Source organism: Bacteroides cutis (assembly GCF_900241005.1).
Lineage (GTDB): Bacteria > Bacteroidota > Bacteroidia > Bacteroidales > Bacteroidaceae > Bacteroides > Bacteroides cutis.
Map to the genome: position 1 here is coordinate 57,672 of NZ_OEST01000007.1, position 57,671 is coordinate 115,342.

The following is a 57,671-nucleotide window of genomic DNA, read 5'->3' on the forward strand; positions in this document are numbered from 1 at the left end:
CGTCAGTTGGAAGCCGATTACGAAGTGGCTACTGCCCGTGGAAACCTACGGAGTATCGACCTTTTCGCCAGTGTCGGTTACACGGGGCAAAACCAAGAACTCTCTTCTGCTTATCAGGATCTGCTGGATAACCAGATAGTGAAAGTAGGTGTGAAAATTCCTATCCTTGACTGGGGAAAACGTCGCGGAAAGGTTCGGGTAGCCAAGAGTAACCGTGAAGTCGTTTTATCTAAGCTCCGTCAGGAACAAATGGATTTTAATCAGGATATATTCTTGTTGGTGGCCAATTTCAATAATCAGGCACAACAATTGGGAATAGCGGCAGAAGCGGACATCATCGCTGAAAAACGTTACAAGACAAGTGTAGAGACATTTATGATTGGTAAGATCAGTACGCTTGATCTGAATGATGCCCAAAATTCAAAAGATGAAGCACGCCAGAAGCATATCTCGGAACTTTATTATTATTGGTACTATTTTTACCAGCTCCGTAGTCTGACGCTTTGGGATTTTGAGCGGAATACAGAGTTGGAGGCGGATTTTGAAGATATCATTAAAGGATAATCGTCACAACAGATTACGTGAATTTATACCGATTATAAGGAAAAATGATAAAAATCCGTATAAATCTGCGTATTCTATTGTGAAATCGTTACTTTTGTCCAATACAAACTACAAATATTTATGATACTGATAGTAGATGATGATAGTGCCGTACGCTCTTCACTTAGTTTTATGTTGAAGCGTGCCGGTTATAATGTGAAAGTAGTTTCTGGTCCTCGTGAAGCTATTGATATAGTCCGTGCTGAGGCTCCTGCGTTGATATTGATGGATATGAACTTTACCCTTTCCACTACAGGAGAGGAAGGACTTACGCTGTTGAAACAAGTAAAAGTATTCCGTCCAGAAGTTCCTGTTATTCTGATGACTGCTTGGGGAAGTATTCAGCTTGCCGTACAAGGTATGCAGGCGGGTGCTTTCGACTTTATCACCAAACCGTGGAACAATGCTGCTTTATTGCAAAGGATTGAAACTGCTTTGGAACTGACCGCTGCTCCGAAAGAAGTGCTGGAAGAGCAAAGTAACGTTCTGAACCGCAGTCATATCGTTGGTAAATCTCAGGGATTGATGGAAGTTTTGAATACCGTGGCACGCATAGCTCGCACCAATGCTTCCGTATTGATTACAGGAGAGAGTGGTACGGGTAAGGAATTGATTGCCGAAGCCATCCACATCAATAGTCAGCGAACGAAACAACCTTTTGTGAAAGTTAATCTTGGTGGTATCTCCCAGAGTTTGTTTGAGAGTGAAATGTTCGGTCATAAGAAAGGTGCGTTCACTGATGCCAGTGCTGACCGTATCGGGCGGTTTGAGATGGCAAACAAAGGCACTATCTTCCTGGACGAAATAGGTGATCTTGATCTCTCTTGCCAGGTAAAACTGCTGCGTGTGCTTCAGGATCAGACATTCGAGGTGCTGGGCGACAGCCGTCCTCGTAAAGTGGATGTCCGTGTAGTTTCAGCTACTAATGCCGACTTGCGTAAGATGGTTTCCGAACGGACTTTCCGTGAAGACCTTTTCTATCGTATCAATCTGATTACTGTAAAGCTTCCATCCTTGCGCGAACGTCGTGAAGATATTCCTTTGTTGGCGCGTCACTTTGCCGACCGTCAGGCTGAAATCAACGGACTGCCCCGTACCGATTTCTCAGCGGATGCATTGAACTTCCTTTCACGTCTGCCTTTTCCGGGCAATATCCGTGAACTGAAAAATCTAGTGGAACGTACAATTCTGGTTAGCGGCAAATCTGTGTTGGATGCTTCTGATTTTGACGCGCAGTATTTACGCCATGACGAGCCAGCTAAAGCGGCTGAAGGAACTTCATTTGCCGGAATGACACTTGATGAAATAGAGCGGCAAACTATTCTGCAAGCGTTGGAACAACATAAGGGTAACCTCAGTCAGGTAGCTTTATCATTGGGCATCAGCCGTGCCGCACTCTATCGCCGTTTGGAGAAATACAATATAATCGCTTAATTACATGCGCATTAAATTCTTCTTCTTTATTCTCGTCCTCTTTCTACTCGGTTTGGGTGGAGCGTTGCTATATCTGGCGGGAGGGATGCAAGTCACTCACCTGTATATAGTAGAAGGACTCATTGCATTCATTTTGATTTATCTTCTTGTGTTCTACCGTAAGATTGTAAAGCCCATGAATACCATCGGTAACGGTATGGAATTACTGCGTGAACAGGATTTCAGCAGCCGTCTTAGCCTGGTGGGGCAGTATGAAGCCGATCGTATTGTGAATATCTTCAACCGGATGATGGAGCAATTGAAGAATGAACGGCTGAGAATGCGCGAACAGAACCATTTCCTGGATTTATTAATACAGGCTTCTCCGATGGGAGTTATCATCACTACATTAGACGGTGACATTTCCCAATTGAACCCCATGGCATTGAAGATGCTGGGTGTCCGCTTGGAAGAAGCGATGGATAAGCAACTGGAACTAGTGGATTCTCCGTTAGCGGTCGAGTTATCTGATATTCCCAAAGATACCACGGCGGTCATTCGCCTGAATGACGCTAATATCTATAAATGTACTCATTCTTCTTTTATAGACAGAGGTTTCAAGCATCCTTTCTATTTGATTGAACGCATGACGGAAGAAGTGATGCGCGCAGAAAAACGTGCTTATGAAAAGGTGATCCGTATGATTGCCCACGAAGTGAATAATACGACGGCAGGCATAACTTCCACACTAGATACGGTGGAGCAAGCGCTTTCTACCGAAGAAGGGATGGAAGATATTTGTGATGTGATGCGTGTATGTACGGAACGTTGTTTTTCCATGAGCCGGTTCATCACCCGTTTTGCCGATGTGGTGAAGATACCCGAACCGACCGTAGCTCCTGTCCAGCTGAATGAGTTGGCGGCTATGTGTAAACGTTTCATGGAAGGTATGTGTAACGATCGTAACATTAATTTACGTTTAGAATGTGATCCTGAAATCGGTAAGGTGCGTCTGGATGCTTCCCTTTTTGAGCAGGTTTTGGTGAATATCATCAAGAATGCAGCCGAGAGTATTGAGGGGGTAACTGAAAAGTCAATAGAACATGGCGAAATCATAGTAAGGACCATTGCTCCCGCTTCCATAGAAGTCGTTGACAATGGTCCTGGAATTAGTAAAGAGGCCGAAGCTAAACTCTTCAGCCCCTTCTTTTCCACCAAGCCGAACGGGCAGGGAATTGGCCTGGTGTTTATTAGGGAAGTGCTGAGTCGTCATGGTTGTGCCTTCTCCCTGCGTACTTACAATGATGGGCTGACTCGTTTCCGTATATTGTTTAATGACTGATTATTTTTTCCACTCCTTTGCATACTCATCCAATATTCTTTTGATGCCCTGGCCGATGATGACATAGTCTTTTTCGTTCAGATTGGCAAGCGAGGCACGTATACTCCATTCCGGCCCATCGAAACCGCCACCATTCAGCAATACGAGGGAGGTTTCTTTGGCAAGGCGGAAGACGACATTTAGGGGGCTGTAAGTTTTCTTCAAGTACTCCACAAATTTGTCACCATGGAATTTCTTTGCCCAAACCAACATATCGATTTCAGTATAATAACCTACACGCAGTGGATCTTCTGCTAGGGTGAAACCGGTATTGTCCCATAGAGCATGTAGACGACGAAGAATGATTTCCTGCATTTTCTGCTTATATTTATTCTCTTTGTCGAGCAAGGCAAAAGCTGCGAACAGGCTCATCTGCATCTGTTGCGGCAATGAAAGACCGGCGGTATGGTTCAATGCTACCTGTCGACTGTCTGCTACCATGCGATCAATGAACTTTAATTTCTCAGGATGTAACGTGAGAGTGGAATAACGACGGTTCAAAATTTCCCGTTTTTCTTTTGGTAATTTGGATATCAGCTTGTCGAACAGATTGAACTCGTGTAAAGCTATCACGGCATCACGCCATCCGGTAGCTCCGAAATATTTAGAAAATGAGTAGACACATAGTGTGTTATAAGGGATTTCTGCCATAAATGAACGGAAATGTGGACTAAAGGTACCATAAACATCGTCCGTAATAATCATTAGATTAGGGTTGTCTTCACGTACAATGTTCACGATACGTGCCATGGTCTCTGGGCTAAGGGCATAGCTGGGTGGGTTGCTCGGATTAGTTACGAAAAGAGCTTTGATTGCCGGATTTTTCAGGCGGTCTATATCTTCATCACTGTATTGCCACAAGTGTAGTCCATCCTTTGTCATACGGTTGGCGTGTAGTTCCGTCATCTTGAATTGATAACGGTTCAACTGCGGAATTTCGATATAAGGAGTAAAGGTAGGAACCATGAGAACAATTCCATCTCCCTTATTTAGCAAAAAGTTTTCTTGTAATGAATCGAATATATAGCACATGGCGGCTGTTCCGCCTTCTGTGGCAAATAAATCGAAAGTCCCACGTGGCGGACGGTTGTCACATAGCTCCTGATTTAAGTAGTCGCGTACGAGGATTTCGGTGAAGCTCAGGATACGGTCCGGTACGGGATACTGGTCACCGATAACACTTTCCGCCCACTCGTGAACAAGACTGTCAGGGTCTACGGCATGTTCCATTAGCATGTAATTATAGGTTTGTTCCAGCAGGGAAGCTCCTGGTTTATAGGTATTACTCTTGAGGAATAACTCGAAACGGGAAGCAATACCTTGCTTTTCGGGAATTCCGGCAATACCTTCCGGCATGTACATCACCCGGCGGCATTCTCCCAATCCGAATTGTCCCAAGAGAAAGAATGCTTCGCGTGGAACGGTAGCAATCCAGTTCGGATTACCACGTCCGGCATTCAGCATGGTTCGGGCACTCTTTTTCAGACTTTCGTCTGCCATGTCTATAAGGCGGTTTTTCAGCTCAAAGGGGCTGATATTTTCCATTTTCTTTTCTAATAGCTTGGTATCCATATCAATCTGTTTTTAAGTTCTTATCTATTTATTTCTTGGTTCTCTATAAACTAATTCTTAGTAACTCAATATTTATTTCTTAATATATTCATGGTTAGTTTCTTCTAAGTTTGGCTTTTAAATCAGTAAAACGATGACTACTCCCCATATTATAAGTAAGGTGTTACCTACGGCATATGTCACGGTGTAGCCCAGAGCCGGAGTTTCACTTTCTACTGTATCTTGGATGGCTCCTAAGGCGGCTGTGGTAGTACGTGCACCGGCACAACATCCCAAAGCAATGGCAGGATGGAACTTAAAGAGGTATCTTGCCAGCAGAAGTCCGATAATCAGCGGTAGGGTGGTAGCTGCCGCGCCTGCCAGGAACAGGCTGACACCTACGTCACGGAAACCTTGCACAAAACTGGGACCTGCCGCAATACCTACTACAGCAATAAACATATTCAACCCGACATTATTCAGAACCCATAATGAAGGTTCAGGGATACGTCCGAATGTAGGATGCTTGCTCCGTAACCAGCCGAAGAACAAACCGGCAATCAGTGCCCCGCCACTGGTACTCAGACTGATGGGGACTCCTCCGATATGGATGGATAATGCTCCAAACAATCCACCGATAAGAATACCGAGACCAACGAATATCATATCTGTCTGGTGGGTAGGACGGTCTATGTAGCCCAGAGACTTGGCTGCCTTTTCCACTTCTTGTTTGGTCCCTACCAGTTCTATGACATCACCTGCGTCCAATACAGTCTGTGCCAAGACGGGAATTTCTATTCCCGTTCTTTTGATGCTACGAATACTTACACCATACATGAACTTTTCTCTGCGGACAACGGATATTGTTTTTCCCGCAAATGTTTTTCGGGTTATCATAACCGGTAGAACTTCTGCCGGGAAATCAAGCAATTGTGCGTCTAGAATTTCGGGACCTATCCAGTCTTCTTCTCCGATAACATATTCGCGCCGACCGCTCAATACCACTTCATCACCTATTTCAAGGACTACATTCGGACTTACTTCTTCGATGACTCCCGATTTACGTAATCGTTCCACGAATAACCGTTTATCTTGTTGTTGGAAATGGACTTCCAAGTCAATTACTCTTTTTCCTTTCTTGAACCATTCGTTATCTATCCGGTAAGCTCGGAAAGTTACAGGACGTGCAGCAGGCATAAAACCCGGTTCATCTGTTTGTGAATTGCCCATTTTGGCTTCCAGCTCTTTGCAGGCAGCTTTCACCTTTTCCAGTCCGCCCAGCATTTTGGGGCCGATGGACGATAATACCCATGCCGAACCGGCAGTTCCGAATATATAGGTCACGGCGTATGATACCGGGATGATGTTAGCATAACTTTGTCGTTGTGCCTCGTCCAGTCCCATACCTGCCATTGTATCTTCGGCAACTCCTATTACGGCAGAAATTGTTTGGGAACCGGCAAGTAACCCCGCGGCTTCTCCCATATTATATCCCATCATCAAGGCGAGTAACCAGGTTACTAGTAAAATGGATACACACATCAGTACAGCAAAACCTACCTGTGGTAATCCATCTTTTTTCAACCCACGGAAAAATTGAGGGCCTACTTTATATCCCACCGCAAATAAGAAAAGTAAGAAGAATACCGCTTTGATAGGACCGGGTACGGCAATATTCAATTGCCCCACAAGAACTCCAACAAGCAATACGCTAGTAACAGTTCCTAATGTAAACTTACCGATGCGTAGTTTCCCAAGCCAAAATCCCAGGAAAATCGTGAGGAAGATGGCTAGTTCGGGACGTTCCCTCAATTGATTAAAAATCCATTCCATAATTAAGTTTTTAGGTTGTTCTGATGTCTCTTTACGTCGTTTTCGCTATACAACGGCTTTTAACGGGAAGTGTTTGAATTAAAAGTGGTTTTTTAGAACATTTATTCAGTAAAACTGAACTTTTAGGAAAAGTTTTCTTCCGTACCTTTGCAAACTAAATTGATAAATGGGAATTTAGGAGTATTAGACTCTTGAATCATCATTTAATATAGATGTAGATAGGTATGAGGTTGTATATTAGGGCTTTTCTGTTCATGATAGTTATTGTTATGCCGTTACGTGCGCAATATCTGGTACAAGGAGTTGTCACCGATTCGTTGACGAATGAGCCCTTGCCTTATACATCCGTCTATCTAAAAAGTACTACTGAAGGGGGGATGACCAATGACCGGGGATATTTTTCTTTTAAAACCTATCGTCCGGAAGCTATGTTGGTAGTCTCTGCCGTAGGTTACAATGAATATAATCATCTGATCCATCCTGCACGCGGAGAACATTTCAAGGTAGTGCTTTCTCCTGCTACATACGCGTTGAATGAAATTATAGTAAAACCCAAACGGGAGCGATATAAGAAAAAAGACAATCCGGCAGTTGAATTTGTTCGTGAAATGATTGAACGCCGGGATGACTATGCACCGGATGAACGCGACTTCTGGCAACGTGACCGCTACGAGAAAATGACATTTGCCATTAATAATTTTGATAGTGTGAAGCAACAAAAGTGGTTGTACCGCAAATTCAAGTTTCTGGCCAATTATGTGGATACTTCCGCCGTTACCGATAAGCCTGTGTTGGCTGTGTCAAACCGTGAATTATTGGCAACCGATTTTTATCGTAAATCTCCCCATAGCGAAAAACAATGGGTAAAGGCACGACGTCAGGCAGGTGTGGATGAGATGTTGTCACAACAGGGGATGGAACAAGCTATCAGCGTCACTATGACCGATGTGGATATCTATGAGAATAACATTACTCTGTTTACCAATAAGTTTGTCAGTCCGCTTTCCTCCCTGGGACCTTCGTTCTACAAATATTATCTGATGGATACCTTGGCGGTTGCGGGTAAACCTTGTGTCGATTTGACCTTTGTTCCTTTCAATTCCGAGTCATTTGGTTTTACGGGGCATCTGTATGTCATGTTGGATAGTACGTATTTTGTACGTCGTGTCGTGATGAACTTTCCCCAAAAAATCAATCTGAATTTTGTAGATTATATGAAGATTGAACAGAACTTCGATCGTGCGGAAGATGGTACGCGGCAGCTTGTCAACGAAAGTATTACTACCGAATTTAAGTTGGTAGATAATAGTGACGGTATTTATGCCAAGAGGGATGTTTTCTATCGGAATTATACGTATGAACCTACCAGTGAAGCTCAACAGGCTTTTAAGAAACCGGAAAAAGTGATTGAGGCGAAGGAAGCTTCCACTTATTCTGAAGCGTATTGGGATGCCAACAGGCATGTGGTGGTTAGTAAAAAGGAAACATCTGTGGATAAAATGATGGCTCAGTTACGCAGTTATCCGGTATATTATTGGTCGGAAAAGGTACTGAAGGTTCTGTTTACGGGCTATATTCCGGTTCCCAAAGAGAAAGCTCCTTTATTCTATATAGGAATGATGAACACCACCATCAGTGGAAATACCCTTGAAGGGGTGCGCCTACGTGCGGGAGGAATGACGACTGCTTGGCTCAATCCTCATTTGTTTGGAAGGGGATATATGGCTTACGGTTTTCGTGACCATCGGATGAAGGGGCTGGCAGAATTGGAATATTCGTTCTATAAAAAGAAGGAGTATGCCAATGAGTTCCCCATTCATTCTTTAAGGCTGCGATATTTGTCTGATGTAAATCAATACGGGCAGCACTATCTATATACCAGTCAAGATAACGTCTTTTTGGCTTTGAAGCGACAGAAGGATGACCGTATCGGCTATCAGCGAAAAGCGGAACTCACTTATACAAACGAATTTTATTCCGGTTTTTCCCTGCAATTCACTACCCGTTTGCGGAAAGATGAGTCTTCTCGCCTGATACCTTTTATCAAACAAGATGCGGATGAAACATTTGTAAAAAGTATTTCTACCAGTGAAGTGGAGTTGAAATTGCGTTATGCTCCGAATGAGAAGTTCTTCCAGACCCAATGGAACCGTTTTCCCGTATCACTGGATGCACCGGTATTTACGTTGACACATACCATGGCAGCCAAGGGAGTTTTAGGGGGAGATTACACCTATCATTATACCGAAGCAGGTTTTCAGAAACGTTTCTGGTTCTCTGCTTTCGGGTATACGGATGTGATATTGAAAGCAGGAAAAGTTTGGAATAAGGTACCTTTTCCGTTACTTATCATTCCGAATGCCAACTTGTCTTATACCATCCAGCCTGAATCATATTCTTTAATGAATGCAATGGAATTTATGAATGATGAATATGCTTCCTGGGATGTCACTTACTTCTTGAACGGTTTCGTTTTTAACCGTATTCCATTGTTGAAAAAAATGAAATGGCGTGAAGTCCTTTCGTGTCGTGGACTTTATGGGAATTTGAGTAACCAAAATAATCCGGCGTTGAGTGAAGGATTGTTCCGTTTTCCGGCAGGAAGTACTACGATGGGACATACTCCATATGTGGAGGCTGGGGTTGGAATCGAAAACATTTTTAAGGTGCTTCGTGTCGATTATGTATGGCGTTTGACTTACCGAAATTTACCAAATATTGATAAATCCGGGCTTAGAATTAGCTTGCACATGACATTTTAACTTAAATCTTACTAATAGAACATTAAATCGGATAAAAAGACTAATCCCAATTGGGTAAAATACCCTAAATTTGAGCAATTTTTTAAACTCTAAATATAACAATGGCAATGAAAGAAAACATTAAGCCGGCAACCGGGCGTTTAGGCGTATTGGTAGTCGGAGTAGGTGGTGCGGTTGCAACCACTATGATTACAGGTACATTAGCTGCTCGTAAGGGTTTGGCAAAAGCTATAGGTTCAATCACACAAATGGCTACTATGCGCATGCAGGATGGTAAAGAAAAGCTTATCAAGGATGTAGTGCCTTTGGCTGATTTGAATGATATAGTTTTTGGTGGTTGGGATATTTTTGAGGATGATGCATACGAAGCTGCAATGTATGCTGAAGTTCTGAAAGAAAAAGACCTGAATTTAGTGAGAGAAGAGTTGCAAGCCATCAAACCGATGCCTGCTGCTTTTGACCATAATTTTGCAAAGCGTCTGAATGGTACGCACATCAAGCAAACTTCTACTCGTTGGGATATGGTGGAACAATTGCGTGAGGATATCCGCAATTTCAAAGCTGCTAATAATTGCGACCGTATCGTTGTATTGTGGGCTGCAAGTACTGAAATTTTTGTTCCATTGGCTGAAGAACACCAGTCTCTCGCTGCTTTGGAAAAAGCAATGAAAGAGAACAATACGGAAGTTATTTCTCCGAGTATGTGTTACGCATACGCCGCAATCGCAGAAGGCGCTCCTTTCATCATGGGTGCTCCTAACTTGTGTGTGGATACTCCGGCTATGTGGGAATTCTCCAAAAAAATGAATGTGCCTATTTCCGGTAAGGACTTTAAGAGCGGTCAGACTTTGATGAAAACAGTGCTTGCCCCGATGTTCAAAACTCGTATGTTGGGTGTGAGCGGTTGGTTCTCTACTAATATTTTAGGTAATCGCGATGGTGAAGTTCTTGATCAACCTGAAAACTTCAAGACTAAGGAAGTCAGCAAATTGTCTGTGATCGATAATATCTTCGAACCGGAAAAATTCCCTGATCTGTATGGTGATGTATATCACAAAGTACGTATCAACTATTATCCTCCTCGTAAGGATAACAAGGAAGCTTGGGATAATATTGATATCTTTGGTTGGATGGGTTATCCAATGGAAATCAAAGTCAATTTCCTGTGCCGTGACTCTATTTTGGCAGCTCCTATCGCACTTGACCTGGTTATTTTCAGTGACCTTGCAATGCGTGCAGGTATGTGCGGCATCCAAACCTGGTTGTCTTTCTTCTGTAAGAGTCCGATGCATGATTTTGAACATCAGCCGGTACACGACTTGTTCCAACAGTGGAGAATGGTAAAACAAACTCTCCGTAACATGATAGGTGAAGAGGCACCGAGTTATCTGGATTAAAAAATACGAATAAAGTGATAGGGTGATAGAGTGATAGGGTAGTAAGATACTTTACAGCTCTATCACCCTATTGTTCTATTACTTATTACGCTGGCTACTTTATCACGTTTAATCATCTTATCACTTTTTTAATGAAGAAACCCTCCTTTCTCCCTGTTCTTATCGCTACGGGCTTCGGTTCGGGCTTTTCTCCTTTTGCTCCGGGTACAGCCGGTGCTTTGTTGGCTACACTCATCTGGTTCGGTTTATCTTTGGTCGTTTCGGAAATTTGCTTGATATGGCTGACAGTGGCTTTTATCTTACTATTTACATTGGCAGGTGTATGGGCTGTCAATCGTCTGGAATCCTATTGGGGAGAAGACCCTTCGCGTGTAGTAGTTGACGAGATGGTAGGAGTATGGATTTCTTTGCTTGCTGCACCTGCCGGAAATGTCTGGTATGTACTGGGGGCTTTTATGCTTTTCCGGTTTCTGGACATTTTTAAACCATTGGGTATTCGCCGGATGGAAAGTTTTCCGGGAGGAATAGGGGTGATGATGGATGATATTCTGGCGGGAATTTATAGTTTTGTAGTCTTAATCATAGCGAGATGGTTGTTGGCATAAAGAAAACATCAGTATTTGCCGGTTGGCGTCGTGCGATTTGGGTTTTTATAAAAGCTCAACTTTCGGCGTATGTGGCAAGTATGGTCGATTTTCTTGTAACTATCCTGTTGGTAAAAATGTCCGGCCTTTTTTATTTGTATGCTACTTTTTTAGGTTCCGTGGTTGGTGGTATGGTAAACTGTGTCATTAATTATGGTTGGGTATTTCATGCGGAAGATTGTAAGAAAACACATGTTGCCGTGAAGTATCTTTTTGTCTGGGGAGGTAGTATTATATTAAATACATGGGGCACCTTTGCTTTGACCGAATGGCTGACAGGTATGAGATGGGTGGATGGGTTGCTGGGTTATTATATCAGCGATGTATTTATTCTGTCCAAGATTATTGTAGCTTTGTTGGTAGCGTTCTTTTGGAACTACCACTTGCAACGGATTTTTGTTTATCGTAATCATAATTTTAGGAGATTTCTTCAACATCATTTAGAGACAAAAAAAGACGAATATGAATTATAGAGATTGGTTGCAACAGTTGATTTATAAAATTATAAATCCTGTTGTGCACGGTATGATTAGAATAGGTATTACACCTAATCTCATTACCACTACCGGATTGGTGCTGAATATTGCGGCAGCATGTTTGTTTATATATGCAGGTATGTACAAGCCGGGCGAACTAGCCTATGTAGGCTGGGGAGGAGGAATTGTTCTTTTTGCAGGTTTGTTTGACATGATGGATGGGCGTGTAGCACGTGTTGGTAATATGTCTTCCACATTTGGTGCGCTGTATGATTCTGTACTGGATCGTTATAGTGAATTGATTACTTTGTTCGGTATATTTTATTATTTAATATTACAAGGATATTTATGGGGGTCTATCCTTGCATTTATCGCTCTGGTAGGTTCGATCATGGTGAGTTATGTGCGTGCCCGTGCTGAAGGTTTAGGACTTGACTGTAAAGTCGGTTTTATGCAACGTCCGGAACGTGTGGTATTAACTAGCCTTGGTGCTGTGTTCTGTGGCGTTTTTGGAGATTGCACGGCATTCGATCCTATGTTGATAATGATTGTACCACTAGCTGTAATAGCTGTATTGGCAAATTTGACGGCATTTGCACGTATTGAGCATTGTCGTAAACTTTTAATCTCTCGCTCCTGTAAAGAGGAAGGAGAGTAGTCTGTGTATCAAAAAAAATGAAATGGTGAGTGATAAATTCTTTCCCTCTGTGAAGGAGGGTGTTCTGGTGGTTGTCATAACGGGACTTTTCTTGATATTGACGGCAGTTTGTATTGGTCTTCGTACGGAGCATTTTCTGATGTCTGGGCTTTTTTTTGTACTGTTCTTTGCAGGAAAAACTACCCGTAAATTGGCAGTGGCATTACTGCCATTTATTATTTTCGGTATATCATACGATTGGATGCGGGTATATCCTAATTATCAGGTAAATCCGATTGATGTACAAGGGTTATATGAGGCAGAGAAATCTTTGTTCGGTATCTCAATCAACGGGACAACATTGATACCTTGCGAATATTTTGCACAGAACCACTGTACGATAGGAGATTTCTTTGCGGGGATATTCTATCTTTGTTGGGTACCTGTACCCATTGCCTTTGGCTTATGGCTTTATTGGAAGGGAGAACGGAAAGTATATTTGCGTTTTGCAATGGTTTTCCTTTTGGTGAACCTCATTGGTTTTGCCGGATATTATATACACCCGGCTGCACCTCCTTGGTATGCAATGAATTATGGTTTCGAACCGGTACTTGATACCCCGGGTAATGTGGCGGGATTGGGACGTTTCGATGAACTGTTGGGTTGTTCTATTTTCCACTCTATTTATGGTCGTAATGCCAATGTCTTTGCTGCTGTACCCTCGTTGCATGCAGCTTATATGGTTGTTGCTTTAGCATACGCCGCTATGGGACATTGCAAGAAATGGTTGATAGCTTTATTCGCATTTATCATGGTGGGTATCTGGTGGACAGCTGTTTATTCTGGTCATCATTATCTGATTGATGTAATGCTTGGTATCTCATGCGCCTTGCTGGGTATTCTGGTTTTTGAGAAAGGCTTGATGAAGTGGGGTGCATTCAAACGTTTCTTTGAAAGATACGCTCAGTACGTCAAATGATAATTTAATCATAAATATATAAATTCCCATTTATGAATAAACGGTTATGTCTGATGTGATTTTATTACCAAAAAATTATAACTGTATGTTTATTGAAAAAAGTCTGGCCAGGTTGTTGGGGTGCATTATATTTTTGTTGTGTGCTCAGAGCATAATAGGTAAAAACGATTCGGATATAGAAAAAATACGGAAGAGGTGTATAGAACGGATAATATCTACTAATGTCAACGGGAATATAGTGGATAACCTGCTACAAACACTGCGTGCTGATGGTACATGGCCTGGAATAGATTATGTAGATGTGTCTAGAACAGGATTTCAGCATGCAAGGCATTTGGCTAATATGGTGAATTTAGCGATAGCATATAAGAAACCGGGATCACTTTTTCGGGGAAAAAGAAGTTTGAAGCAGGCTTTTGATAAATCGATGGCATATTGGCTTGAACATGACTTTATTTGTGATAATTGGTGGAATAATCAGATTGACACGCCTGCACGTATGGTGACTATACTTTTACTCATGGACAAGGATTTATCTAAAGAACAGTCTGATAAAATGTTACAAATCATAAGCCGTGGAAATATCAATGCTACGGGGGCTCGTCCGAGCGGTGATCGTATTAAAATAGCTGGTATACAGGCTAAAGCTGCCTTGTATAAAAGGAATGTAGAGGAAGTGGAGATGTTACTTAAGGTGATAGAGAGTGAAATAAAATTCTCTACTAAAATAGGAATACAATATGATTACAGTTTTCATCATAGGGCAGACCGGGTAAATAATACACTGACTTATGGTGTGGGATACGGTAATGCTTTTGTAGAGTGGGCTACTTTAGTAAATGGTACCCGTTTCGGCTTTTCACAAGACTCTATTCGTCTGATTGTAGATTATTATCTTGATGGTATATGCAAGCAGATGATTTATGGCATGATTTCAGATCCTGGAATAGGAAATCGTGATATCACCCGTCCTGGTAAGGCTGTGGTGTGGAGTGCGGATGTCGTTAAGAATATATTGACTCTTACTGATTATAGAAAAGCCGAATTGGAAACTGTAGTCCGTGCCCGGGAAGGAGAAAATGTAATTCCACAATCGTATGCGAAATTCTTTTGGTGTACCGACCATTTCGTTTATCAGCGTCCAAATTTCTACACTTCGGTCCGTATGTATTCCGAGCGTAATGCCAATATGGAAGAGCCCTATAATGGTGAGGGAATAATGAATCATTTTCGTGGTGATGGAACGAATTACCTTTCTTTGGAGGGCGATGAATATAAAAATGTGATACCTGTTTATGACTGGATGAAAATACCAGGGACTACCACCGTACAGTTGGATACTATGCCGTTGAAAGAAAATGTGCAGAAATGGGGGTTGACTAAATTTGTGGGTGCTGTTTCCGATGATATGTATGGTGCAGTAGGTTTTGAATTTAAAAGTCCGCATACCGCTTTAACAGCCAAGAAATCTTATTTCTTCTTCGACAAGGAATATGTTTGTTTAGGTAGTGGTATTACCTCGAGAGTGAAGGGCCGTCCTGTGTCAACAACTATAAATCAATGCGTGCTTTCGGGGGAAGTTCATGTGAAAGATGGACATGGGGCACATGTTCAATCTCGAGGTGCCGTTAATATTCCTAAAGTGGAATGGGTAAACCATGATAACGTAGGTTATGTGTTTCCCGAAAAGTCCGCTGTTTTTTTGCTTAATCAGGAAAAAACGGGTAGTTGGACTATTGCCAATAAGCAGACGAGTGTTTCTGCCGAAGAGGTGAAATGCGATGTATTTACTCTTGCTTTGAACCATGGTAAAGAATGTAAAAATGCAAGCTATGAGTATATAGTGGTACCTTCGGTTAACCACTATGAAATGGAAGACTATGTACATGTTCTTCCTGTCTCTGTCTTGACTAATACGTCTGAACTTCAGGCTGTGAGGCACAATGGACTACGTATAGCTTATGCCGTATTTTATAAACATGGTACTGTTCATATCACCGGCAATCTATCTGTTACTATTGATTCTCCCGGATTGGTAATGTTAAAATACAATGCGGCAGGTAATGTTACTCAATTGCTTGTTTCCGATCCTACCCGACTTTTAAAGACTATTCATCTTTCAATTAATAGCGGGAGTGGAGTGTTGCAACGTTATGCAATCGACTTGCCCCAAAATGAATATGCGGGTAGGAGTGTGAAAGTAAAATTATAACTTTGTAATGAAGAATAAGATGGTGTACGTATGTAGCTTATTAAGGTGAAGTTACTTTAGATGAATAAAGGGGTTATCAATTATATATTAATTTAATGTATCTATATACTTAAATGTAAGTATGAATAATTTTGTCTTTTATAGTCCTACCGAATTTGTCTTTGGCAAGGCAACGGAAACTCGGGTTGGCGCACTGGTACAAAAATATGGTGCACGGAAAGTAATGATTGTCTACGGTGGCGGTTCTGTAGTGAGGAGTGGCTTATTGGATAGAGTGAAACAATCTCTGCAGGAATTTGATATTGAATATTGTGAGTTGGGTGGTATTCAGCCCAATCCGGTTGATACAAAAGTATATGAAGGCATTGATATCTGCCGTCGTGAGCAAGTAGATATGCTTCTTCCGGTTGGCGGTGGTTCGGTGATTGATACTGCTAAAGCAATTGCCGCTGGCGTGCCTTATGAGGGTGATTTCTGGGATTTCTTTATTGGTAAGGCAAAAGTAACGAAAGCTTTGAAAGTAGCCGTTGTACTGACTATTCCAGCTGCGGGCAGTGAAGGATCTGGAAATTCGGTAATAACAAAAGTTGCGACTCTTCAAAAATTAAGCCTTCGGGTGCCAGAGTTGTTGCGTCCTGTTTTTTCTATTATGAACCCTGAACTTACTTATACATTGCCGCCTTTTCAAACAGCCTGTGGTATTGCCGATATGATGGTACACATTATGGAACGTTACTTTACCAATACGCAAGATGTGGAAATCAGTGATCGTATTTGTGAAGGTACTTTGCTGGCTATTATCAAAGAGGCTTATTGTGTGAAACAAAATCCCGGTGATTATGGTGCGCGTGCCAATATTATGTGGTGTGGTACTATCGCTCATAATGGAATTTGTGGTGTAGGTTGTGAAGAAGATTGGGCGTCCCATTTTCTGGAACATGAAGTCAGTGCTATTTACAATGTGACACATGGTGCAGGTTTAACAGTGATTGTTCCGGCCTGGATGACTTTCATGGCAGAGCATAATCCGAGAAAAATAGCCCAGTTTGCCAACCGTATTTTTAATGTACCCGAATCAGATGATTTAGAAGAAATGGCATTGACTGGTATTTCCCGATTAAAACATTTCTTCCGTTATATGGGGTTGCCGGTCAACTTTAAAGAATTGGGTATTGATCATCCTGATATCGATCGTTTGGCAGATAACCTACATCGTAATAAAGGCGAGTTAGTTGGCAATTATGTGAAATTGACAAAAGAGAATAGTAAAGAGATTTATCGTTTGGCGTTGTGATAAGGTATTGTAGGCTTTCATTAGAAACTACATGTGCAGGGAGATTTAGGAAAAATGATATTTTGTTTTAAAAAGACGGCGGAGTATTAATCTTGCTCCGCCGTTTTTTTTATTTGATTTCGATCTCTTCCTTCATGTCAATCTCTTCCCCTTGCGGGTCGTAGAATACATATTGCAGAAACGCAAGTTTCTGGCTGGGAATAATCTTGATACCGAATCCGTACTTCATTTGCCATTTTCGTTTCAGGGAGATAAGGCCTTGATTGATATAGGCAGCGATGTACGGGTGGATGTGTAACGAGAATTTTTTAATCTTCAATTTGTTGACCAGATAGTCAATTTTACTCTCTAAAGTGTCCGTAAAGAGAATGGACGATTTAATGGCACCTTTGCCGAAGCAAGTAGGACAAATTTCTGTAGTATTTACATCCATTGCTGGACGTACCCGTTGACGGGTAATCTGCATCAAACCGAATTTGCTGAGTGGCAGAATATTATGACGTGCTCTGTCCTTTTGCATATTGGCGCACATACGTTCGTAAAGCTTTTGACGGTTTTCGGCTTCATTCATGTCAATGAAGTCCACTACAATGATACCACCCATATCTCTTAGTCGTAATTGGCGGGCCAGTTCATCGGCAGCTCCCAGGTTCACTTCCAGTGCGTTGGCTTCCTGTCCGTTGGCATTCTTGGTGCGGTTACCGCTGTTCACGTCTACTACGTGAAGCGCCTCAGTATGCTCAATAATCAGGTAGGCACCACTTTTATATGAAATGGTTTTACCGAATGATGACTTGATCTGTTTGGTGATACCGAAATTGTCGTAAATAGGAAGTTCTCCTTTGTACAGTTTTACAATTCCTGCCCGTTCGGGGGCGATAAGTGTTACGTAATCTTTTATTTCGTGGAACACCGCTTCATTATTTACATGGATGTTCTCGAAAGAAGGATTAAACAAGTCACGTAATAGTCCTACGGCACGACTTGTTTCTTCGTAAATCAGAGTCGGAAATTTAGTAGCCTTCTGTACTTTAGTAATGGCATCTTCCCAATGTTTCAGTAATACTTTAAGCTCTCCATCAAGCTCTGCAACCCGTTTCCCCTCGGCAACAGTACGCACGATGACACCGAAATTTTTCGGTTTGATGCTCATCAGCAGCTGTTTTAGGCGGGCACGTTCTTCGCTTGATTTAATTTTTTGTGATACAGAAACCTTATCATTGAAAGGAATCAGTACGAGATATCTTCCGGCAAAGGAAAGTTCGGAAGTCAGCCGCGGTCCTTTGGTAGAGATGGGTTCCTTGACAATCTGCACCACTACTTCTTGTCCCACCTTAAGTACATTGGATACGGTTCCATCCTTTTCAAGGTCGGGAAGTATGGTCGCTTTTGTAATAGGATTTAATTTCTTTTTATCACTTAAAGTTTGCTTTACGTATTTTTCTAACGAGTTAAATTGAGGACCTAAGTCCAAATAATGAAGAAAAGCATCTTTCTCGTAACCCACGTCCACGAAGCATGCATTCAGGCCGGGCATCAGTTTTTTGACACGCCCCAAATACATATTGCCCACAGAAAAGGAAATGTTTCTTCCTTCACTTTGGAGTTCCACCAGGCTCTTATCCTCGAGCAGTGCGATGGAAACCTCTTTAGGCTGTACGTCTACAACGAGTTCGCTTGTCACAATAATTGCTTTAATTAATTATTATTTAGCAGTCAGTAATTGGTAGCAAAGAATGCTACTTGTTACTGATTACTTTTGTTCTTTTAAACAAAGAACAAACTCGCGAGATAATATGCTTCACAAGTTTGTTCTTTATTTTGTCCGTCAGACTAAAAATTACTTTTTGCTTTTATGTCTGTTCTTTCTTAGTCTTTTTTTACGCTTGTGCGTAGACATTTTATGTCTTTTTTTCTTCTTTCCGCTTGGCATAGCTTCAAATTTTATGGGTTAATACTATTGTTTATTATTTCTTCACAGCGATGGTGAATGTTTTAGCAGGCTTGAAAGCCGGAATGTTATGTTCCGGAATGATAATAGTAGTGTTTTTGGAAATATTACGAGCGGTTTTTTGTGCTCTCTTTTTCACTACAAAACTACCAAACCCGCGGAGGTAAACATTTTCATCTTTTGATAAAGATACCTTCACTGCGTCCATGAACGCTTCAACGGTTGCAAGTACTGTCACTTTGTCAATTCCGGTGCTCTTTGTAATTTCGTTTACAATGTCAGCTTTAGTCATTTCTCTTAAAAAAAAATATTATTACTATTGTTTCCTAATTTTTTGGACTGCAAATATATAGCTTTTCCGTGGCTCTAAAAAATATATTTCGGACAATTTTCTAAAAAAGTCGCGGCATTAAGTTTTCTTAGACTGAAAAACAGTACTTTTGTCTTCTTAAAATGCTGTTTTCAACATGAGTATATTGACTGAAACATTGCTGGATTGGTATGAGGAAAACAAGCGTGAACTACCTTGGCGGGAGACTACTGATCCTTATCAGATATGGATATCTGAAATTATTCTGCAACAGACCAGAGTGGTGCAGGGGTATGATTATTTCCTTCGTTTTATACGTCGTTTTCCCGATGTAGAAGCTTTGGCTTCAGCTTCGGAGGATGAAGTGATGAAGTATTGGCAGGGACTGGGTTATTACTCTCGTGCCCGTAATTTGTATGCTGCTGCTAAGAGTATGAATGGTGTCTTTCCCCAAAAATATCAGGAAGTACGGGCATTGAAGGGAGTAGGAGACTATACGGCCGCCGCGATTTGTTCTTTTGCTTACAATCAACCTTATGCGGTGGTTGATGGTAATGTGTATCGGGTACTTTCTCGCTATTTTGGTATTGATACTCCTATAGATTCTACGGAAGGGAAAAGGCTGTTTGCAACTTTGGCAGACGAAATGTTGGATAAATTACATCCTGCCATTTACAATCAGGCCATAATGGATTTCGGAGCTATTCAGTGTACGCCGCAATCTCCTAATTGTATGTTTTGTCCTTTGGCAGACAGTTGCTCGGCTCTGGCAAAAGGCCAGGTGATGAAATTACCTGTAAAACAACATAGAACGAAAACGAGCAATCGCTATTTTAATTATATATATGTACGCATGGGTGCGTGTACTTTTATACATAAACGAACGGAAAACGACATTTGGAAAAACCTGTTCGAACTGCCGTTGATAGAGACAGAGGCAGATTTATCGGAAGAAGACTTTGTGAAAAGTTCTCAGTTCCGTTCACTTTTTGCAGAAGGAGAGAAACCCGAAGTCCGTTCTATTCTCCGGAATGTGAAACATGTTTTGTCACACCGGGTGATTTATACGAACTTTTATGAAGTGGTTTTGCCTGAAACGTCACAATCTTTTTCGGGTTATCAATGTATCAGAACCGAAGATTTGGGACAATATCCGATATCACGTCTGGTACATGCATTCATTGAGAAATATGTATAAAAGTTGTCTGTATTCTTGCATGATGTTGTTATTCTCGTTAATTTTGGCAGCAAATTAAAATAACAAGCTTATGTCAGTAAATAAAGTGATATTGTTGGGAAATGTCGGTAGGGATCCAGAAGTGAGGTATCTTGATAGTGGTGTGGCTGTTGCAACTTTATCTTTGGCTACTACCGAAAGAGGATATACTTTGCAGAATGGAACTCAGGTTCCGGATCGTACGGAATGGCATAATCTCGTTCTTTGGCGCGGACTGGCAGAAACAGCAGAAAAGTATGTGCATAAAGGGGACAAACTTTATGTAGAAGGTAAAATACGTACCCGTTCTTACGATGACCAGACAGGTGCTAAACGCTATGTCACAGAGATTTTCGTAGATGTAATGGAAATGTTGTCACCTAAAGGTGCCACAGTGCCGGGAACGGCTCCATATACCCCTCAGGCTGGTATGGGCGGACAATCTGCAACTCAGCAACCTATCCCGCAAAATGCTCCTGCGCAAGATAATTCAACGGACGATTTACCGTTCTAATTGTTTAACTAAAACCAAATTCTTTGGACCCAGACGCTTATTTATGCCAATTGGCAGATGTTTTTAACGGTATATCCGTACATGCTCCCTCTATTTCGGCTGTTATAGCTATTATTTTGGCGAGTTTGCTTTTACTTGTTTCCGGTTTTGCTTCGGCTTCCGAAATTGCTTTTTTCTCACTCTCTCCATCAGACTTGAGTACTATTGAAGAGGGAAAACACTCTTCAGATAAGAAAATCCGTAATTTGTTGGATGATACGGAACGGTTGTTGGCTACAATATTGATTACGAACAATTTTGTAAACGTAACCATTATCATGCTTTGTAACTTTTTCTTTATGAATGTAGTTCAATTTCATTCGGTGATTGCCGAGTTTATTGTGCTGACGGTTATTCTTACTTTCTTGTTACTGCTTTTCGGTGAAATTATGCCGAAGATCTATTCTGCGCAGAAAACGTTGGCTTTCTGTCGTTTTGCTGCTCCTGGTATTATGGTTTGCCGTTCCATATTCTATCCGCTATCTTCTTTGTTGGTACGTTCCACTTCTTTCCTGAATAAACACTTTGTACGCAAAAATCATAATATCTCGGTAGACGAATTGTCTCATGCATTGGAATTGACGGATAAAGCGGAACTTTCTGAAGAAAATAATATATTGGAAGGTATTATACGTTTTGGTGGTGAGACAGCTAAAGAAGTTATGACCTCTCGTCTGGATGTAGTCGATCTGGAAATACGTACCCCTTTTAAAGAAGTTTTGAAATGTATTGTAGAAAATGCTTATTCGCGTATTCCGATATATGCGGAAACACGTGATAATATTAAGGGAGTGTTGTATATCAAAGATTTGCTTCCTCATTTGAATAAAGGCGATAATTTCCGTTGGCAGTCATTGATACGTCCGGCCTATTTTGTTCCCGAGACTAAAATGATTGATGACTTGTTACGTGACTTTCAAGCGAATAAAATTCATATTGCTATTGTGGTGGATGAGTTTGGAGGTACATCGGGTATTGTCACGATGGAGGATATCATTGAAGAAATTGTCGGTGAGATACGTGATGAATATGATGATGAAGAACGTACGTATGCAATTCTTAACGACCATACCTGGGTGTTTGAAGCGAAAACGCAATTGACGGACTTCTATAAGATAACCAAAATAGATGAAGAAACCTTTGATGAGGTGGCTGGCGATGCCGATACTCTGGCAGGGCTGTTGCTTGAGTTGAAAGGAGAGTTTCCTGCACTTCACGAGAAAGTTACTTATGACCGTTATGAGTTTGAAGTTCTCGAAATGGATAACCGTCGTATCTTGAAAGTGAAATTCACAATCAATTCAACTCTTGACTGATAACGTGCCTCTTTTTTTTCAAAATACAGAATTTGCCTGCCGGTGGGGCATTTGGAAAATGGATGAAACACTGGAAGAATTGCTTGTTTGTCTTCCTCATCAGGAATATTACAGGCAAAGTATGCAACGGTTTGCTGCCGGTCATCGTCGTTTGGAATGGTTGGCAGTTCGTGTGTTACTGTATACTTTGTTGGGAGAAGAAAAAGAGATTGCTTATTATTCCAACGGTAAACCTTATTTGCCGGACAATTCTGCTTCTATCAGTATTTCGCATACCAAAGGATATGTTGCAGTACTGTTGGGACCACCGGGGAATGAGGTTGGAATCGATATTGAGCAATACGGTGAACGGGTGAGGCGTGTATCGCATAAATTCATGCGTGATGATGAAATTCCGGAAACATTTCAGGGAACTGATATTTGGTCTTTGCTGCTTTACTGGTCGGCAAAGGAAACGATGTTTAAATGTATGAATGCTTCCGAAGTCGATTTCCGGGAACATTTGCGTATTTTCCCATTTACGGTAGACCGACAAGGCATTTTCTCCGCTGAAGAATATCGTACAGCAGAGAAAATGCACTATTCAATTCATTATTATATATATCCGGATTTTGTACTGACTATGAGTCTGTAAAATCACTGTTTACAGTCTTTCTAACTGTATGGTGAAGTGGCGCATCAATGGAGCTTCCCATGCGATACGTATTCCATGCTTAATGCTTTCGCGTTTATCATATACGTTTTTCAGGGCGGCAGCCACCACATTCATGTGATTGTCGGTATATACCCGGCGAGGAATAGCCAAACGCAACAAATCCAAGCCGTCGAAGCGGTTTTCACGAGTAACGGGGTCACGGTCGGCAAGCAGATAACCGATTTCGCAACCACGGATACCAGCTTCCAGATACAGTTCAATGGTTAAGGTTTGTGCCGGAAATTCTTCTTTGGGAACATGAGTCAGAACTTTGGGGGCATCTACAAAGATGGCGTGACCTCCTGCCGGACGTTGGTAAGGTATCCCGTATTCATCCAACTTTTGAGCCAGATATTCCACTTGGCGTATACGGGTTTCGAGGTTATCGAATTCTGTGTTTTCATCCAGACCGATGGCAAGCGCATTCATGTCACGACCATTCATACCACCATAAGTGAGGTATCCTTCAAATTGTACACAAAAACTTTTAGCCCCTTCATACCAGTCTTTCCGGCGGGTAGCGATAAATCCACCCATGTTTACGATACCATCCTTTTTGGCACTCATGGTCATACCGTCAGCAAGGGTAAACATTTCACGAGTAATCTCTTTAATGCTTTTTTCGCTATAGCCGTCTTCTCTCATTTTTATAAAATAAGCATTTTCGGCAAAGCGTGCAGAGTCGAATAATACAGGTTTGCCATACTTATCTGCAACAGCACGAACTTCGCGTAGATTTTGCATGGAAACGGGTTGCCCGCCGGCCGTATTGTTGGTGATAGTGACAATGATAAACGGGATACGGTCATTGTGTTCCTGCAAAGCTTTTTCCAGTTTAACCGGATCTACATTGCCTTTGAATGGAATTTCCAGTTGTGTTTGTTTGGCTTCGTCAATGGTACAGTCCAATGCCGTTGCTTTACGTCCTTCTATATGTCCTTTGGTAGTATCGAAGTGGGAATTTCCGGGAACGATGTCTCCCTCGTGAACCAAATAGGAGAACAGTACATTTTCTGCAGCGCGTCCCTGATGGGTGGGGATGATATATTCAAAACCCGTCAGACGGGTGATGACTTCTTTTAGTTTGAAGAAGGAAGTGGCACCGGCATAACTTTCATCACCCAACATCATTCCTGCCCATTGACGGTCGCTCATGGCACCCGTACCGGAGTCGGTGATGAGGTCGATATAAACTTGTTCCGATTTGAGTTGAAAGACGTTATAGTGGGCTTCTTTCAACCATTGTTCACGTTCTTGGCGGGTACTTTTACAGATAGGCTCCACCATTTTGATTTTCCATGATTCGGCAAATGGGATTTCCATAATCTTTTCTTTTTAGTATTTGACAATAGGTCATTGAAAAGTAGGTTAATTACTTTTTGTGTGCCGAATATAATTATAAAATAGCTATAAAACAATATTTGATCTTACTTTTTGTAAAATAAATGTCCGGGCGAAATCACTTCGACCGGACACTATTCAAATAAACTTGGCAGAGTTTATTGTAATTTTACTTTCTCTGAATCAGGTTTGATGAATGAAATGATGTGGACGATTTGTCCGGCTTCATTAGACTCAACGCTTTTTCCTCGAAAGCAATGATAAATGGTTGCATGGCAGGTCTTCTGACTCGTTTCTGTTACAAACACCTTCCCGGAAGCATGCTTCCAGTGGTATAGAGAGTTGTTGTCTGTAACATTGCATGAAACTTACAGCAGCGGGACTGTTCAGGATTTGCACCTGATTCCCTTTTAATTGCCATCTTTGAAAGAAAAAATGGCAAACCAATGCGTTGCAAAGATAAGAAGAATTTGGGAGAAAACAAGTTTATGAATATATTAAATGTCAGTGGGATGATACCGTTGGAAAGATGGTACAAATCCGTTCATAAGATAGTTTTTGTACGCTAAAGGAGATATTAACCTCATAATTAAGCTTCGTCTCAACCGCCGGGATATATATCTTGGCGGCTAAGATGGCCATCTCGGCAGCTGAGATTTGCATCTCGGCTGCTAAGATATAGTTTATCTTTAGGATGGTGTGCTTTTCTCCTGATGAGAATATATATTTATCAGCAGATTGATATACGTTTTTCAATATAGTGGGGTATATTGCCTGATATGCATCAGTATTTCTCTTTAGCCAATGTGAACACGAACTCCAGTCCTCCGCCTTGGCTGTTCTTGGCGGATATTGTTCCTCCATGTATGATGACGGCGTTTTTTACGATAGCCAATCCTAGTCCGGTACCTCCAAGTTTGCGTGAACGTCCTTTGTCCACCCGGTAGAAACGTTCGAACAGGCGGTTCAAATGTTCTGGTGATACGCCTACTCCGGTATCGGCAAAACTGAAATAATAAAAGTTCTCATCTTCACGGAAACAGCTGATATGGATGTGGATATGCGTTCCCGCATATGCAATGGCGTTATCCGTCAGATTACGGAAAATGGAATAGAGAAGAGAATAATTGCCTCGCAGTTGTATGTTGGGTTTTAAGGAATTGACAACAGTTATTTGTTTTTCTTCCAACTCTAAAGATACTTCGTTGACGATGTTGGTCACCAGCATGCTGATGTCCACTTTCTCCATGTCGATCATATTGGCGGCTTCGTCCATGCGTGTCAATACCGAAATGTCCCGTAGCAGACGGCTCAGACGGTTACTTTGAGCATAGCATCGTTCCAAAAAAGTCTGCATTTTCTCTCGGGAGATGGTTTCATTGTTTACAATGGTTTCCAAATATCCCTGAATGCTGCTTACGGGCGTTTTCAATTCGTGGGCGATGTTCTGAGTCAGTTGCCGTTTCATCCGTATCTGTTCTTCTTCCAGAGTAATATCATTGATGGAAATCTCGAAACTTAAATCCTGAAAGATAATACACTCCACAATAAAGATGCGTCCGTTTTTATTGATATTGACGGACATGCGTTTCTCTTCCTTGCCGGACGGACGTTTTTGTGCCTTGTTGATGAAATCCGTAAGTTTCTGGAATTCACAGATAGCGAAGATTTCTTCCGTTGTTTGCAGGTTGGAGTCAGAAATCAGATTGCTGTATTGGGTGAACAGATTGTTGACAAGTATTTCTTTTTTGTCTTTGGTGAATACCCCTAAACCTTCGCGTGAGGTCTGCAAGTGGGTAATCAGCTTTTCACGTTCGATGTATAAGGCTTCCTTCGTCTCACGTAGACGCTTGTATATCTGGATGATATGTTGGGATATTTCTCCCAATTCATTGTGTGGAAATGCTGATTGCATATCCATTTCTACAGGCTCGTTTTTATCGGCGCGTTTGGCAAACTCGCGTAGATGATTGATGGCTGTTCCGAGCTTGGAGGTGAACTTGTAAAAAACGAACATTAACAGCAGCGTTACAATGACGGTAAACCATATGTAGTGTGGATCTGCTGCCAGGCTGTTTATCAGATTGACATTGTAAGGCAATGCCGAACGGATAATATAGTTTTTATAAAGTGTGGCAGAATAGAAATAGGGCATTCCGGTAGTCTCGGAAGTTCGGCGCAAGTCGTATCCTTTTCCGCTTTTTAATGCGGTTTGTATTTCCTGGCGATTGATGTGGTTGTTGAATTGGCTGTGATTGATTTTATTGTAACTGTCGTACAATACGTCTCCGTGCAAATCCACAATGGTGACACGCAGGTCTCCGGCTATATATCGGGATGTGTAATTATCCAGCAGGGGAGTCCACAGGCTGTCGGGAATGTCCCGTATCTCTTGCTGCAGGCGTTCGTTGTAGTCTTGAAGTTGCGTGTCAAGTAATTCTACCTTGTATTCTTTTTCCCGTTGATACTGATAAGCGATGAAACAAATGGCGAATACAAGAAACAACGAAATTACCGAAAGGAATAACTTCCGGCTGAAAGACAAAAAATGTCCATCGTTATTCTGCTTCGAAACAATATCCATATCCTAAACGAGTTACAATGCATTTACCATAAATACCGATTTTTTTGCGCAGACGGGTAATGTTTACGTCGATGGTACGGTCTAGAACATATACCTCGTCACTCCAGATACGACCCAAAATGTCTTCACGGGAGAATACACGTCCTTTGTTTTGCAGTAATAGGAGTAGAATTTCGAACTCTTTTTTGGTGAGTGGGGCTTCTTCTCCATTTATACTTACTTTCTTTTTGATGATGTCCAGCACCAGTGTCTGGTAAACGAGCTGTTCCGGTATGTGCTCCGTTTCCTCCTGTTGTGTACGGCGTAACACGGCTTTGACGCGTGCAGCCACTTCGCGTAACGAGAATGGTTTGGATATATAGTCGTCGGCGCCCAGGTTGAACCCTGTTACCGTGTCGTTTTCTGTATCTTTGGCTGTAATGAATATGATGGGGACTTTGGCGGTCTTTTTATCCTTCTTCAGCATACTTGCCATTTTAAATCCGGAAATTTCCCCCATCATTACATCCAGTAATAAAAGATTATAGCTACTGATGTCCATCTTCAGGGCTTCTTCGGCAGAATTGGCCGTATCTACTTCGTAACCTTCGTTCTCCAGGTTGAACTTTAAGATTTCGCACAAATCTTCTTCATCGTCCACTACTAAAATCCGGTAATCGTTCATTGCATTTTTATTTATATGTGATGTGGAACTGACAGTTCCTTTATCACAAAGTTAAACTTTATTTCTTTTCTTCGACAAAAGTGCAGTGATTTTGTTACGGGAAAATGAAATAAGTGTTACATTATCATTACATTTGTAGTGAAGGATGTGGTTGGGAATTTATTTTCCAGTCATTCTTTATATTTTCAAACTATAAATGACTGGTTGTACTATGAAAAATTATTGTAAAAAAACGTTATGGAGTAAGATTATATTGGGTATCCTGGCTACAGGATGTATGATTTTTTTGTTATATCGGAACGAATCGCGATTATGTAATGAACAAGCGAAAACAATATTTAGGAAAGCATTAGTACAAGAATTGCAAAAACGGGATACTGTATCTGTTTTTCATTGGACTAATAAAGAAACAACACTTTTTTTGGAAGAAAATATTCCAGATGTGGTAAAGATAGAAACAGAACTTGGTGAAAAAGAATATCGAATACCATCTGAGAAATACCAATATAGTATTGTAAAAGATGAAACTCAACGTGGTTTGCTGACTTACCTTTTAAGTGAAAATCCTTTGAACGTGGATTCTATAAATGTGATATGGGATAGTTTATTAACCACAATAAATCCTGACCTAAAGACTTATACACGAGTTTCCATTACGGATTTGGAAGGATATATAACTTCTTCTTATTCAAAAATAAATTTAAGTTCCGTTCCAGCTGATAGTTTATGTTCTTACTATATAGGGGCCCGTTGTGAAATTGAAGTAACGGGTTTTATCTTTTATCATTGGTGGGATATTCTGTCTTTTCGGTATATATTGATAGTGGGTTTACTTTGGCTTTTGATAGGAAGTCTTTTTTATCTCGGGAAAAAAATATATTGTTGGATAAAACTTAAATTAGTTGAAGAAAAGATAGTTATAATAGAGAAAGAAGTTCCGGTTATTCCTGTGGAAACAGAAAAATCATGCACTTATCAGTTGGGTAAAGATTTTTATTTTGATGTAGAGCGGAAAATGCTGAAGAAAGACGGTATTATTAGGAGATTGGCTCCTCAAGTGACTGATTTGTTTGTATTGTTCCTTAGGAATAAATATCATAAAATTTCTGTAAAGGAGATTTGTGCTGCACTTTGGCCTGACAGTAGCGGAACTGTGGAACGTGTACATACAGTAATGCGTCGTTTACGTAAATCATTGTCGAGTATTTCAGAACTTCAGATTAACTATGAACATGGTGAATATCAGTTAATAATTCCCCATTTCATCGAAAAAAATGAAGTTACTGATGATGTGGAAGTAGATGTTCCCGTACTGACTGATACTGGCAAGTAATATATAGTCAGCATTTGTCAGCGTTAAAAATAGGAGATTGATTTTATAGTGCATAATTTTACACCATCATTAATTTATAATATTATGATTTCGTTATGAAGAAAAATGGATTATTTGCAATCTTGTTGTATGTATTGAGTATAATGTGTTTTGACGCCGCCCAATCGCAGAAAAAGCTTGATGACTTATTCATGAATAATGTAGAAGCTTTAGCTACCGGTGAAGATGAAGTACCTGTACATTGTTATGGAAGTGGAAGTGTGGACTGCCCTTCTGGTACTAAAGTGAAATTCGTAATTTCAGGGTTTGGCCTTGATACTCAATGTTGGTAGATATATTAATATTTTAAGAAATGCTTGTTGTTGGACTAATAATAAGGGAGGAGTATTTCTGTTTGTATATAGGTAGGCTGTGATAAGTGTTTATGAAAAGGATACTTATAAAATGTCCTGTTTATTATGTGATGGTTAGATGAATTTTATATAGTTGAAAATCAATTAGGTACCTAATAATTTGTTAAGAAAATGTTTAATATAAAAAAGACGCCGATGAAAACATAGAAAGAATGAGATATTTAAATGATTTTTTGTATCACAGATGAAATAATTATAAAAATCAACATTTATGAAAAAATATATATATTCTTACTTTTATTGATAGTGGCTATTAATATAGGTTTCTCTATATGCGGAGAAATGAAATTTTCAGATTTGGAATTGTTAAAATTAGAAGCGCTCGCAAATCCAGAAATTGATGCAGGAGGAGGAAGAGGACCATTACGTTCGTATGGATGTGTAATTATAGTAAATGAAATTGCCGGACATCATGATGATGGCTCTCCTGTTATTATCCCCGTTGCATACCCTGGAGAACAGGGAAATTGTGAGGGAATTACTGGTTCTTGTTCTCCATATTCATGTACGAAGATTTATTAAATACTACTAATAATCAGGGGGAATTTTTTGTAGAAAGAATAGCTCCTCCTGATTCTTTAATTATTATCTATATACTATGAAACTATTTGTTTTTTGTTTTATTACATGTGTTTTGTGTGGGTGTCGTTCCATGACATATGATGATGAATCTTGCGAAAACATAAAAGAAATATTGATAAATCCTGAAGAAGTTGAAGCTTTTTGGGATTTGTCCGTTAGATTGAATGATTCAGTGGATATTATATCTTTGGAAGTAACAGATGAGTGTCTGATTTCTGCTATAGGTAAATTCGAATATTATAAAGATTATATATTTATATCGGATAGGACGAACGCTAAAATTTTCATGTTTTCTTCGACGGGAAAATTTATAAAAAGTATCGGTAATTTTGGGAAAGGTCCCGGCAGATATTCTTCTTTAGGAGACTTCAGTTTTAAAGGTGATTCTATTGTCGTTCAAGATGCCTTCAATGATAGTTATATTATATATGATTTCTTTAGTGATGCTTATCGGGAAGTTTCTTGTGATGTACATGGAGTGGAATTCGTTTTGTTTGATAATATTGCTTATGTCATTTCAAATTATTATCAATCGAAATATGGAAGTTATAATTTGTTTTGTTATGATTTTAATACAGGTAATCTGATTGAACCTGGAATTTCTTTTCAAGAAGAATGGACTAAATTGAGATCAGCGTATGGTTTAAAAAGATATTCTGATAAATATAATGATACTGGTTTATTGATATATCCTTTAAATGATACAATTTATACGATAAATAAAGAAGGAGTATTTCCTTCATATCTCGTTCATTTTACGGAGAGAAGTCTGCCGGAAGAACTGAATATAAAGAACGAAGAACTTTATCGATATGTACACAAGAAGCGTTATTTGAAAGGTTTGGAGTTTGTACAACATACGGAAAATTATTTATTGGGATATTATATTGATGGTAATTTTAGATATATATTATATGATAAACGTACATCTAAGGTTGTGGTAGGGAAACAAATGATATTTAATGCTTTAGGGGGAATTCCTGTTTATGATTTTGCAACGGCGGATAATAATGTTTTTTTTGCATTATATTCATCTGATTTTCTATTGTCCTATTGGAATGTTGTTAAGGATAAATGTAAAAGTCATTATAATAAAGAAAAGATGGATTTATTGGTTTCTACGATAAATGAAGATTCGAATCCGGTATTATTGAAATGGTATTTTAAAAATTAGGGGAAATGCAAAAGGGCAGAATTGTATTAGTTGGTTTATTGGTTATTGTATTAGTAGTGATTAGTGTTTATAATTATATTCGTTATGGTATAATTGTTGAAAATCAAGAGTTTATATATGATTTAAAAAAGAAATCTGATTTGGAGATAGGTCAAATGGAAGCTTTAAAAGAATGTAGGGCATATGAGATATTTCTTAATGGGACTAGTATTAATGCAGATGCTTCAGTTTTGGATATATATGGGTGTAAAAAAAATATATCCAAGATTGTTACTGACAACATGTTAATTTTACGTTATTCGGAAATGAATTGTGATGTTTGTGTGGATAGTTTAATCAGTAAATTGAATTTATATATGGATTCTGTTGGAATAGAAAATATTGCTTTATTTACTACTTCTCAGAACAAAGGATATATTAGACGATTTAAAAAAGTAAATAAAATAAAATTTGATATTTATGATATAGGATTGAAGTTAGATTCTGTATTGACCGATATTGGTGTACCTTATTTTTTTGTATTGTCGCGTAATAGGAGAGTTAATAATATGTTTGTTCCTCAAAGTGAATATATAGATTTGACGGATAAATATTTACATTCTATTTATATGAAATATTGGATGAATTTATGATAATTATAGCCGTTTCCCTTAAAGATGCAACGTATTGTTTATACAGACGTATATTCAATAGTGATACAGGAAAAACATGAAATAAATTGTTATATCTTTGTATGATAAATAAACAGTCGTATGAAGAAGCTGATAGATATGTGTAAAGGGTCTCATAAATGGCGTTTGCCGATAGTAATAGTTGTTTTAGCAATAGTGGTGCTCGGTTCTATTTGGCTGAATGTGGCTCCGTTTCGTTCCGGTTTTGAAATAGCGGATGAATTGGGAGGAAATATTTTCCCTTCCAGCATCTTGTCGGTAGCTACCACGGATGCGCAGGTCATAGTTCCGGTGGATTCGATGTATGTGGGAAATCCGAAATCGTGTGTTGCGGTCAGGATACGTTCAGGAAAGCCTTATAGTAAGGTGAGGGTAGAGGTTGCGGAAACTCCCTTCTTCTCCCGTTCTGTATCGGAGTTTGTATTGGAGAAACCCAGAACGGAGTACATTATTTATCCTGATATTATCTGGAATTATGAGGCGTTGAAAAACAATAGCCAGGCAGAACCTATCAGTGTGGCTGTCGCAGTAGAAATGAATGGAAAAGAGCTTGGACAGCGTGTACGCACATTTTCTGTACGTAGTATCAATGAATGCTTGTTAGGATATGTGACGAACGGTACAAGATTTCATGATACCGGTATCTTTTTTGCCGCATACGTTAATGAAGAAAACCCGATGATAGACCAATTGCTGCGTGAGGCGTTGGATACTCGTATTGTAAACCGTTTTTTGGGTTATCAGGGTGGAGCCGAAGTAGTGGATAAGCAGGTGTATGCTTTATGGAATGTGTTGCAGAAACGTAAGTTCCGTTATAGTTCGGTGTCGAATACAAGTTTGTCCAGCAATGTGGTTTTTTCACAACGTGTCCGCACGTTTGATGATGCTTTGCAGTCTTCACAGATAAACTGTGTGGACGGTAGTGTTTTGTTCGCTTCGTTGCTTCGCGCCATCAACATCGAACCGATACTGGTGCGTACTCCCGGACACATGTTTGTGGGATATTATACCGACTCCAATCATAAAGACATGAATTTTCTTGAAACAACCATGATAGGGGATGTTGATTTGGATGATTTCTTTCCGGATGAGCAATTGGACTCTACAATGATTGGAAAATCACAAAACCAAATGTCGCGTATCACTTTCGATAAATCCAAGGAGTATGCCAATAATAAGTATATGCAGAATGAGGAGGGCATTCACTCTGGGAAACTGAATTATATGTTTCTGGAGATTTCAAAAGACGTCCGGAGAAAGATACAGCCGATAGGGAAATAGTATTGCTTTTTGTTTCGATTGTTTGCATATCAACGGTGGTAATGTTACTTTTGCAAGAAATAGTGAAGAAGGGATGCTTCGCGAGTATTATCAATTAAGTATGGAACAAGGTAAGAAATTTATTTCTCCGGGGGCATGGTTCTCCATGACATATCCGGCTGATTGGAACGAATTTGAGGACGGAGAAGGCTCCTTCCTGTTTTATAACCCTAATGAATGGACCGGTAACTTCCGCATTTCGGCATATAAAGGCAATGCGACATACGGTAGGGAGATGCTTCGGCAGGAATTGAAAGAAAACCCTTCGGCCACTCTTGTCAAAGTGGGTGGGTTGGATTGCGCATATAGTAAAGAAATGTTCGAAGAAGAGGGGGAATATTATACGTCTCATCTTTGGGTTACGGGTATCGATGATGTCGCTTTTGAGTGTTCGTTCACCGTCTCAAAAGGACAACCGGTAACTGAAGCGGAAAAAGTAATTGCTACTCTGGAGTTACGTAAGGAGAACCTGAAATATCCGGCTGAGATAATTCCCGTGCGTCTTTCTGAGATATATCAGATTAATGAAGCTTACGAGTGGGTAAGTACCACGGTTAAAGAGCGATTGAAAAAAGATTTTCAGGGACAGGAGGAAGATATTGCCAACATGCAGCAAATCATTGATAGCGGCAGTATCGGTGCTAAAAAAAAAGAAGCATGGTTGGCAATGGGCATCACCCTTTGTGTTATTGTGACTAATGAGGTAGACGGTATGGAGTGGCGTACGTTGATTGATGGTAATCGCGAAGCACCTGTACTTTTGAATGTTGCTACCGGTGCTCTGATAGATCCTATGAAATTAGTGTGGAGTAAAGTAAAAGCCGGCAGGCCTTGTAACTTGGCGGAAACTTATCAAGCTCTCTTCTCCTAACCAATTAATTATCAATTACAAACTTTCAATAATCAATTAATTTGGCAGCTGTAAATTCTATTTTTCAGGTAGAAAACTTGACAAAGTCATTTGGTGACCTGGTTTTATTCGAAAATATATCTTTTGGTTTATCAGAAGGCCAGCGTGTCGGTCTGATAGCCAAGAACGGCAGTGGAAAAACTACTCTGCTTAATATTCTCTCCGATAAGGAAGGGTATGATGACGGTACTATCTCTTTCCGGCGTGATTTGCGGATAGGTTATTTGGAGCAAGACCCGCAGTATCCTGAAGGGTTAACCGTGCTTGAGGCCTGTTTTCATCATGGTAATAGTACGGTTGAACTGATTAAGGAATACGAGCGCTGTATGGAAACCGAAGGACATCCCGGACTGGATGAGATATTGGTTCGTATGGATCATGAAAAAGCATGGGAGTATGAACAAAAAGCCAAGCAAATCCTTTCGCAATTAAAGATCCGTGATTTCAATCAGCAGGTAAAACAATTGTCAGGCGGACAGTTGAAGCGTGTGGCGCTTGCCAATACACTTATCACTGAACCCGATTTGTTGATATTGGATGAACCTACCAACCATCTTGACCTTGATATGACGGAATGGTTGGAAGAATACTTACGACGCAATAATCTCAGCCTTCTGATGGTGACGCATGACCGTTATTTTCTGGATCGTGTCTGTGCTGAAATTGTCGAAATAGACAACCGTCAGATTTATCAATACAAAGGCAATTACAGTTATTATCTGGAAAAACGTCAAGAACGTATAGAGGCTAAAACTGTAGAAGTGGAGCGTGCCAACAATCTTTATCGTACCGAACTGGAATGGATGAGACGTATGCCTCAGGCTCGCGGTCATAAAGCTCGTTACCGGGAGGATGCTTTTTATGAACTGGAAAAAGTAGCCAAGCAACGCTTCAATAATGATAATGTGAAGTTGGACGTCAAAGCCTCCTATATAGGTAGTAAGATTTTTGAAGCAGACCATTTGTATAAGTCGTTTGGCGACTTGAAGATATTGGAGGATTTTTCTTACATCTTTGCCCGCTACGAAAAGATGGGTATTGTGGGAAATAATGGGACGGGAAAATCTACTTTCATTAAAATATTGATGGGAGAGGAGAAGGCAGACTGCGGTACACTGGATATAGGCGAGACAGTGCGTTTCGGTTATTATTCTCAAGAGGGGTTGCAGTTTGACGAACAGATGAAAGTGATTGATGTAGTACAGGATATTGCCGAAGTCATCGAACTGGGCAATGGTAAGAAATTGACCGCATCACAGTTTCTGCAACATTTCCTGTTTACGCCCGAGACGCAGCATAGCTATGTTTATAAGTTGAGTGGCGGTGAACGTCGTCGTCTATACCTCTGCACTGTACTGATGCGAAATCCTAATTTTCTTGTATTGGATGAGCCTACCAACGACCTTGATATTGTAACGTTGAATGTGCTGGAAGAATATTTGCAAAACTTTAAGGGGTGCGTTATCGTAGTGAGTCACGACCGTTACTTCATGGATAAGGTGGTAGATCACTTACTGGTATTCAACGGACAGGCTGATATCCGTGATTTTCCCGGAAATTATACTCAGTATCGTGACTGGAAAGACGCCAAGGCACATCAGGAAAAAGAAAAAGAGGCGGTCAAGCCTCAGGAAGACAAAACTGTTAAAGTCCGTTTGAATGAAAAGCGTCGCATGTCTTTTAAGGAGAAACGCGAGTTTGAACAGCTCGAACAGGAAATAGCTACGCTGGAAGAGGAAAAGAAATCCATCGAAGAAGCCTTATGTAGCGGTACTCTCTCAGTTGACGAACTTACGGAGAAGTCCAAACGCTTGCCCGAACTGACTGATTTGATTGATGAAAAGACATTGCGTTGGCTCGAACTGAGTGAAATAGAGGGATAAACTTATAATTAGAAAAGATGAATCTGACGAATTATCATAGTCATAGTTTGTATTGTGACGGACGGGCTGGCATGGAAGACTTTGTGCGTTTTGCCTTGAGCCAGGGGTTTACCTCTTACGGTTTCTCTTCTCATGCTCCGTTACCCTTTTCCACAGCATGGACCATGGAGTGGGATTGTATGGACGACTATTTGGCAGAGTTTCACCGTCTGAAGACCAAATATGCCGGGCAAATAGAATTGTATATCGGCTTGGAGATTGATTATCTGAATGAAGAAAGTAATCCTTCCATTGCCCGTTTTCGTGAATTGCCGCTGGATTATCGTATCGGTTCCGTACATTTGTTGTATAATGATAAAGAAGAAGTGGTGGATGTTGATGTTACGGCAGATACATTCTGTAAAATCGTAGATGAGCACTTTGGTGGAGATGTGGAGCGGGTTGTTCGTTTATACTATGCCCGATTGATGCGGATGTTGGAATTAGGGGGATTCGACATAGTAGGTCATGCCGATAAGATGCATTATAATGCAGCCTGTTATCATCCCGGTTTGCTGGATGAATCGTGGTATGATGTGCTTGTAAAAGAGTATTTTGCAGAAATAGCTCATTATGGTTATCAAGTTGAAGTCAATACCAAATCTTATCATGATTTAGGTACTTTCTATCCTAATGAACGTTATTTCTCATATTTACATGATTTGGGTATTCGTGTACAGGTGAATAGTGATTCGCATTATCCCGAGCGAATAAACAATGGACGTCCCGAAGCTTTACAGGCATTGGGGAAGGCTGGTTATGAAACAGTAATGGAACTATATGGAGATTCATGGAAAGAGATACCCATTAAATGAAAATGAGAAGATAATATCCTTATCTGTATAACGTTGACCAAACAGGCCATAATATTATGCTGGATGTAATTACCCAATATAATATTATGGCCTGTTTGGTCAACTGCCTGTTGATGGCAATTATTGCTTCAACAGAAATTCGTCGATTGCTTTTTTATAAGTAGCCTTATCAGCTGCTCCACGGAACAGTTGAGGCTCACCTTTTATCGGAATAAACACAAAAAGAGGAATACTGGTAGCATTGAACAATGCTGCCAATTCTTTTTCCTTATCAACATTGACTTTATAAATAACGATTTTGCCCGCATATTCTTTAGCCAATTCTTTCATGATAGGAGCAGTCATACGGCAAGGCCCGCACCAGTCGGCGTACAAATCAATGATAGCCGGTTTATCGCCTTTGTATTTCCACTCTTTGGATTTTTCGTAATCGAATACATCCTTGATAAACATATCCTTATTCATTACGATTACGTCTCCACTCTGAGCTTCTTTCTTTTCTGTCTGATTTTGTTTGGCTCCATCCGTACAAGCATAGGTCAATACACTTGTAAAGATGAGAGCGGCTATAGCTATAAATTTCTTCATCACGTTCAATTATGAATTTTGTTCAATAACAGCTTTCAGCTCTTTGCCGCTGATTACACCCGAATGACGCCATACGGCTTCACCTTTCTTGAATACGATAAACGTAGGTACGGCTTGTATGCGGTATTGAGCTGCCAGTTCTTCATGTTTATCGACATCGATCTTGGTAATACGGGCGGCATCACCGATTTCTTCCTTCAACTCTTCCAATACGGGATGCATGGCTTTACAAGGTCCACACCATGTAGCAAAGAAATCCACCAAAACGGGCTTTTCTGACTGTATTAATTCTTCAAATTTTTCCATATTATTTTCCTTTCTTTTTTATGTGCATAATACATAACAAAAAGTAACCCGTTATTGTTCGGACTTTTTTATTCTGTTATGGTCAACTCCTTGATGATATGTGATGCTCCGGCGTATTTATCTATAATGAATAGAGTGTACCGGATGTCTACACATGCCGCACGCTGTGAAGACGGACGGAAAGCTATATCACCCGTCAGACCCTCATAATTACGGTCGAAGCCGGTACCGATTAATTCACCTTTCGCATTGAATACCGGACTTCCTGAATTGCCACCTGTATTATCCGTATCCACAATGAAGCATACAGGCATTTCACCGTTGGGCATGGCATATCGTCCAAAGTCTTTTGCCTGATACAGCTGTTTCAGTTTGGCAGGAACAACAAATTCCCAGTTATCGGGATCTTCTTTCTCCATGGCACCCTTTAGGGTGGTATAATACGCATATTCCACACCATCGGCAGGTGCATATGGCAATACACGTCCATAAGTCAGGCGCAGGGTGGAATTTGCATCCGGATAGATGGGTATACCTGCATCCTGTTTCATATCTATCATACCTTTTACCCATACTTTGTGGGCGGCATTATAGTTTCGGTTGGCATCCATCATGGCAATAGTGGTCTGTAGCAACCCATCAGTGATAGAGAATTTGAATAGTGTCATCCAGTCATTGGCAATCTTATACAAGCTGGGTTTACGGATAAATTTGGCGAAATTCTCCCTACTGCCGAATATGGAATAATCAAAACAAGCATCTATGAAAGCATCACTGTTTCCCTTGAAACGCTTATCGATGATCTGGAAGATGGCAATCCGTTGTTCTACAGGAATGTACTTCATATAGGTCTGCAACATTTTCTTACCTACTATTCGTTCTACTTCCGGGAAAGGTACAGATGCAAAGTATTTGTCAGCTTCTATCTGCAAGCTGTCGACAGCGGCTTTTATACGCGCTTTGTCTTTGCTTTTCAGTGCGGCAACCAATGTTGCTGTATTGGGGATACGCATGAAATCGAGTCCGGTAATCAGAGCCTCCTGAATGGCTTGCTGATGATAGAGAGCGTTGCGGCGATGCTTCACAATGCCGCGTATCTGGTCGAATGCCTTTTGGTAGGTACTATCCCCTTTTTCACGGCCACGGGCGAGGAGCTGCTCCTGTTGCACACGTTTGGTATCCAATACTTTCAAGCGTACAAGACCTTCGTTCATGCCGATGGCATTTTTCCAATAGTTGGCGGAAGATGCATATTTGCTGGCATAATGGATACGTACGGCATCGTCTTTCAACATTTGCTCCATGAGTGCTTTCTGGCGTACATCACGTACATGGTGGCGCATGAAATTTGTAGTTTGCATGCGTTCTTCCACTTCGTCGGAAATCATGTAGCGCCAATTGCGTCCGGGAAATCCCATGATGAAAGTGAAATCTCCTTCACGATAACCGGCAAGGCTGATTGTGAGATGCTTTTTTACTTGCAAAGGTATATTATCTTCGCTGTAAGTAGCCGGTTGACCATTTTTGTCCGCATAGATGCGGAACAAGGAAAAATCGCCGGTGTGGCGAGGCCACATCCAATTATCCGTATCGGCTCCAAATTTTCCGATAGAGGAAGGAGGGGCACCTACCATGCGGATGTCGCTGTATGTGGTTTTCACAAACAGATAGTACTTGTTTCCGCCGTAGAAAGCTTTTAGTTCCAGCTTTTTGCCTGGAGTCATTTCGATGTTTTCTGCTTGGGCAAAGCGTTTGGCTACAATTTCCAGATATTTGGGAGAAAGATAGTTGGTTCCGTTTGGATCAGGATCTTGCTTTAACTGTGTATTTACATAGTCGGTCACATCCAATATTTGATCGATATAGGTGATGGTAAGGCCTTTGCAAGGCAATTCCTCATCACGAGACATAGCCCAAAATCCGTTGGTCAGATAATCATGTTCTACACTACTATGCTGCTGGATGGCTCCATAACCACAATGGTGGTTGGTCAATACAAGTCCTTCGGCAGAAATGACTTCACCTGTACAGCCGCCACCGAAGTGTACGACTGCATCTTTCAGGGCTATTCCGTTAGGATTGTATATTTCTTCGGAGGGTATCAACAATCCGAGTTCGGTCATAGCGATTTCATTCTGTTTTTTGAGGTCGGTAAGCATCCACATGCCTTCATCGGCTTGTATCAAAAAAATACTAAATGTAAAAATTACTGATAATAAAAATCGTTTCATATAAAAATGTCATTGTAGGGTATTTTGATATGGAAGAATGAGTATACGACTGAATACTATTCAGATACGAGTGAATGACATTCAGTATACAACAGAATAGGGTACATTTGTATACTGGATGATATCCACTCGTATCTCTTCTAGGTAAATATATGAATTTACTCAATAATTGTCATTTCTTTTATCAGGTGCTCGCAACCTCCCAGTTTTTCGAGAATAAAGAGTACGTAACGGATATCAAGATTGATACAACGTTGCAGGTTATTGTCAAAATTGATATCGCCACTCAACGATTCCCAGTTTCCGTCGAAAGCGCAGCCAATGAGTTGACCTTCGGCATTGATAACAGGACTACCGGAGTTTCCGCCTGTGATGTCATTGGTGGTAAGGAAACAAACGGGCATGGTCCCGTCAGGCATGGCATAACGTCCGAAGTCCTTGTTATGAATTAATTCTTTCAGTTTGGCAGGAACAACGAACTCGCTGTCCTCGGGGTTTTCTTTCTCAAGAATGCCGTCTGTGGTAGTGTAATATTTATAATGTACGGCATCGCGTGGACTGTAAGGTTTTACATTACCATACGTCAGGCGGATAGTGAAATTGGCATCCGGATAAGAAGGAACCGGCAGTTTCATTTCACTTAAACCACGGATGTAAGTTTTGTGAAGCAGTTCTAGGTCACCGCACCGTTTCTGATATTCACCGGCAACTTCAAGTCTCTTTTCTATTTTGGAGCGTGAATAAGCGGTTGCAGGATCTTTCTCGATAGCTTTTATAGTAGGTTTCTTCATGAATTTGTCGAAATTCTCACGGTTGGAAAGAATTGAGTTGTCGTAAATATCATCGACAAAAGCGCTATAGTCACCTTTGAACTTATCTTGGATTGTTTTATAGAAAGTAGGCAACTCCTCTGGTGTCAAGGCTTTGGCAAGAGCAGGCAGAATGGCTTTGGCTACAGCGCGATCCACTTCGTGATCGTAGTCTTTATTGTGGATATCATTGTACACCTGCTCTAATTGAACTTTGGAAGCATTGAGCAGGGAGTCGTTCTTTTCTTCAATGCCCTTTTTGATGTTATCCATCACCATATATGGGCTGCCGAATTCGATGGCTCCGTTCAAAGCTTCGAACAAGTAACTTAGTTGGCGGTAAACCGGCATTCTGTTAGTGATGATGGCGTCAATCTTTTCTACGATACCTTCATATTCAGGTTTCCCTTTAGCGAACTCAGCGAACTTCTTCTCTTGTTCGGCTTTGGCACCCAGTACATCATTGTCGATGATGGCTTTGTTCATGCCGATGGAGTTTTTCCAGTAGTTGCTGCTTCCTGCGAATTTATTGGCGTATTGGATACGGGTCTTGTCACTGGCTTCCATTGCTTTTCTCAGAACTTCAAGACGTACACCACGCATATCGATCATGGCCTGATTATCAGCTTCCATACGTTCTTTCACTTCCGATTGGGTGAGGTAACGGCTAGTACTTCCCGGAAATCCCATAATCATGGCATAGTCGTTTTCCTGTAATCCTTTGATAGAGATAGGCAGATATTTGGGGGTTTTCAACGGTACATTGTCAGCGGAATATTCTGCCGGTTCTCCGTTTTTGTCGGCATAAATACGAAACATGGAGAAGTCACCGGTATGGCGTGGCCACATCCAGTTATCCGTTTCACCACCGAATTTTCCGATAGATGAGGGTGGAGCGGCTACCATACGTACGTCATTGTATACTTTATAATAGAATAGATAATATTTGTTTCCGGCATAGAACGGCAATGCTCTTACTTCGATACCCGGTTTGCCGTTCAAGTCACTCTTTTCTAATTCCTCTTTGGCAAGTTTCCGGAGGAAAGGATAAGTCATGGCATTTGTTTCGGTCACTTCACCGGATTTTATCTTGGAGTTTACAAGGTCGGTGATGTCTACGATACGATGAACGAAGCGAAATTCCAATCCCGGAGTAGGCAACTCTTCATTACGGTTCTTTGCCCAAAAACCGTCAGTCAGGTAATCGTGCTCTACACTACTGTGTTGCTGGATGGATGCGTAACCGCAGTGGTGGTTGGTCAAAATCAATCCTTCCGGAGAGATTATTTCGCCGGTACACCCCCCGCCGAAGATACCTACGGCATCTTTCAAGGACACACCGTTAGGATTGTAAAGGTCGTCAGCCTCGAGTTTCAATCCTTGTTTCTTCATCAAATCGATGGAGTTCTGTTGCTGCATCAATTGCAACAACCACATTCCCTCGTCAGCGTGTGCGGAACACACTGCCATTGCGGCAAATACCGCAACCAGGCATTTTCTAAATTTTAGTTTCATGTTATTTTTCTGTTTAATGATTGACTGTATGGTTAGTAATTGTTTTATTTGAATTCTCCTCTCCGGATGGCCTCCATCACATTAGCGGGAGGACGTTGATGCATCAGCTCCTGTTTCATGAAATCCATGTAGGGGGCCACATGTTTGAAAAACTTCCGGTATCCGGCGCAGAGATAATTCAATCCCGGTTCTCCGTCGGCTGTATGCGCAAAACGGTTTTTAGGGCATTCGCCATTGCAGGCAAACAACCACTCACATTCTTTGCATTGAGTAGGGAGTGACTTCTGTTTCATCAAGCCGAAGTTTTGTTGCCGTTCGCTGTACATCATTTCTACCAAAGTTTTCTGGTAGATATTACCTAATTTGTATTCGGGGAATACGAAGTGGTCGCATGCGTATACATCACCGTTGAATTCCATGACACCTGCATGACCACAAGTTTTTGCCATAGAACAGACACCCGGTTGTTCGCCTATCCAGTTGGCAAGGGTGGAGTCGAACAGTTGGATATAATAAGTCCCGACGTCCTCTTTAATCCATTCATCGAATAGAGCACAGAGGAAATTCCCCCATTGCTCAGGACTTACGGAAAAGTCGGCCAACTGTGTGGCGGTTTCTTTGTCGGCTAAAGAAGCAAGATGACGTCCGTCCTGACGGGATGTAATTCGTTCCACAATAGGGGCAAACTGAATATAGTGGCAATCCAATTCCTTGAAAAAGTTATAGAAATCCAGTGGGTAATCGGCATTATAATCGTTGACAACCGCCATACCATTCCACTCAACCCCATGTTTTTTCAGCAGATTAATTCCCTGCATCACTTTGACAAAAGAGGGTTTTCCCAGCTTGTTTTTACGATATTCATCGTGGAACTCTTGCGGACCATCGATGGACACACCTACCAGCCAGTTGTTCTCTTTGAAGAACTCACACCATTCATCCGTCAGTAATGTGCCATTAGTCTGTATGCAGTTGTCGATAGTGCGGCCCTTGGCATACTTCTTTTGTAGTTCCATAGCCCGTTTGTAAAAGGAAAGCGGGCGCATCAAAGTTTCTCCTCCATGCCAGGTAAACAGGACCTGTGGCATGGTTTGTGAGTTTATATATTCTTCGATGAATTTTTCCAGCAGTTCATCGCTCATCACGTGTTTCGGGTTGTTGGTATAGAGCTTAGCCTTTTCCAGATAATAACAATAATCGCATGCCAGATTACATACAGCCCCTACGGGCTTGAGCATTACATAAAGAGGTTTTGCAAAAGGAGCATAAGTTGACATGTATATTTTTTCTATTTTTATTATTTATGATTGTGCAAAAATACGTAAACCAAATGAAAATTCCTTTCTTTCTATCCGGTTTATAAGGAATATTAATACCTTTGCTGCGTGTAATTCATAAATCGTTTCCTGCATGATTAGAATGAGTGTAAACCGTATTTTGCCTCTTTTGCTTTTGCTCGTGTTATTCGTCTCTTGTAGTCGTAAGTACAAAATTGAGGGTAGTTCCTCAGTAACAAGCCTTGACGGGAAAATGTTATTCCTCAAAACTCTTCAAGACGGACAATGGGTAGCTATCGATTCGGCGGAAGTCGTTCACGGCCTTTTCAAGATGAAAGGAAAGGTTGATTCTGTAATGATGGTAACTCTTTATATGGGTGACGAAGGTATCATGCCTTTGGTGCTTGAAGACGGTAAGATTGAAGTTTCCATTTCGAATACGCAACTGACTGCTAAGGGTACGTTGCTTAACAACCAACTTTATGAGTTTATAGACAAGCGTAACGAATTGGAAGTGAAGATTGAAGAATTGGATAGAAAGGAAGCCCGCATGGTGTTGGAAGGTGTCAGATTGGAAGATGTTCATGATGAACTGATGAAAGAGGGCGAAGCTTTGGCAAAGGAAATGAGTGACTATGTCAAAGGATTTATTACCGATAACTATGAGAATGTCCTCGGTCCCAATGTCTTTATGATGGTATGCAGTACTTTGCCTTATCCCATCATGACTCCACAGATAGAAGATATTATGCGTACTGCTCCTCAAACATTTAAGCAAAACCCGTTGGTAAAGGATTTTTTATCCAAAGCGAAGGAGAATATGCGTTTGATTGAAGAACACAAGCGTATGGAACAAAATGCCGCTTCTGAAGCATCTCAACAATAATAAAACTTTTTATTATCCCAAAAGAATGAAGCAAGGCTTTATCGGTCTTGATCTTCGTTCTTAATCATTCCCTTGAATTTTTCCGGTAAGGCACTTTCTACGGCTGTATAGGCTTCTGCCATAGTTGCTTTTATGTTTTCCATGCCTTGCCCTTTTGGGGGGATGGGATCATGGATAGTCAGTATCATACGGTGACGGTGTATCCATTTTCCGGTACGGGGTAAAATTTCGAAAGAACCATCAATGGTGACAGGTACTACAGCCAGTTGTAACTCATCCGCCAATTGAAAAGCACCTCTCTTAAAGTATCCCATATGTCCGCTAAAAGTACGTGCCCCTTCAGGAAATACTACCAGTGACACTCCATTTCTAAGTGAAGACTCCGCTTGTTTCATAGTTGCCAATACTTTCTTGGGACTGGAGCGGTCTACGAAGATATGTCCTGCACTTTCACAAGCTTTCCCTACGAAAGGTATTTTTCTCAAGCTCTTCTTCATCATCCATTTGAAATTTCTTCCCAGAAAACCATAAATCAGGAAAATATCGAATGAACCCTGATGGTTGGGGACGAATACGTATGAAGTATGTTTATGGAGTTTTTCACGTCCATGCACCTTTACCGGAATAAGTAATAGATAGCAGATGAGTTGTGACCATATTTTACCGGGGTAATACCCCCAAATATGAGCACCACCCAGCAATGAACCGATAATCGTTACCAATGCCGTAAGAATTGTCAATATTAAAAGTATGGGCAGCGCAAAGCAAACCTGATAAATATTATAGAGTATCTTCATAGGTGTTGGATTTTGTTGCTACAAAGATAGACGTTTTTTATATTTTGTCATCCATTATCACTGACTAATTTTATGATCGTGATTTCCGGCCAGGCACCAAAGCGGAAAGGTAATCCTACATAGCCAATGCCGACATTGACATACAAAGCTCTTTTCCCATCGTAATACATACCCGACCATTCAGGATATTTAAGCGAGGATAATGAGTGTCCGAACATTTCCATCTGCATGGCGTGGGTGTGTCCGGAGAGCATCAGGTCAATGTCCGAATCTGGCAATACTTCACGTCGCCAGTGGGTAGGATTATGGCTTAGTAATATTTTGAACAACCCCTCTGTTCCTTGTATGGCACGAGGTAAGTCGGCATGTTGTGAGAAAGGAGGTTCTCCGTCATTCTCTACACCGATAAGAGCGATACTGTCCCCCTGATGATATAAGATGGTATGTTCATTGTTCAGCAATTTCCATCCCATCACTTTTTGTTGTTCTAACAGATAGTTCAAGTTTTCTTCCTCTTCTTTCCGGTTCTTCCAGTGAAAATAAGTTCCGTAATCATGGTTACCCAAGATAGAATAGACTCCGTCGGGAGCATGTAGTTCCGAAAGGACATTCCGGAAGTCGTCTAATTCATGGCTTTGCTGGTTCACCAGATCACCGGTAAAGACGATGAGATCAGGATGTTGCTCATTAATCAGATTTACTAATCTTTGAATAGCTCCTTTCTTTTCTTGCCAACTGCCGATATGAATATCAGACACTTGGAGGATACGATATCCATTAAATCCTTTAGGTAGATTGGTCGAATGATATTCTACGTTTTTAATTTCAAAGTGAGTAATGCCCGCCAATGCTCCGTAAAGAATATTGGCAAAACTGATGATGCCTAAAGTCAGTCCTAAAACCGTGAATGGCAAACGATGGACAACGAAAGGAAAACGTGGTTCTTTGAAAGATGTACGGAAAAGCAGAAATGACAAACAACGGCTGATACCCCGGCACAATATGCCGAGTAGTGAAGAGAACATAAACAGTATTTTAGGAACAGCAAACAACATGACGGCTATTGCCAGTTTTCCGATACTTTGTGAATGACGGGAGAGGGCATTGTCTCCGGTCATATAGATGAAATAAAGATACAGAAGCACCAATATGGCAGAAGGAAGCCAGTAGGCACAACGCCAAAGAATACTACGTGTCCGTTTTACGATGTATACCAGATAGATATATACATCGGGTAGGAGCAGGGAAAGAAGAAGGATTAAAGTTATTCTGTACATATATCTTTCAGTTCTTCTATGTTTTTGTTGATAGAGTCAAGATGCTTGTATATCATCTTTTTATAGATAAAATAAATGATTAAGATATCAAATATCGTAAAGATGCTTATCAGGGTGACTTGTACTATGACGGGCTGCAAATAATACTCCATTACCCAATAAAACAGGATAGTGAATAATACGGCCCATATTGCCGTGATCCAAACCTCAGTACGAGTCCAACTACGGAAAATGGTCATACGGCGGCTTACTTCTGCTACAGACATTTTGTCTATTTCAGTCTTCTTATTCCATTGATAGGTTTTCCAGTCCCACCAAAATCCAACGATAATACTTATAACTATAAATCCGCCAATAATATACAATTTGTTAATCCATTTCTCGTTTTCCACGATATTGGGTAGGAAAATGATGGCAGCGACAATAGCAAGCAGAATAACAACGACACCGATGATGAGCGAAAAGCGTTGAGAGTTCAATATACATCCCATGCTCACACGAGTATTCGCTTTGTATCCGGCAATCAATTCCTTTATACGTTCCTCATCTGCAATAGGTTCCTTTTGCAACTGGGCATCCAGTACATTCCATGATTTTTTCAGTTCATCCAGTTCCATTATGCTATTCCTCCTTCTTCATTTTTTTCAGTTTGTCTTTAATACGGCTGAGTTTGGTGGCAACGTTAGTTACGGTCAGACCGGTAATCTCGGCTATCTCTTCATAACTTTTTTCTTCCAGATAGAGCAGAATGATGGATTTCTCCAGTTGTCCCAGCCGGTTTATCATCTGGTAGAGTTGTCTCAGCATAGCTTGTGTTTCGTCGTTTTCTTCAGTACGGTCAGCTTCTTGCGTCAAAGTTACAATTTCAGGAATATTTTTTTCTTTTCGCAAGAAGCTGATACAGGTATTCAGCGAAATTCGATAAATCCATGTTGAAACTTTACATTCTCTCCTGAATTTAGGAAATGCTTTCCAAATATTGAGTATTACTTCCTGATACAGGTCATTGAGAGTAGCATTAGGTGTGGTGTATAAATAACACACCTTATAGATGACACGCTCGTATTCCCGTATCACGGATAAGAACTCTTGTTCTAAGTTTTCCATTGTTTTTATTCTCAATTCGCTTTTTGTTCTGTTAGTCGCAATGAAAGCTGGAAAATCACCTCTCCAAAGATAAAAACAAAAATAATTATCGGAGGTTCGCTGCGAGGTATTTTCGCATTTCATTGACAGGCATTCCACGCCGTCGAGCATAGTCTTCCAACTGGTCTTCACCGATTTTGCCGACAGCGAAATAATGGGATGCCGGATGAGCCAGCATCATTCCACAAACGGAAGCATGCGGGTGCATAGCTCCGTTTTCAGTCAATGTAATTCCGATCTGCTTCATGTCGAGCAATTCATCCAGTATGAAATTGACCGATTGGTCGGGCAAGGAAGGATAGCCTACAGCCGGACGTATACCTTGGTATTTCTCTACCAGCAAGTCCGGAATAGATAAAGACTCATCGGGCACATATCCCCATGCCCTTTTACGGACATATTCGTGCATTTTTTCGGTTGCGGCTTCTGCCAGACGGTCGCTTAATGTCTGTACGAGCAGAAGTTTGTACGGGTCGTCTTTGTAATATTTTTCAGTTTCTTCCTTGATGGAAGAAGCAAACAACCCTATCGTATCAGTCGTACCCGATGAAAGCGGGCGTATGAAATCGCTTAAACAGAGAAATGGGCTCCCGTCAGGATGTGGCGTTTGTTGTCGAAGTAAAGGGAAAGTCGTTCCTTCTATAATCAGGTCGTCACCATCCGAGTTGGCTTGGCATAACCGGTAAATGCATTGGATGGTAAGTTCTCCATCCAATGCATTCAGCATTCTGCTTGCCTCCTTGAAAAGCTGCATTGCTTCTACAGCCTTCACACGTTCTTCTGCAGGAAAGGTGGTTATCCAAGAGGCACGACAAACATAGCAACCATCTATACCGGCTATAGTTGCAAACCGTGGCTGAAAACCCCATGCATGGAAAAAGTATATCCAGTTGATATAGGGCGTTACTTCGTGAACTTTATAATTGATTACAGGCAAAGGCTGGTAAATTAGGATTTATAATCAAATCTCAACTCTTCTCCCCGGTAAGCCTCGTCCACCTTGTTGTCATTATAAATAAGGTGTCCGTTGGCAAATGTTTTTTCTACTTTCCAATTGAACGTGTGTCCTTCCAGTGGACTCCAGCCGCATTTGCTTAGAATGTTTTTAGTAGTTACCTCCCAAGGAGTATTGGGGCGTACCAACACTAAGTCCGCCTGATAACCTTCGCGGATATATCCTCGCCGGCAGATACCGAATATCTGTGCAGGCGCATGGCACATCTTCTGTACAATCGTTTCCAGGGAGAACACGCCTTGGTCTACCAGTTCGAGCATGCTTACAAGAGAGAATTGTATCATAGGCATACCTGACATTGCTTTCAGTGCGCCTCCCTTCTTTTCACTCAGCAGATGGGGAGCGTGGTCTGTAGCGATGACATCGATAACTCCTGAATTGACTGCCGCGCGTATGGCTCTCTGCTCGATAGGTCTTTTAATGGCAGGATTACATTTAATGCGTGTACCTAATTTACTATAATCGGAAGTTCCGTATATCAGATGGGCTATACATGCTTCAGCTGTAATCAGCTTTTCGGAAAGAGGAGCGTCGCTGAATAGTTTCAACTCTTTAGCGGTAGATACATGAAGTATATGTAATCTTGCCCCGGCAATTGTAGCCAGGCGTACCGCCAGTTCCGAAGATGTATAGCATGCAGCTATGGAGCGGATATTGGGATGTTCCTTGACGGGAATATCTTGTTCCCCCTTATATTTCGCTTTGTATTTCTCTATATTGGCAAGTATGGTTTCCTGATCTTCGCAATGGGCAGCAATCAGCATGTCAGTTCCATTGAATATCTTCAGCAGGCTGTTCATCTTATCTACCAGCATATTGCCGGTACTTGATCCCATGAATAGTTTAATACCGCAAACACGATGTCTGTCTAATTTATCAAACTCGGTATAATTCGTATTGGTTGCACCGAAATAACAAGAGTGATTGACGATACACTTTTCATTCAGCAAATCGAACTTGGCATGTAAGGCATCCAACGATGTAGTGAGTGGATTTGTATTCGGCATGTCCATAATAGAAGTGACACCTCCTGCGGCAGCTGCCCGGCTTTCGGTAAAGATGTCTGCCTTATGGGTCAATCCGGGATCACGGAAATGCACGTGGTCGTCTATAATACCCGGCAACAAGTAGCAACCGGTAGCGTCAATCGTTTCATCACAAGGAGCGGAGAGAGGTTTCCAGTTTGTCAGTACCTCGGCGATACGTCCGTCTTCTATGACAACGGAACCTTGGATGGATTGTCCTTCATTGACAATCATTGCATTATGTATCAGCGTTCTTTTCATTTCTTTGATGGATAATTGATAGTTGATAATGGCTAATTAGTTATCATCGGCCGCTTTTGGGAATTTGTGAAACCAACTGTTCCATTTTAATCTCATCACTCCGAAGACGGCCTCACCGAAAATGCTGCTGTTCATCTTGGAGGTTCCCAATTCGCGGTTGATGAAGATGACAGGCACTTCTTTTACCTTGAACCCGCATTTGTAGGCGGTAAATTTCATCTCAATCTGAAAAGCGTAGCCTTTGAAACGTATACCGTCGAGGTCGATAGTCTCCAATACCCGTCTGCGATAACATACAAACCCTGCAGTCGTATCATGGATAGGCAATCCGGTGATGATACGTACATATTTGGATGCGAAATAAGACATCAGCACACGTCCCATGGGCCAGTTTACCACATTGACACCACTTACATATCGTGAACCTATGGCTATGTCGGCAGCCTCTTCTGCACAAGCTTGGTAGAGGCGCGGCAAGTCTTTGGGATTGTGGCTGAAGTCCGCATCCATTTCAAAGATATATTCGTAATCGTGTTGCAACGCCCATTTAAAACCTGCGATATAAGCCGTGCCCAAGCCAAGTTTTCCTTTACGTTCCACCATAAACAGACGTTCGGGAAACTCTTTTTGTAGTTTTTTTACGATATCCGCCGTTCCGTCGGGCGATCCGTCTTCAATGATGAGAATATGGAAACCGTGCTCCAAAGCGAAGACGGCACGAATTATATTTTCGATATTTTCCCGTTCGTTATAGGTGGGGATGATGACGATGCTATCTGATGTCTGCATATATTCCTGTTAAATATGAGGAGTTGTTAATGGGAACAAATGTAATGCTTTTCTATCATTTACGGATAAAACTAAGGATTATTTAGTATTTTTGCGCCGGAAACTCACCACGGATTACGCAGATTTACACAGATTAATGATTTAGACAATCTGTGTAAGTCCGTGTAGTTTGTGGTGAAATAAAAACAAACGTGATGACTATTACCGAACTACAACGCTTGTACGCCGCCCATCCCAACGTAGAGGGTATGGGCCGGTTGTTTAAAGACTCTTCTATCCGGCATTTGTACTGTGGTGGCCTGTGTGCTTCCGCTGCTTCCTTGTTTTCATCCGTGTTGGTGCAACGTGCCGAGGTTCCGTTCGTTTTCATTTTGGGCGATTTGGAAGAAGCCGGTTATTTCTATCATGACTTGACCCGGATATTGGGAACGGAAAAAATATTGTTTTTCCCCTCTTCTTTCCGGCGTGCCATTAAATACGGACAGAAGGATGCCGCCAATGAAATTCTGCGTACTGAAGTCCTGAGCCGTTTACAAAAGGGAGAAGAAGGACTTTGTGTGGTGACCTATCCCGATGCTTTGGCAGAGAAAGTGGTTTCTCGCAAAGAACTTGGCGATAAGACCCTGAAACTTCATACGGGCGAAAAGGTAGATATGAATTTCATCACGGAAGTATTACGCAGTTATGGTTTTGAATATGTAGATTATGTCTACGAACCCGGACAATATGCTGTCCGTGGTAGTATCATCGATGTTTTTTCTTTTTCTTCCGAATCTCCTTTCCGAATCGACTTTTTCGGTGATGAAGTAGAGAGTATCCGTACCTTCGAAGTCGATACCCAGCTTTCCAAAGAGAAGAAAGAGAGTATAGTGATAGTACCCGATTTGAGCCGTAGTCTGGAGCAAAACGGTAGTGGTGGTATGGTGTCGTTTCTGGATTTTCTTCAACCTGATACCATACTTTCCATGCGCGATTTCCTGTGGTTGCGCGAGCGTATACAGACTGTACATGATGAAGCACTTACACCTCAAGCCATTGTTGCCCGTGAATCGGAAGAAAACGGAATCGTCACTTTAGAAGGCAAATTGATTGATGGAGGAGAGTTTACATTACGTGCGCTTGATTTCCGGCGGATGGAATTTGGTACAAAACCTACGGGAACACCTGATGCAACTATTTCGTTCGATACTTCCGTCCAACCTATTTTCCATAAGAACTTCGACCTTGCGGCAGAAACTTTTCAGGAATACCTTGCACAAAATTATACCCTATATATATGTAGCGACAGTGTGAAGCAAACCGACCGTATCCGTGCCATCTTTGAGGATCGGGGCGATAACATCGCTTTTACCGCTGTCGAACGTACCTTGCACGAGGGATTTGCCGATAACACATTGCGTCTCTGTATCTTTACGGATCACCAGTTGTTCGACCGTTTTCATAAGTATAACCTCAAGAGTGAGAAAGCGCGTAGCGGAAAGGTGGCGCTTTCCCTGAAAGAGCTCAACCAGTTTACTCCGGGCGATTATGTTGTCCATACTGATCACGGTGTGGGACGCTTCACCGGATTGGTACGTATTCCCAATGGGGATACCACTCAAGAAGTGATGAGGCTTGTCTATCAGAATGAAGATGTCGTATTCGTCTCTATTCATTCCCTGCACAAAGTGTCCAAGTATAAGGGGAAGGATGGGGAGGCTCCGCGCTTGAATAAATTGGGTACGGGGGCTTGGGAAAAGTTGAAAGACCGTACCAAGACCAAGATAAAAGACATTGCCCGTGATCTCATCAAACTTTACTCACAGCGCCGTGAAGAGAAAGGTTTTCAATACAGTCCCGACAGTTTCCTGCAACATGAATTGGAAGCTTCTTTCCTTTATGAGGATACTCCTGACCAGAGTAAAGCCACTGCCGAGGTAAAGGCTGATATGGAAAGTGCCCGTCCGATGGATCGTCTGGTGTGTGGTGATGTCGGTTTCGGAAAAACGGAAGTTGCCGTGCGGGCTGCTTTCAAAGCCGTTGCCGACAACAAACAGGTAGCTGTCTTGGTGCCTACTACCGTTCTTGCCTATCAGCATTTCCAGACTTTCAAGGAACGCCTGAAAGGTTTGCCTTGTAAGGTGGAATATCTGAGCCGTGCACGCACCGCCGCGCAAGCCAAAGCGGTAATCAAGGGACTTGCCGACGGCGAAGTGAATATCCTCATCGGTACTCATCGTATCCTGGGTAAAGATGTGAAGTTCAAAGATCTTGGCTTGCTGATTATTGACGAGGAGCAGAAATTCGGAGTTTCTGTCAAAGAGAAACTTCGTCAGCTAAAGGTCAATGTAGATACGCTCACCATGACTGCTACGCCCATTCCCCGAACTTTACAATTCTCATTGATGGGTGCCCGCGATTTGAGCGTCATCCAAACTCCGCCGCCCAACCGTTATCCCATTCAGACGGAAGTACATACTTTCAATGAAGAAATCATAGCCGATGCCATCAACTTCGAAATGAGCCGCAACGGACAAGTATTCTTCGTGAATAATCGTATTTCCAATCTTGTGGAACTCAAAATGATGATCCAGCGTCATATTCCCGACTGCCGTGTTGCCATCGGTCATGGCCAGATGGAACCTGCCGAACTGGAGAAGATCATATTGGATTTCGTCAATTATGATTACGATGTGTTGCTTGCCACCACCATCATAGAAAGTGGTATTGATATCCCCAATGCCAATACCATTGTCATCAACCAGGCCCAGAACTTCGGACTGAGTGACCTCCACCAGATGCGTGGCCGTGTGGGGCGAAGCAACAAGAAAGCCTTTTGCTATCTGTTGGCTCCTCCTCTGTCTTCCCTTACTCCGGAAGCCAAGCGCCGCCTGCAAGCCATCGAGAATTTTTCCGATTTAGGTAGTGGCATCCATATCGCTATGCAAGACCTCGACATCCGCGGTGCGGGAAATATGTTGGGTGCGGAACAAAGCGGTTTCATTGCCGACCTTGGTTATGAAACCTATCAAAAGATACTCTCCGAAGCCGTACATGAATTGAAGACCGATGAGTTCGCCGACTTGTATGCCGACGAGCTGAAAGCCGATGGGGGGGGTATCAGTGGTGAACAGTTCGTTGACGAGTGCCAGGTGGAAAGTGATCTCGAACTCCTGCTTCCCGCCACTTACGTCACCGGTAGCAGCGAACGCATGTTGCTCTATCGGGAATTGGATAGCATGACGCTCGATAAAGATGTAGAAGCCTTCCGTGCTCGTCTTGAAGATCGCTTTGGCCCCGTTCCTTCCGAAACCGAAGAACTTCTGCGCATTGTTCCGCTTCGCCGCCTTGCCGCGCGCATCGGTGCGGAGAAAGTCTTCCTGAAGGGTGGACGTATGTCCCTGTTCTTTATTTCCAATCCGGACAGTCCATATTATCAGAGTCAGGCATTTGGGAAAGTCATCGCCTATATGATGAAATATACCCGTCGCTGTGACCTGCGTGAGCAGAATGGCAAACGGAGTATGTTGGTAAAGGACGTAAAGACTGTGGAAGAAGCTGTCAGCGTGTTGCAAGAGGTGGTGGCGATGCAGGTAGAAGAATAGCGGGGAGTCTTTTTTCCCGCATTTTTCTCGCTGTTGTCAGGGCATTTTCTGTTGCACCTCTTTCCGTATATAGATTTTGTGCGAACCTCTGCCGGTGTATCCTATGCCGCTGTCAGGCATTTCGCTCCATCTTTTCAGTTCCAGTGCGGCAGCGTTGCGCAACAGTCCTGTCATGTTGCAATAGTCATTTACTTTCAGTAGAACGTTTGTTTGCAGATAATTTTGTGCCAGCCTCAAACGTTGTTCTGCCGTATAGCGCGAAGATGAACGCTGGAATTTCCACTTTGAGCGGTCCAGCCGGCAGTGCATCCCCGTTTCTTGTATAAACTCCTTGTCCGCCCGGAAGTTGATGTTCTGCATGTAGATACTCATGGCATTTCGTTTCTGTCCGCCCGGTTCGCCGCTTTCACGTTCAAATCCGTCACGTATTCCCAATGAGGGGGTAAATACGCCCAGTCCGTCTATTTTCACCGAGTGTCCTTCGCCCATCTCACGGGCAATGGCCTGTGTCAGCGATTTCACCAGCCCGATAATATCACCGGGGGTGAAGGTACTGGCGTAGTTGATATGTTCGGCCAGATAGCCGAGGTCTACTTGTCCCCAAATCTTCATGCGGGGATAAAGCACTTTCTTGCCGTCCTCTCCGGGGAGGGTCAGCTCTTGCATTTGGTATTCTGCCATGATGTCTGTTGTATATAAAACGCTAACGAGACTGATGTTATCAGATGGACGGTATAAGTCGGTTCACAAGGTAGTCTCTGTTCCTTGAAGAAGAGGGTTGAAGTATAGGAAAAGCTTCATCTCACGCCGCGAGATATATATCTTGGCTGCTGAGATGGCCATCCCGGCTGCAGAGATTTGTATCTTGGCAGCTAAGATACATCTTTTCTTTGGAGTGGGCAAACTTTCCCCCCGATAAGAGTATGTTTTCTTAAGGGATTGATGTGGTTTCTTCATCGAACTCTGTCATGTCCTTCTATAATAGAGGAAGGAATAGGTCGTGTGAAAATCGTCATCGGTTTGTTGTTTTTGGATAAATAATAATATCTTTGCATTGTGAAGTAATTGCGGTGGCAAGGCTTCGCATTTTTGTGGAAAGACTTAGCATTTGCTATTTATTCTGTAATGCTCTGAAAATTTGGCCGTTGGAAGAACTAATACAAGAATAAGTTTGTAGATGTCTACGCTATAGCGTGGGCAGGACTTATTCGTATTAGTGGGTTAGGCCAAATACCTCAGAGCATGGATATAGTTCGGTCCATGCTTTTTTTATGCCCAAAATACAAGCGATAGGCTCTGCTTGTCTTGATTATCGAAAAAGAGTCTTAACGAAAAAATGTACTATTATGAGGTTTTTGAAAATGACAGGACTGCTGATGTTTTTAAGTATGTTGGCGGTGGGATGTAGTTCGGATGACGATGAAAAGGATGTGGTAGGCGGTGAGCCTGCCGAACTCTATGTGTATGTGCGCGATGCTTCGGACAATTATTTGCTGGAAGGAGTGGATGTGGAGTTTGTACAGAACAACAAGTTGCTTTGTACCGATACTACCGACGACTCCGGAGCTGCTTTGTGTAACAATAAGTACGATGGCCTTGTTTCCGGAATGGTAACCGTTAATATCAATGTGGAGGGATATAAGCCGTTTACGAAGACAGGCAATGTCACAGCCGGCGACAATGAGTGGGAAGTAAGTCTGATACCGGATGAAGACGCTCCTTCTTCGTCCTCATTGAACGTTACGTCTAAAGATGTAGAAGATTTGTACGGTACGATTTCTATCCTGATACCCGAAAACGCGCGGTATGTACGTGTATCCGAAGGTACGAGCTATGATCCTGAGGATTATGAAGAATATAAAAACAGTAATTACGGATATGGAACAACCACGCAGAATGTGACTTATACTAATTTGAAACCTGCGACCAAGTATACCTTTACAGTAGTTTCTTTTGATGACAGAGGGAAACAGTTGGATAAAAAGACCCTTACCGTCACTACCAAGGAGTTGTATAACCGTAGCGATTTTAAAGTAGATATCGTTGATTTCCTGACGTTACAGAGTGGTGTTTCGGTGACTCTTAAGGTAGCTCCCGCACACGGGTTCATAATGTCTTGTTACGAATTGGGCCAGGAACCGGCCAATGACTTGCAGGTGGTAAAGGAAGCAATGAAAAATGGTACTGTCATAGGAGAAGATGGAAAGACAAAGATCGGTTATGTTACCGGACTGGATGCAGGAAAGGGCTATCGTGTCTATATTATACCTTTTGCGGAAAATAGAACTGATGTGGGAGGATACACTTACTTGGCTCCCGGAATAGTTTCTTCTATGGAATTGTATACTAAACGTGACAATTATCCTCCGAAGGCTACTGTAATAAAGGCCGGAAATACGAAAAGCTCATTCAGTTATCGGATATATTCAAGCAAGTTCAGTAATACAGCCAGTAATGTAGGATACTCTTTCTGCAGATCCTACAGAGGTGTTTTTGTGGAAGAATATGACCAGTTTGAGAATGAACCGGACATCGCGTGGGCAACGGTTTGCCAAAACCAAGGACTGGATGTGTTCAAGAGTTCGTATACATCTATCTATGAGATAGGCGGTTTAAACCTCTCTTCATGGTATGGTATCATAACACTGGGGTATCACGACCAAGAAGGAACGGATAATTCGGCTGTCATTTCCCGCTATAAATTCAAGTACGGCAGTTATGGTGTGACTCGTAACGTCGAAACCGGTGTCGCTTCTACCAAAGTATCCGGCATCAAGTATGGCTCTGTTACGGATGACATGTTGAAAAGTGTACGTGTTTTGAAATAATGTAACGAATTCTTGAAGCAGGTACTTGGAAGACTTGCTTCAAGGCAGATACACCTTAACAGGTTTTTATGAGTGAACCCTCTTCCTGCCTTTTCCGGTAATTGATTTATAGGGATTGGTGCGGGAGAGGGTTGTTTTGATTGTGTCTGATTTATTTACAACCGGTCAGCTCCAGGATCTTCTTTTCCAGAGCCAGATCATCACTGTTCATTCTTGGGGTAGGGATATTACACATACGAATTACGTCACCCTCGCGGCAAGTGTAGTTGTAATAGAGCAATTCGGTTTCGTCCAGTTCCTCGTATGGCTTCAATACACCTTGTTGTTGCAGGAATTTCTGGTGATCGGTATCGTCGGTTTGCTTTACCAGAAGGATGCGGCGGGCT

Annotated in this window: 48 protein-coding genes and 1 riboswitch (2 of these 49 cut by a window edge); of the genes, 27 read left to right on the forward strand and 21 right to left on the reverse strand. The window is 41.6% G+C overall.

The window, feature by feature from the left end:
* From C1A09_RS13885 to C1A09_RS13895, 3 genes are all read left to right on the forward strand, one after another.
* On the forward strand, positions 1-564 hold the end of the coding sequence (locus C1A09_RS13885; RefSeq protein ID WP_101545239.1) for a TolC family protein. Its footprint begins 924 nt before the window's first position; 564 of the gene's 1,488 nt are visible here — the last part of the coding sequence; its start codon lies beyond the left edge, outside the window; its stop codon occupies positions 562-564.
* Positions 565-684: 120 nt separating this feature from the next.
* Complete coding sequence (locus tag C1A09_RS13890; protein ID WP_101545242.1) at positions 685-2,037, forward strand: sigma-54-dependent transcriptional regulator; 1,353 nt, start codon at positions 685-687, stop codon at positions 2,035-2,037.
* 4 nt (positions 2,038-2,041) lie between these two features.
* Positions 2,042-3,358: a sensor histidine kinase gene (locus C1A09_RS13895; RefSeq protein ID WP_101545244.1), complete on the forward strand. Its 1,317-nt coding sequence runs from the start codon at positions 2,042-2,044 to the stop codon at positions 3,356-3,358.
* Here the strand turns inward: C1A09_RS13895 and aspD are convergent, their stop codons facing one another.
* Positions 3,359-4,969, reverse strand: coding sequence for an aspartate 4-decarboxylase (gene aspD / locus C1A09_RS13900; protein WP_101545245.1), 1,611 nt, complete (start codon positions 4,967-4,969; stop codon positions 3,359-3,361).
* 117 nt (positions 4,970-5,086) lie between these two features.
* Positions 5,087-6,781, reverse strand: coding sequence for an aspartate-alanine antiporter (gene aspT, locus C1A09_RS13905; RefSeq protein ID WP_101545247.1), 1,695 nt, complete (start codon positions 6,779-6,781; stop codon positions 5,087-5,089).
* A gap of 224 nt (positions 6,782-7,005) precedes the next feature.
* Here aspT and C1A09_RS13910 point away from each other — a divergent pair, with 224 nt between their 5' ends.
* The 8 genes from C1A09_RS13910 to C1A09_RS13945 all read left to right on the forward strand — a co-directional run bounded on the left by C1A09_RS13910 (position 7,006) and on the right by C1A09_RS13945 (position 17,182).
* A complete protein-coding gene (locus tag C1A09_RS13910; RefSeq protein WP_101545249.1) occupies positions 7,006-9,543 on the forward strand; it encodes a DUF5686 and carboxypeptidase-like regulatory domain-containing protein in 2,538 nt (845 codons plus the stop codon).
* Between the two features lie 107 nt (positions 9,544-9,650).
* Complete coding sequence (locus C1A09_RS13915; RefSeq protein WP_101545525.1) at positions 9,651-10,940, forward strand: inositol-3-phosphate synthase; 1,290 nt, start codon at positions 9,651-9,653, stop codon at positions 10,938-10,940.
* 131 nt (positions 10,941-11,071) lie between these two features.
* Positions 11,072-11,545 (forward strand): phosphatidylglycerophosphatase A family protein, encoded by a 474-nt coding sequence (locus tag C1A09_RS13920; protein ID WP_101545251.1) that lies wholly within the window; start codon positions 11,072-11,074, stop codon positions 11,543-11,545.
* Positions 11,530-12,057 (forward strand): GtrA family protein, encoded by a 528-nt coding sequence (locus C1A09_RS13925; RefSeq protein ID WP_101545253.1) that lies wholly within the window; start codon positions 11,530-11,532, stop codon positions 12,055-12,057. The genes C1A09_RS13920 and C1A09_RS13925 overlap by 16 nt, the downstream gene beginning before the upstream one ends.
* Positions 12,047-12,718, forward strand: coding sequence for a CDP-alcohol phosphatidyltransferase family protein (locus C1A09_RS13930; protein WP_101545255.1), 672 nt, complete (start codon positions 12,047-12,049; stop codon positions 12,716-12,718). The genes C1A09_RS13925 and C1A09_RS13930 overlap by 11 nt, the downstream gene beginning before the upstream one ends.
* A gap of 22 nt (positions 12,719-12,740) precedes the next feature.
* A complete protein-coding gene (locus tag C1A09_RS13935) occupies positions 12,741-13,676 on the forward strand; it encodes a phosphoinositol dihydroceramide synthase (RefSeq protein WP_370448208.1) in 936 nt (311 codons plus the stop codon).
* A gap of 85 nt (positions 13,677-13,761) precedes the next feature.
* Positions 13,762-15,888: a polysaccharide lyase family 8 super-sandwich domain-containing protein gene (locus tag C1A09_RS13940; RefSeq protein ID WP_180949231.1), complete on the forward strand. Its 2,127-nt coding sequence runs from the start codon at positions 13,762-13,764 to the stop codon at positions 15,886-15,888.
* Between the two features lie 121 nt (positions 15,889-16,009).
* Positions 16,010-17,182 carry an iron-containing alcohol dehydrogenase gene (locus C1A09_RS13945; protein WP_101545259.1) on the forward strand — a complete coding sequence of 391 codons (1,173 nt, stop codon included), beginning with the start codon at positions 16,010-16,012 and terminating at the stop codon, positions 17,180-17,182.
* 109 nt (positions 17,183-17,291) lie between these two features.
* On the opposite strand, the gene C1A09_RS13950 is transcribed toward C1A09_RS13945, so the two are convergent.
* Positions 17,292-18,866, reverse strand: a complete 1,575-nt coding sequence (locus C1A09_RS13950; RefSeq protein WP_101545261.1) for an Rne/Rng family ribonuclease — start codon at positions 18,864-18,866, stop codon at positions 17,292-17,294.
* A gap of 283 nt (positions 18,867-19,149) precedes the next feature.
* Entirely contained in the window at positions 19,150-19,425 is a 276-nt protein-coding gene (locus tag C1A09_RS13955) for an HU family DNA-binding protein (RefSeq protein WP_101545263.1), read from the reverse strand.
* A gap of 175 nt (positions 19,426-19,600) precedes the next feature.
* Between C1A09_RS13955 and mutY the strand changes: the two genes are divergently transcribed.
* From mutY to C1A09_RS13975, 4 genes are all read left to right on the forward strand, one after another.
* Positions 19,601-20,641, forward strand: a complete 1,041-nt coding sequence (mutY, locus tag C1A09_RS13960; RefSeq protein ID WP_101545265.1) for an A/G-specific adenine glycosylase — start codon at positions 19,601-19,603, stop codon at positions 20,639-20,641.
* Positions 20,642-20,711: 70 nt separating this feature from the next.
* Positions 20,712-21,173: a single-stranded DNA-binding protein gene (locus C1A09_RS13965; RefSeq protein WP_101545267.1), complete on the forward strand. Its 462-nt coding sequence runs from the start codon at positions 20,712-20,714 to the stop codon at positions 21,171-21,173.
* A 23-nt stretch (positions 21,174-21,196) separates the two neighbouring features.
* Entirely contained in the window at positions 21,197-22,528 is a 1,332-nt protein-coding gene (locus tag C1A09_RS13970; protein WP_101545269.1) for a gliding motility-associated protein GldE, read from the forward strand.
* Positions 22,529-22,532: 4 nt separating this feature from the next.
* Positions 22,533-23,162, forward strand: a complete 630-nt coding sequence (locus C1A09_RS13975; protein WP_101545531.1) for a 4'-phosphopantetheinyl transferase family protein — start codon at positions 22,533-22,535, stop codon at positions 23,160-23,162.
* A gap of 9 nt (positions 23,163-23,171) precedes the next feature.
* On the opposite strand, the gene tnaA is transcribed toward C1A09_RS13975, so the two are convergent.
* The 3 genes from tnaA to phoB all read right to left on the reverse strand — a co-directional run bounded on the left by tnaA (position 23,172) and on the right by phoB (position 27,811).
* Positions 23,172-24,545, reverse strand: a complete 1,374-nt coding sequence (gene tnaA / locus C1A09_RS13980) for a tryptophanase TnaA (RefSeq protein WP_101545271.1) — start codon at positions 24,543-24,545, stop codon at positions 23,172-23,174.
* A gap of 275 nt (positions 24,546-24,820) precedes the next feature.
* Positions 24,821-25,027, reverse strand: a riboswitch (cobalamin riboswitch).
* A 320-nt stretch (positions 25,028-25,347) separates the two neighbouring features.
* Positions 25,348-27,147, reverse strand: a complete 1,800-nt coding sequence (gene phoR / locus C1A09_RS13985) for a two-component system sensor histidine kinase PhoR (RefSeq protein ID WP_101545273.1) — start codon at positions 27,145-27,147, stop codon at positions 25,348-25,350.
* Entirely contained in the window at positions 27,122-27,811 is a 690-nt protein-coding gene (gene phoB, locus C1A09_RS13990) for a two-component system response regulator PhoB (protein WP_101545275.1), read from the reverse strand. The genes phoR and phoB overlap by 26 nt, the downstream gene beginning before the upstream one ends.
* Before the next feature lie 211 nt (positions 27,812-28,022).
* Between phoB and C1A09_RS13995 the strand changes: the two genes are divergently transcribed.
* From C1A09_RS13995 to C1A09_RS14035, 9 genes are all read left to right on the forward strand, one after another.
* A complete protein-coding gene (locus C1A09_RS13995; RefSeq protein WP_180949232.1) occupies positions 28,023-29,144 on the forward strand; it encodes a winged helix-turn-helix domain-containing protein in 1,122 nt (373 codons plus the stop codon).
* Between the two features lie 95 nt (positions 29,145-29,239).
* The gene (locus tag C1A09_RS14000) at positions 29,240-29,476 is read left to right on the forward strand and encodes an NVEALA domain-containing protein (RefSeq protein WP_101545279.1); all 237 of its coding nucleotides are present in this window, start codon (positions 29,240-29,242) and stop codon (positions 29,474-29,476) included.
* 246 nt (positions 29,477-29,722) lie between these two features.
* Positions 29,723-30,079 carry a hypothetical protein gene (locus C1A09_RS14005; protein ID WP_101545281.1) on the forward strand — a complete coding sequence of 119 codons (357 nt, stop codon included), beginning with the start codon at positions 29,723-29,725 and terminating at the stop codon, positions 30,077-30,079.
* A 76-nt stretch (positions 30,080-30,155) separates the two neighbouring features.
* On the forward strand, positions 30,156-31,313 hold the full coding sequence (locus C1A09_RS14010; protein ID WP_101545283.1) for a DUF4934 domain-containing protein: 1,158 nt from the start codon (positions 30,156-30,158) through the stop codon (positions 31,311-31,313).
* A gap of 5 nt (positions 31,314-31,318) precedes the next feature.
* Complete coding sequence (locus C1A09_RS14015; RefSeq protein WP_101545285.1) at positions 31,319-31,945, forward strand: hypothetical protein; 627 nt, start codon at positions 31,319-31,321, stop codon at positions 31,943-31,945.
* 138 nt (positions 31,946-32,083) lie between these two features.
* Positions 32,084-33,265, forward strand: a complete 1,182-nt coding sequence (locus C1A09_RS14020; RefSeq protein WP_370448210.1) for a hypothetical protein — start codon at positions 32,084-32,086, stop codon at positions 33,263-33,265.
* 100 nt (positions 33,266-33,365) lie between these two features.
* Complete coding sequence (locus C1A09_RS14025) at positions 33,366-34,175, forward strand: DUF3805 domain-containing protein (RefSeq protein WP_101545534.1); 810 nt, start codon at positions 33,366-33,368, stop codon at positions 34,173-34,175.
* Positions 34,176-34,216: 41 nt separating this feature from the next.
* The gene (locus C1A09_RS14030; RefSeq protein WP_101545288.1) at positions 34,217-36,097 is read left to right on the forward strand and encodes an ABC-F family ATP-binding cassette domain-containing protein; all 1,881 of its coding nucleotides are present in this window, start codon (positions 34,217-34,219) and stop codon (positions 36,095-36,097) included.
* Positions 36,098-36,114: 17 nt separating this feature from the next.
* A complete protein-coding gene (locus tag C1A09_RS14035) occupies positions 36,115-36,951 on the forward strand; it encodes a histidinol-phosphatase (RefSeq protein ID WP_101545290.1) in 837 nt (278 codons plus the stop codon).
* Positions 36,952-37,071: 120 nt separating this feature from the next.
* Here C1A09_RS14035 and C1A09_RS14040 read toward each other — a convergent pair whose 3' ends face one another.
* From C1A09_RS14040 to C1A09_RS14060, 5 genes are all read right to left on the reverse strand, one after another.
* Positions 37,072-37,539: a thioredoxin domain-containing protein gene (locus C1A09_RS14040; protein ID WP_101545292.1), complete on the reverse strand. Its 468-nt coding sequence runs from the start codon at positions 37,537-37,539 to the stop codon at positions 37,072-37,074.
* Between the two features lie 9 nt (positions 37,540-37,548).
* Positions 37,549-37,845, reverse strand: a complete 297-nt coding sequence (trxA, locus tag C1A09_RS14045; RefSeq protein ID WP_101545294.1) for a thioredoxin — start codon at positions 37,843-37,845, stop codon at positions 37,549-37,551.
* Between the two features lie 68 nt (positions 37,846-37,913).
* Positions 37,914-40,076, reverse strand: coding sequence for a S46 family peptidase (locus C1A09_RS14050; protein WP_101545296.1), 2,163 nt, complete (start codon positions 40,074-40,076; stop codon positions 37,914-37,916).
* Positions 40,077-40,234: 158 nt separating this feature from the next.
* On the reverse strand, positions 40,235-42,400 hold the full coding sequence (locus C1A09_RS14055) for a S46 family peptidase (RefSeq protein WP_101545298.1): 2,166 nt from the start codon (positions 42,398-42,400) through the stop codon (positions 40,235-40,237).
* 44 nt (positions 42,401-42,444) lie between these two features.
* The gene (locus C1A09_RS14060) at positions 42,445-43,677 is read right to left on the reverse strand and encodes an anaerobic sulfatase-maturation protein (protein ID WP_101545300.1); all 1,233 of its coding nucleotides are present in this window, start codon (positions 43,675-43,677) and stop codon (positions 42,445-42,447) included.
* A gap of 133 nt (positions 43,678-43,810) precedes the next feature.
* Between C1A09_RS14060 and C1A09_RS14070 the strand changes: the two genes are divergently transcribed.
* Positions 43,811-44,563, forward strand: a complete 753-nt coding sequence (locus C1A09_RS14070) for a DUF4369 domain-containing protein (protein ID WP_101545305.1) — start codon at positions 43,811-43,813, stop codon at positions 44,561-44,563.
* A 38-nt stretch (positions 44,564-44,601) separates the two neighbouring features.
* Here C1A09_RS14070 and C1A09_RS14075 read toward each other — a convergent pair whose 3' ends face one another.
* The 7 genes from C1A09_RS14075 to C1A09_RS14105 form a co-directional block, all read right to left on the reverse strand.
* Positions 44,602-45,360, reverse strand: coding sequence for a lysophospholipid acyltransferase family protein (locus C1A09_RS14075; protein ID WP_101545308.1), 759 nt, complete (start codon positions 45,358-45,360; stop codon positions 44,602-44,604).
* A gap of 47 nt (positions 45,361-45,407) precedes the next feature.
* Positions 45,408-46,637, reverse strand: a complete 1,230-nt coding sequence (locus C1A09_RS14080; RefSeq protein WP_101545310.1) for a metallophosphoesterase — start codon at positions 46,635-46,637, stop codon at positions 45,408-45,410.
* Complete coding sequence (locus C1A09_RS14085) at positions 46,625-47,254, reverse strand: hypothetical protein (protein WP_101545311.1); 630 nt, start codon at positions 47,252-47,254, stop codon at positions 46,625-46,627. Before C1A09_RS14085 ends, C1A09_RS14080 begins: the two co-directional genes overlap by 13 nt.
* Positions 47,255-47,258: 4 nt before the next feature.
* Positions 47,259-47,744, reverse strand: coding sequence for an RNA polymerase sigma factor (locus tag C1A09_RS14090; protein ID WP_101545313.1), 486 nt, complete (start codon positions 47,742-47,744; stop codon positions 47,259-47,261).
* An 85-nt stretch (positions 47,745-47,829) separates the two neighbouring features.
* Positions 47,830-48,720 (reverse strand): vitamin B12 dependent-methionine synthase activation domain-containing protein, encoded by an 891-nt coding sequence (locus C1A09_RS14095; RefSeq protein WP_101545315.1) that lies wholly within the window; start codon positions 48,718-48,720, stop codon positions 47,830-47,832.
* 11 nt (positions 48,721-48,731) lie between these two features.
* Positions 48,732-50,084, reverse strand: coding sequence for a dihydroorotase (locus C1A09_RS14100; RefSeq protein ID WP_101545316.1), 1,353 nt, complete (start codon positions 50,082-50,084; stop codon positions 48,732-48,734).
* Positions 50,085-50,120: 36 nt separating this feature from the next.
* Positions 50,121-50,873 carry a polyprenol monophosphomannose synthase gene (locus tag C1A09_RS14105; protein ID WP_101545318.1) on the reverse strand — a complete coding sequence of 251 codons (753 nt, stop codon included), beginning with the start codon at positions 50,871-50,873 and terminating at the stop codon, positions 50,121-50,123.
* Between the two features lie 194 nt (positions 50,874-51,067).
* Between C1A09_RS14105 and mfd the strand changes: the two genes are divergently transcribed.
* Positions 51,068-54,457, forward strand: a complete 3,390-nt coding sequence (gene mfd, locus C1A09_RS14110; protein ID WP_101545320.1) for a transcription-repair coupling factor — start codon at positions 51,068-51,070, stop codon at positions 54,455-54,457.
* Between the two features lie 36 nt (positions 54,458-54,493).
* Here the strand turns inward: mfd and C1A09_RS14115 are convergent, their stop codons facing one another.
* A complete protein-coding gene (locus C1A09_RS14115) occupies positions 54,494-55,138 on the reverse strand; it encodes an HU family DNA-binding protein (protein WP_101545322.1) in 645 nt (214 codons plus the stop codon).
* Between the two features lie 665 nt (positions 55,139-55,803).
* Between C1A09_RS14115 and C1A09_RS14120 the strand changes: the two genes are divergently transcribed.
* The gene (locus C1A09_RS14120; protein WP_145998993.1) at positions 55,804-57,285 is read left to right on the forward strand and encodes a hypothetical protein; all 1,482 of its coding nucleotides are present in this window, start codon (positions 55,804-55,806) and stop codon (positions 57,283-57,285) included.
* A gap of 151 nt (positions 57,286-57,436) precedes the next feature.
* On the opposite strand, the gene C1A09_RS14125 is transcribed toward C1A09_RS14120, so the two are convergent.
* Positions 57,437-57,671: the end of a hypothetical protein gene (locus C1A09_RS14125; protein ID WP_101545325.1), read on the reverse strand. The gene runs 662 nt beyond the window's last position; 235 of the gene's 897 nt are visible here — the last part of the coding sequence; its start codon lies beyond the right edge, outside the window; its stop codon occupies positions 57,437-57,439.

Coding starts and splice junctions, on each gene's coding strand:
- C1A09_RS13890 (WP_101545242.1), top strand. CDS start 685: ATGATACTGATAGTAGATGATGATAGTGCCGTACGCTCTTCACTTAGT.
- C1A09_RS13895 (WP_101545244.1), top strand. CDS start 2,042: ATGCGCATTAAATTCTTCTTCTTTATTCTCGTCCTCTTTCTACTCGGT.
- aspD (WP_101545245.1), bottom strand. CDS start 4,969: ATGGATACCAAGCTATTAGAAAAGAAAATGGAAAATATCAGCCCCTTT.
- aspT (WP_101545247.1), bottom strand. CDS start 6,781: ATGGAATGGATTTTTAATCAATTGAGGGAACGTCCCGAACTAGCCATC.
- C1A09_RS13910 (WP_101545249.1), top strand. CDS start 7,006: ATGAGGTTGTATATTAGGGCTTTTCTGTTCATGATAGTTATTGTTATG.
- C1A09_RS13915 (WP_101545525.1), top strand. CDS start 9,651: ATGAAAGAAAACATTAAGCCGGCAACCGGGCGTTTAGGCGTATTGGTA.
- C1A09_RS13920 (WP_101545251.1), top strand. CDS start 11,072: ATGAAGAAACCCTCCTTTCTCCCTGTTCTTATCGCTACGGGCTTCGGT.
- C1A09_RS13925 (WP_101545253.1), top strand. CDS start 11,530: ATGGTTGTTGGCATAAAGAAAACATCAGTATTTGCCGGTTGGCGTCGT.
- C1A09_RS13930 (WP_101545255.1), top strand. CDS start 12,047: ATGAATTATAGAGATTGGTTGCAACAGTTGATTTATAAAATTATAAAT.
- C1A09_RS13935 (WP_370448208.1), top strand. CDS start 12,741: ATGGTGAGTGATAAATTCTTTCCCTCTGTGAAGGAGGGTGTTCTGGTG.
- C1A09_RS13940 (WP_180949231.1), top strand. CDS start 13,762: ATGTTTATTGAAAAAAGTCTGGCCAGGTTGTTGGGGTGCATTATATTT.
- C1A09_RS13945 (WP_101545259.1), top strand. CDS start 16,010: ATGAATAATTTTGTCTTTTATAGTCCTACCGAATTTGTCTTTGGCAAG.
- C1A09_RS13955 (WP_101545263.1), bottom strand. CDS start 19,425: ATGACTAAAGCTGACATTGTAAACGAAATTACAAAGAGCACCGGAATT.
- mutY (WP_101545265.1), top strand. CDS start 19,601: ATGAGTATATTGACTGAAACATTGCTGGATTGGTATGAGGAAAACAAG.
- C1A09_RS13965 (WP_101545267.1), top strand. CDS start 20,712: ATGTCAGTAAATAAAGTGATATTGTTGGGAAATGTCGGTAGGGATCCA.
- tnaA (WP_101545271.1), bottom strand. CDS start 24,545: ATGGAAATCCCATTTGCCGAATCATGGAAAATCAAAATGGTGGAGCCT.
- phoR (WP_101545273.1), bottom strand. CDS start 27,147: ATGGATATTGTTTCGAAGCAGAATAACGATGGACATTTTTTGTCTTTC.
- phoB (WP_101545275.1), bottom strand. CDS start 27,811: ATGAACGATTACCGGATTTTAGTAGTGGACGATGAAGAAGATTTGTGC.
- C1A09_RS13995 (WP_180949232.1), top strand. CDS start 28,023: ATGAAAAATTATTGTAAAAAAACGTTATGGAGTAAGATTATATTGGGT.
- C1A09_RS14000 (WP_101545279.1), top strand. CDS start 29,240: ATGAAGAAAAATGGATTATTTGCAATCTTGTTGTATGTATTGAGTATA.
- C1A09_RS14005 (WP_101545281.1), top strand. CDS start 29,723: ATGATTTTTTGTATCACAGATGAAATAATTATAAAAATCAACATTTAT.
- C1A09_RS14010 (WP_101545283.1), top strand. CDS start 30,156: ATGAAACTATTTGTTTTTTGTTTTATTACATGTGTTTTGTGTGGGTGT.
- C1A09_RS14015 (WP_101545285.1), top strand. CDS start 31,319: ATGCAAAAGGGCAGAATTGTATTAGTTGGTTTATTGGTTATTGTATTA.
- C1A09_RS14020 (WP_370448210.1), top strand. CDS start 32,084: ATGTGTAAAGGGTCTCATAAATGGCGTTTGCCGATAGTAATAGTTGTT.
- C1A09_RS14025 (WP_101545534.1), top strand. CDS start 33,366: ATGGAACAAGGTAAGAAATTTATTTCTCCGGGGGCATGGTTCTCCATG.
- C1A09_RS14035 (WP_101545290.1), top strand. CDS start 36,115: ATGAATCTGACGAATTATCATAGTCATAGTTTGTATTGTGACGGACGG.
- C1A09_RS14040 (WP_101545292.1), bottom strand. CDS start 37,539: ATGAAGAAATTTATAGCTATAGCCGCTCTCATCTTTACAAGTGTATTG.
- trxA (WP_101545294.1), bottom strand. CDS start 37,845: ATGGAAAAATTTGAAGAATTAATACAGTCAGAAAAGCCCGTTTTGGTG.
- C1A09_RS14050 (WP_101545296.1), bottom strand. CDS start 40,076: ATGAAACGATTTTTATTATCAGTAATTTTTACATTTAGTATTTTTTTG.
- C1A09_RS14055 (WP_101545298.1), bottom strand. CDS start 42,400: ATGAAACTAAAATTTAGAAAATGCCTGGTTGCGGTATTTGCCGCAATG.
- C1A09_RS14060 (WP_101545300.1), bottom strand. CDS start 43,677: ATGTCAACTTATGCTCCTTTTGCAAAACCTCTTTATGTAATGCTCAAG.
- C1A09_RS14070 (WP_101545305.1), top strand. CDS start 43,811: ATGATTAGAATGAGTGTAAACCGTATTTTGCCTCTTTTGCTTTTGCTC.
- C1A09_RS14075 (WP_101545308.1), bottom strand. CDS start 45,360: ATGAAGATACTCTATAATATTTATCAGGTTTGCTTTGCGCTGCCCATA.
- C1A09_RS14080 (WP_101545310.1), bottom strand. CDS start 46,637: ATGTACAGAATAACTTTAATCCTTCTTCTTTCCCTGCTCCTACCCGAT.
- C1A09_RS14085 (WP_101545311.1), bottom strand. CDS start 47,254: ATGGAACTGGATGAACTGAAAAAATCATGGAATGTACTGGATGCCCAG.
- C1A09_RS14090 (WP_101545313.1), bottom strand. CDS start 47,744: ATGGAAAACTTAGAACAAGAGTTCTTATCCGTGATACGGGAATACGAG.
- C1A09_RS14100 (WP_101545316.1), bottom strand. CDS start 50,084: ATGAAAAGAACGCTGATACATAATGCAATGATTGTCAATGAAGGACAA.
- C1A09_RS14105 (WP_101545318.1), bottom strand. CDS start 50,873: ATGCAGACATCAGATAGCATCGTCATCATCCCCACCTATAACGAACGG.
- mfd (WP_101545320.1), top strand. CDS start 51,068: ATGACTATTACCGAACTACAACGCTTGTACGCCGCCCATCCCAACGTA.
- C1A09_RS14115 (WP_101545322.1), bottom strand. CDS start 55,138: ATGGCAGAATACCAAATGCAAGAGCTGACCCTCCCCGGAGAGGACGGC.
- C1A09_RS14120 (WP_145998993.1), top strand. CDS start 55,804: ATGAGGTTTTTGAAAATGACAGGACTGCTGATGTTTTTAAGTATGTTG.